Consider the following 57,671-nt stretch of genomic DNA (forward strand, 5'->3'; position numbering starts at 1 on the left):
GCGTTGACTTTTGGCACGCTGTTGAGTTCTCAAGGAACGGACGCTTCCTTTGTACTCACCCTCTCGGGCTTTCCTCCGGGCTTCCCTTCGGTGTCTCCGACTCTATCAGATCCTTTTCTTGACCTGACCCCCAGTCAGCGGGGTTCGCCTTCCCGGCCGTTGGGCCGTTCCGACGTCTCAAACCTTAGCGGATTCTCTCGGTGATTCCCAAATCGGGGGCCGAGTCCTCCTTCGAATTGAATTCGGGCATGCCGAAATCGACCCGCAGGGGAGATCATGCTTATGGATTGAGTTGCCGCTTTCGCGGCGGGAGGTGCTGTCGCAGAACCGTTACGGCTCGGCGGCAACCCGGAGAACATTACGGATCGGGCAGAGGGCTGTCAAGCTCCGCCTGTCAAGATCTTTGATGGGCGTGGATCAGAGCAGGCCGGACAGGGTCAGTCGAGGTCCGTGAGCCGGCCGCCGGCGTCCGGCTGGGCGTGTTCCACGCGGCGCAGGATGCGGGTGAGGACATCGCCGAGGGCCGCGCGCTCGTCCTGGCTGAGGTCCTGGACGAGGTCCTCCTCGAAGACGGAGGCGAGGCGCATGGCCTCCAGCCACTTCTCGCGCCCCTCAGCGGTCAGCTCCACGATCACCCGCACCCGGTTGGACTCGTCGCGATCCCGGGTCACCAGTCCCTCGGTGACCATCCGGTCGATCCGGTGGGTCATCGCGGCCGGAGTGAGGCCGAGGCGCTTGGCGAGATCGCCCGGGCCCAGCTGGTAGGGCGAGCCGGACAGGACGAGGGCCTTGAGGACCTCCCAGTCCGTGCCGCTGATGCCGAGCGCCGCGGTCTGACGGCCGTAGGCGACGTTCATTCGGCGGTTCAGCCGGGACAGGGCCGAGACGATCTTCTCGACCAGAGGGTCCAGGTCCTGGAACTCGCGCTGGTAGGCGGCGATCTGTTCGTCGAGTGTCGGCTCGCGGTCGCCGGGGCTGTCGGCCATGGGCCGCAGTATGGCACGGCACGGCTTGGCCTTGAAGTCCTTCACCATGTAGCCTTTAGCTTCGAAATTTATCTTCGAAGTCTTCAGTTCTCACTACTGGAACTCTTCAACTACCTGAGAGAGGTGAACGTGACCAGGGCGATGGGCGCCGCGATGCGCCGGATTCACGTGGGCAACGCACTCAGCGCGTTCGGGCTCGGCTTCACCGTCCCCTACCTGTACGTCTATGTGGCGCAGGTGCGGGGACTGGGGTCCACGACGGCGGGCCTGGTGCTCGCCGTCTTCGCCGTGGCCGCGCTCGTCGTACTGCCGTTCGCCGGGCGGACCATCGTCCGGCGGGGTCCGCTGCCGGTGCTCATGGTCGCCCTGGTCACCGCGGCCGTGGGCGCGCTGAGCCTGGGGCTCGCCGCCAGTGCCGTGACGGTGCTGCTGTCCGCCGCCGCGCTGGGGGCCGGACAGGCCGTGATGCAGCCGGCGCTGGCGACGATGATCGTGGACGTGTCGTCCGCGGAGACGCGGTCGCGGGACTTCGCGACACAGTTCTTCCTGCAGAACCTCGGCCTCGGGGTCGGTGGGCTCATCGGCGGTCACCTGGTCGACGCGACCCGGGTCTCGTCGTTCACCCTGCTGTTCTCGATCGAGGCGGCGATGTTCCTGGTGCTGGTCGCGGTGATGGCCAGCGTGCGGATGCCGCGGACGGCGCGGATCCAGGGCGCGGACGCGGTGTCGGCCAAGGGCGGCTGGAAGCAGATGCTGGGGAACCGGGCGATGGTCCAGCTGATGGTGCTGGGCTTCGTGCTGTTCTTCGCCTGCTACGGGCAGTTCGAGTCGGGGCTGGCCGCGTACGGGGTCGAGGCGGCCGGGATCTCCACGTCCGTGCTGGGGACCGCGCTGGCGGCCAACACGGCGGTGATCGTCGTGGCGCAGTTCGTGGTGCTGAGGTTCGTGGAGCGTCGGCGGCGGTCCCGGGTGATCGCGGCCGTGGGGCTGATCTGGGCCGTGGCGTGGATCGCGGCCGGGTACGCGGGGCTGGGGCAGGGCAGCCAGGCCATGGCGACCGCGGCCTTCATCTCGACGTACGCGCTGTTCGGGCTGGGTGAGGCGATGCTGTCGCCGACGGTGGCCCCGCTGGTCGCCGACCTCGCCCCCGAGGGGCTGGCCGGGCAGTACAACTCGGCGTTCGCGCTGGTCAAGCAGCTCGCGCTGGCCGTCGGCCCGGCGATCGGCGGGCCGATGGGGGCCTCGCTGCACGGCCCGTACGTCGTGACGTTCCTGTTGTTCTCGCTGGGGATCAGTGTGCTGGCGTTGCGGATGGGGCGGCGGCTCACGGTCGTGCAGGACCATCCGTGGCTGGCCCGGAGCCAGGTCATACGGCGCAGTGGGGCCGTGGAGCCCGTTCCGGCCAAGGTCTGATCCCGGGCCGGGGGCGGGGCCCGGGGCGGGGGTTCCGGGTGCCAGGTTCCAGGTCCCGAGGCTCGGGCCCCGGCCTCATGAGGCCGGGGCCGTGCTACGTCCTCCTCGGCGGGAGCGAGAACTCGCACCACACGGCCTTGCCGCCGCCCGGGGTGCGGCGGCTGCCCCAGTTGGAGGCGATGGTCGCGACGATGGCGATGCCTCGGCCCGATTCGTCCGCCGGTTCGGCCCGGCGGCGGCGCGGGAGGTGGTCGTCGCCGTCGGTGACCTCCACGATGAGGCGGCGGTCGGTGCGGCGCAGCCGCAGCCGCATGGGCGGGACACCGTGCTGGAGGGAGTTGGCGACCAGTTCGCTGGCCGCGAGGACGCCCAGGTCGTGCAGGTCGGTCGGGAAGCGCCAACTGGTGAGGACGCCGGAGGCGAAGGCGCGGGCGCGGGGGGCCGCTTCCACTCCGCCGAGGAGTTCGAGCGCGGCGTTGCGGAAGAGGTCGCCGTCGGGGCCGTTGCGGGCCGGGTGCTGGAGGACCAGGACGGCCACGTCGTCGTCGTGGTCGGCGGCGACTCCCGCCGAGCGCAGCAGCCGGTCGCAGATGACCTGCGGGGTGCCGGTGGCTCCGGCGAGGGCGCCGGCCAAGGCGGCGATGCCCTCGTCCAGGTCGGCGTCCCGGCGTTCGACCAGGCCGTCGGTGTAGAGGACGGCCGTGGAGCCGGGGCCGAGGGGGACCGTGCCGGAGGCGTGCATCCAGCCGCCGGTGCCGAGCGGTGGGCCGGTGGGTTCGTCGGCGCGCAGGACGGTGCCGCTCTCGTCCCGGACCAGGATGGGGAGGTGGCCCGCGGAGGCGTAGACCAGCCGGCCCTCGTTGGGGTCGTGGATGGCGTAGACGCAGGTGGCGATCTGGTTGGCGTCGATCTCCGCCGCCAGTCCGTCCAGCAGTTGCAGTACTTCGTGCGGCGGGAGGTCCAGTCGGGCGTACGCCCGGACGGCCGTGCGCAACTGGCCCATGACCGCCGCCGCGCGTACACCGCGGCCCATGACGTCGCCGATGACCAGGGCCGTGCGTCCGCCGCCGAGGGTGATGACGTCGTACCAGTCGCCGCCGACGGCTGCTTCGGTGCCGCCGGGCTGGTAGGTGGCGGCGATCCGCAGGTCGTCGGGTTGTTCCAGTTCCTGGGGGAGCAGGGAGCGCTGGAGGGTGACGGCGGTCTCGCGCTGGCGGCGTTCGCTGGCGCGGAGGCGTTCGGCGGCCTCGGCGTGGTCGGTGACGTCGGTGGCGAACACCAGCACACCCCCGTCGCCTCCGTCGCCGCCCTTGAGGACCGGGGTGCAGCAGAACGTGTAGGAGCGGCCGTCGGACGCCTTGCGGGACTTGACCGTACGGGGCTTTCGGCTGCGTAGGACCTGGTCGAGCAGGGGGAGCAGGCCGAGGTCATGGAGTTCGGGGAGGGCCTCGCCGGCGGGGTGGCCGGGGGTGCGGGGGCCGAAGGCGGTGACGTAGGCGTCGTTGACGTAGGCGAGGCGGTGGTCGGGGCCGTGGACCAGGGCAACGAGGGCGGGGACGCTGTCGAGCACGTCGCGCACCGGGAGGTCCTCGACGACCGGGGTGGTGGGTGGGGTCGGTGATGTGGGTGATGCGGGTGGTGGGAGTGGTGACGGGTGGGTCGGCTCTTCGGTGAGGTGTTCGGCCCGGGCGGCGGGTACGGCGCCTTCCCGGGCGTCATGGGCCTGCGGGCCCGGCCGGTCCTGTCGGCTCTCGCTTTCCTCCCGGCCGTCCCGGTTCTCCCCTCCCTCCGGTGTGTCGTGGCTGTTCCGGGGGTCCGGGGCTTCGCGGGTGTCGCGGCTCTCGCCCGTGCGGTCCGGGGAGGCGGCGAGTTCGGCGCGCGCTGCGGCGCGGCGCTGTGTTCCGGGGAGCCGGGCGCTCCAGCGCGTGAAGTTCACGAATCCTTGCCTTGTGTAGTGGTCGTCGGCCGGCTCCGGTTCCGGCCCGGACTCCCGGCGGCTGCGCGGCGGTGGCCGAGTCGTGGGTCGGCCCCCGGATGCTGCGGCGTGGGGGGAAACAGCCTCGTGGGTGTCGGGCGGGGTGGCGGCCCGCCCGGGCCCGTGCACGGGGTGCGCCGGACCGCCGTGCGGTGGTGTGCCGTGCGGTGGTGTGCCGTGCGGCGGTTGCCGTGCGGCACCGGTCTACCGTGCGCCGGTCCGGTGGAGCCAGTCTGGCAGTGTGGCGGACCGGTCGACACCTGTCAGCGTCCGCCTGTCGGTACCGGTCGGTAGGGGTGGGTACGGGTCGGCACGGGGCGGTACGAAGCGGTACGGGGTCAGCACGGGCAGCACGGGGCGGTACGGGCAGTACGGGGGCGGTACGGGGTCAAGCACGGGCCGTGCGGGTCAGCACGGGCGGTATGGGTCGGTACGGTCGGTACGGTCGGTACCTGTCGGTGGGGAGGAGGGCGCCGGTCCCGCTGGGGCGCCGGGGTGGGGCGCCTGGTTTCGCGGTCCGGTCAGTGCTTCGGGCCCTTCGGGTGGTTCCCGGGGTCGTCCGTAGCTTTTCCACCGGCCGCGAGTTCGAACTCGGCGCGGGGGTGTTCGAGTGAACCGAGTGAGACGATCTCGCGTTTGAAGAGGCCGGCGAGGGTCCATTCGGCCAGGACCCGCGCCTTGCGGTTGAAGGTGGGCACCCGGCTGAGATGGTACGTGCGGTGCATGAACCAGGCGGGGAAGCCCTTGAGCCGGCGCCCGTAGACCTGGGCGACGCCCTTGTGCAGCCCGAGGGAGGCGACCGAGCCCGCGTAGCTGTGGGCGTAGGTGTCGAGGGGTTCGCCGCGCAGGGAGTGGACGATGTTGTCGCCGAGGACGCGGGCCTGGCGCAGGGCGTGCTGGGCGTTGGGGGCGCAGTAGGTGCCGGGGGCGGCGGTGACGTCGGGGACGGCCGCCGCGTCGCCCGCGGCCCAGGCGTGCGGGGTGTTCTCGACGGCCAGTTCGGCGGTGCAGCGCAGCCGGCCGCGGTCCGTGCGGGGGAGGTCGGTGGCGGCGAGCAGGGGGTGCGGTTTGACGCCGGCGGTCCAGACGACCGTACGGGTGGGGAAGCGCTGTCCGTCGCTGAGCACGGCGACACGGTCGGCGCAGGACTCCAGGCGGGTCTCCAGAAGCACCTGGATGTTGCGGCGGCGCAGTTCGGCGACGGTGTAGCGGCCCAGCTCGGGGCCGACCTCGGGGAGGATCCGGTCGGCCGCCTCCACGAGGATCCACTTCATGTCCTCGGGCTGGATGTTGTGGTAGTAGCGCGCGGTGTAGCGGGCCATGTCCTCCAGTTCGCCGAGGGCCTCGACGCCCGCGTAGCCGCCGCCGACGAAGACGAAGGTCAGGGCGGCGTCACGGAGCGCGGGGTCGCGGGTGGAGGAGGCGATGTCCATCTGTTCGATGACATGGTTGCGCAGCCCGATGGCCTCCTCGACGGTCTTGAAGCCGATGCCGTGTTCCGCGAGGCCGGGGACGGGCAGGATGCGGGCCACGGAGCCGGGCGCGAGGACCAGTTCGTCGTAGGACAGCCGGCGCGGGCCGGTGCCCTCCTCCTCGGTGGCGAGGGTCGTGAGGGTGGCGGTGCGCTCGGTGTGGTCGATCGAGGCGACCTCGCCGACGACGATCCGGCAGTCCGGCAGCACCCGGCGCAACGGGACGACGACATGGCGTGGCGAGATCGAGCCCGCCGCGGCCTCGGGAAGGAAGGGCTGGTACGTCATGTACGGATCGGGTGCGACCACGGTGATCTCGACTCGGCCCCCCTTGAGTTCGGGTTTGAGCCGTTTCTGGAGGCGCAGAGCCGTGTACATCCCGACGTAGCCGCCGCCGACAACGAGAATGCGCGCACGTTCCTTCACCACCCCATGACGCACCGGGCACCGCCGTTTGTCCACAGCCCCGGCAATTTGTGTGACCGGAGGCCGGACCTGCCCCGGCTTGGCCGAATTGCCGGAGTGCGCGGGCGGAGGCGGGCAGGTGCGCAGGTCAGCCGGGGTGCGCCGGGGGCGGGAAGCGGGCGTAACCGGGACGTTTGCGGTCCGTACTCCGATCGGGGGGCGCTCCGTGCGGAACCTGCCCCTTCTGTATTGACTCCCGCTCAACTATGTTCGTGTTCCGACGGGGTGTAGGGGGATGCGCTCACGGATCCGGCGGGTCCGACAGGATCTCGCCACAAGGACCGATTCACGGGTTCGTTCGCCGCGCTCCGGTATCCAATGGCGGGGAGAAGTCTCCGGGGGGAGACCTCGTTACCGGGGGAATTCATATGCATGTTCAGGACTCTCATTGGGCTTCCGCGTCGGCGATCGCACCGGCGACGGCGGTCGGAACGGGACACGGCACCGTGACCGGGGCCGGGGCCGGGGCCGGAGCAGGGGCTATGACGGGTGTGTCCGGGACCGTGAGCGGGGGCTCGCTGGGCTCCGTGGCGGGCCAGGGCGCGGCCGTGGGCCGTGGCGAGGACTCACGCACCACACCGCTGCGGGTCGATGCCCAGCGCAATCTGGAGCATGTGCTCCGGGCCGCGCGGGAGGTCTTCGGCGAGCTGGGGTACGGGGCGCCGATGGAGGATGTCGCCCGCCGCGCGCGGGTCGGGGTCGGCACGGTCTACCGGCGCTTCCCGAGCAAGGACGTACTGGTCAGACGGATAGCCGAGGAGGAGACCTCCCGGCTCACCGATCAGGCCCGCACCGCGCTCGGGCAGGAGGACGAGCCGTGGTCGGCGCTGTCGCGCTTCCTGCGGACGTCGGTGGCGTCCGGCGCGGGCCGGCTGCTGCCGCCGCAGGTGCTGCGGGTGGGTGTCGCCGAGGACGGCGGCCCCGACGGGGCCCGGGTGCCGGCTCAGCGGATGCAGCCGGGCTCGGGTGAGCTGCGGCTGGTGCCGGAGGAGCCGTCCGGGGCGGGTGCGCTGGACGACGACGCCGGGGCGGCGGCGCTGCTCGACGTGGTCGGTCAGCTCGTGGACCGGGCCCGCGCGGCGGGCGAACTGCGGGCCGACGTGTCCGTCTCCGATGTCCTGCTGGTGATCGCCACGGCGGCTCCGTCGCTGCCGGACGCGGCGCAGCAGGCGGCGGCGTCGGCGCGGTTGCTGGACATCCTGCTGGAGGGGTTGCGGTCCCGGCCGGTGTGAGGCGGGGGCGGCCGTAGCCTTCGGGGCCTTCGGGGGCTTCCGGGAGTGATCCCGGGGGCTTGCGGGGGCCCTTGGGTGTGGAATGGGGCGTGCCCGCTTCGGGTTCGGGTGGGTTCGGCGGGGTGGCCGGCTTCCGGGGGCGGGGCGTCCGGCTTCCGGGGGCGGGGCGTCCGGCTTCCGGGGGCGGGGCGTCCGGCTTCCGGGGGCGGGGCGTCCGTTGAGTCTTCCCCGATCGGGTGAAGTTCCATACGGCCCCTCCGGCAAGTCCCCTCGGACGAGTGGATGGACACGAGCCGGGTTACTGACGAAAAGTCGATGTGGCACTCTGACCCGGTGCTTCGGGATGTTGGGTCAGGCGGCGGGGGCTTTCCGCGATGAGCGTTGACGGGCGCGACGGGTCACTCGGTGACAGCGACGCGGGAGCCGGCGGCGGAACGACTCCGCAGGTCCCGAACCAGGGCGGCCGGACCGCGGACCCCGTACCGGTGCGGGGCGGCGGGTCCGCCGGGCCCGGCGACGGGGTTCCGGCCCAGGGCGGCCCCGTTCCCCTCCCGGACGTCGACCCCGAGCCCGCCGCCGCCGACGAACCGGCGGTGCCCGCGCAACGGGAGTGGCGGGACGGGCCCGACGAGGGTGTGCTGCCGCCCGCCCGGGAGACGCCGCCCGCCGACGCCGAGTTGATCGAGCGGATGCGGTCCGGGGACGACACGGCGTACGAGGAGCTGTACCGGCGCCACGCGGACGCCGTGCGCCGCTACGCCCGTACCTGCTGCCGGGACGGGCACACCGCCGACGACCTCACCGCGGAGGTCTTCGCCCGGATGCTCCAGGCCGTACGCGGCGGCTCCGGACCGGAGTTCGCCGTACGCGCCTATCTGCTGACCAGCGTCCGGCGCACCGCCGCCCACTGGACCAACAGCGCCCGGCGCGAGCACCTCGTGGACGACTTCGCGGTGTTCGCCGCGCAGGCCGCGCGCGCCTCCGAGGTCTCCGACGACGACACCCTGGAACTCGGCGCCGACGTCCGCGCGATGCACGAGGCCGAGCAGTCCATGGCGATGCGGGCGTTCCGCTCGCTGCCCGAGCGCTGGCAGGCGGTGCTCTGGCACACCGAGGTCGAGGACGAGTCGCCCAGCGAGGTCGCCACCCTCTTCGGCCTGGACGCCAACGGCACCCGCGTCCTCGCCAGCCGGGCCCGCGAGGGGCTGAAGCAGGCGTATCTCCAGGCTCACGTCAGCGCCACCCTCGTGGACGACGAGGAGTGCGCCCGCTACGCCGACCAGCTCGGCACCTACGCCCGCCGCAGGCTGCGCAGCCGGGCCGAACGCGGGCTGCGCAAGCATCTGGAGGAGTGCGCGAAGTGCCGGCTGGCCCTGACCCAGGTCGAGGAGGTCGCGAGCGGTATTCCCGCGGTGGTGCCGGTGGCCGTCATCGGCTGGTTCGCCGCCGCCGGGTACGGCAAGCTCGGCGCGCTCATCGCCGGGGGGACCGGTGCGGGGGCCATGGGCGCGGCCGGTGCCGCCGCCGCGGCGAACGGCACGGCGGGGGGCGCGGCAGGGGGCGCGGCAGGGGGCGCGTCGGGGGGCGCGTCGGGGGGTGCCGCCGCCTCGGAGGGCCTGGGCGCTCCGGTCAAGGCCGGTATCGCGGCCAGTGTCGTCGCGGTGACCGCCGCCGCGCTGGCCCTCGCGCTGGTCGGTGACGACAGCACACCCCCGAAGCCCACGGCCAAGCCGCCCGTCTCGGCCCCGGCAGCGCAGCCGGAGCCGCCGTCCCCCACCCCGTCGAAGAAGCCGGCCCCGCCGCCGCCCGCCGCCCCGGAACCCCGGCCCACCCCCACACCGACCCCCACGCCGACTCCGCCGCCCACCCCCACACCGACGCCGACCCCTACGCCCACGCCCACCCCCCCACCGACGCCCACTCCCACGCCGACGCCCACCCCGACACCGACACCGAGGCCCACGCCTCCCCCGGCGCCGACCGTCTACCAGTGGAGCGAGCTGGCGTACGACGTCACCGGTGACTCCAGCGCGCCCGAGATGCGGATGGGGGAGAGCAGTTGGGTGTGGCAGCGGCAGCGGCTGTCCATCAGCGGTCGGAGCTACTCCCCCGGCGTCACCGTGCACGGCTCGTCCTCCGTCACCATCGACCTCAACCGCCCGTGCTCGGCGTACGACGCGTTCGTCGGCGTGGACGACATGACGCTGACCCTCGGCAAGGTCTACTTCTCCGTCTACGGCGACGGCGCCCGGCTGTGGAAGTCCGGTCCGGTCCGCGGCGGTGAACCGGCGGTGCCGGTGCGGGTGAACCTCAACGGGTACGACACCGTCCGGCTGGTGGTCGAACCGCACGGCCACTTCGACCGGCTGCTGCCGGTGAACTGGGCGCAGTCCCGGTTCACCTGCACCTAGGCCGGGAGCCTGGCCTCGGTCAGCTCGCGCAGGATGTCGTCCACGGTGAACCGTGCGCCGCGCCGCCGCTCGGCGGTGTGCCGGGCCGGGCCCAGGGCCTCGCGGGCGGCGCTGTCGAGGGCCGCGATCTCGGTGGGCTCGGGGTGCGGACGGGACCGGCCGCCGAGCAGGACGTCGGCGACGGCCAGCAGCCGCGTCGCGCGCGGGAAGTCACCGAGCCGGACCAGCAGTTCGGCCGCGCTGTCCACCAGGCCGGCCAGCACCGGCTCCGCGCAGCCCTTCGCCCTGGCCGTGCGCAGGCCCTCCGCCAGCATCGGCAGCCCGTGCGCGGGACCGGACTCGGCGGCCGTGACGAGCGCCTCCAGCCGGTCCGTCGCGGCCGTGAAGTGGGGCGGCGGGGTGCCCTGTGCGGCGTACCGGCGGCTCCGGGTGAACCACGTACGGGCCTCGGCCGTGTCGCCGGTGTCCAGGGCGATGTACGCCCGCATCAGCGCGACGAAGGCCCGGGAGTCCGGGATGCCGTGGATCTCGGCGATCCGGGTGGCCTCGACCAGGATCTCCGTGGCGGCGTCGGTGTCGCCCGTGCGGAACTCGATCTCCGCGAGCCGGACCATCAGGAACGGCGGTTCGTTGAACGCCCCCACCTCGTAGGCGAGCCGCAGCGCCTCCTCGTACTCCCCGCGGGCCTCCTGGAAGCGGCCCGCCGCCATGGCCGCCTCGCCCGCCACACTGCACACCTGGGCGCGGAGCCAGCGGTCGCCGACCTGTCTGCTGAGCCCGCGCAGTTCCGCCAGGTCGTCGTCCACGTTCTCGGTGCCGCCCAGCGCGTCGATGACCAGGTGCACACGGAACATCAGGATGGCGCCCAGCTCCCATACGCCGCCGTGCCGTCGGCAGTTGGCGATCGCGGCCTCCAGGGCGGGCCGCGGGTCGACCCCGCCGCCGCGGTGGAAGGCGGTCACCGGCCAGAACAGTCCGGGCAGGTCGGCCGCCTCCGGGCCGCCCTTCTCGAAGTGGGCGCGGAGCCGGTCGACGTACGCGACGCTGCCCGCGTACTCCGCGTTCGTCGGGTCCGTGAGCCCCTCGACGGGTTCGGTGTCGGACGCCAGGAAGAGGTGGAGCATGCGCAGCCGCATACGGAGGGCGTGCCGGGGGTGGGTGACCTCGTCGTCGGCCACGGCGAGATAGGCGGAGACCGGGTTGAAGGGCGTGGAGCCGAGAGAGCCCAGAGAGGCGGGAGGGGGAGGAGTGGGAGGAGAGGGAGGAGCGGCTGGGGAGGTTGGGGAGGTTGGGGAGGTTGGGGGTGTGGAGGTGGGTCCGGGGGCGGGTGCGGGTGCGGGTGCGGGCCCGGGGGCGGGGGCGGGGACGGGGGTGTGTGGTGGGGTGGGGGTCGCCAGGCTCAGGACGGCCGCGACCCAGCGCACGCCCTCCTGGCGGTAGTTGCGCAGCCACCAGAACCAGCCCATGGCGAGGGCGAGGTCCCCGGCCCCCTGCTCCTCGCCGGCCGCGAGGGCCCGGCGCAGGGCGGCGCGGATGTTGTCCAGCTCGGTCTCCAGACGGGCGATCCAGGGGAGCTGACCGGCCGAGCGCAGCAGGGAGTCCGCCGCGCGGGCCAGGTCGCACGCCCAGGCCAGGTGCCGGCGCTCTACCTCGGCGCGGCGCGCGGGGGACTCGGCGGCGCGCTCCGCGGCGTACTCCTGGATGGTCTCCAGCATCCGGTACCGCATGACGTCGGTGCCGCCCTGCTCGTACGGGGCGGCGACGACCAGGGACTTGTCCACGAGGGCGCCCAGCAGTTCGGCCGCCCGGCCGCCGCAGACGGCTTCCGCCGCGGTGAGGTCCCAGCCGCCCGCGAAGACCGACACCTCCCGCAGCGTCTCCCGCTCCGGCTCCTCCAGCAGGTCCCACGACCAGTCCACGACCGCGCGCAGGGTCTGCTGGCGGGGCAGGGCCGTACGGCTGCCGGCGGTCAGCAGCCGGAAGCGGTCGTCGAGGCGGTCGGCGATCTGCCGGGGGGTGAGCATCCGCAGCCGGGCCGCCGCCAGTTCGATGGCCAGCGGCAGTCCGTCCAGGCGGCGGCAGATCTCCGCGACGGCCTCCGTGTCGCGCGGGGTGGGGTCGGGGTCGGGACGGACCGCCGACGCGCGCTCCGCGAACAGGCGGTGTGCCTGGTCGGGGCGGAGGGGCTCGACCGGGCGCACGGACTCGCCGGGCACGCCCAGGGGTTCACGGCTGGTGGCGAGGACGGTGAGCCCGGGGCAGTGGGTAAGGAGGGTTTCGGCGAGGCCGGCCGCCGCGCCGATGACATGTTCGCAGTTGTCAAGGATCAGGAGCAGGCTGCGCTGGGCGCAGTGCTCGATCAGCAGGGCGACGGGGTCGTCCTGCGGGGCCGTCAGCTCGTTGGTCATGAGCACGGTCTCGCGCAGACCGAGCGCGTTGACCACCGCGCCTGCCACCGCCTCCGGCCGGTCGAGCGGGGCCAGCTCGACCAGCCACGCCTGGGGGAGGCCGACGGCTGCCTCCTCGGCGAGACGGGTTTTCCCGGAGCCGCCCGGTCCGGTGAGGGTGACCAGTCGTGCCCTGTGCAATTCGGAACGAAGCGCGTCGAGTTCGAGTTCCCGGCCGACGAAGGAGTTCAGCCGGGGCCGGATGTTCCCGGTGCGGGTGGGGCGTACGGGGGGTGCGGGGGGCGTGAGGGGCGTGGGGGGCGTGGGCCCGGCGGGGTGGGCGCCGCCCGTGCCGCGCTGCCCGGCCGCCCCGCCGAGCAGTCCGGCGTGCAGGGCCCGCAGTTCGGGTCCGGGGTCGGTGCCGAGGCCGTCGGCGAGGGCGCGGCGGGCGCGTTCGTAGGCGGCGAGCGCGTCGGCGCCCCGGCCGCTGTCGCGCAGGGCGCGGACGAGGAGGGCGTGCAGGGTCTCGTCGTACGGGTACGCCGTGGTCAGCTCGGACAGTTCCGGTACGACGTCCGGGGCGCGGCCCCGGCGCAGGTCGGCGGTGATACGGGCGCGGGTCGCGGCGCGGCGCAGGGCTTCGGGGCGGGCGGCGGCGGTGCGGTCGGGGAGGTCGGCGAGGGCGGGGCCGCGCCACAGGGCGAGGGCGGTGGCGAGGTCGCGGGCGGCGCGGTCGGGGTCGCCTTCCTCCAGCGCGGCGGTGCCCTGTCGGGTCAGGCGCTCGAAGACGCCGAGGTCCACGTCGTCCTCGGCGGCGGCGAGCCGGTAGCCGCCGGGTCCGGAGACGACGGCGTCCTTGCCGACGGCCCTGCGGAGCCGGCCGACCAGGGCTTGCAGCGCGGCCGGGGGATCCTGTGGCGGGTCGCCGGCCCAGATCTCCGCGATCAGCGTCTCGGGCGCCGCGGTGTGTCCCGCGCGCAGGGCGAGCGCGGCGAGCAGCGCCCGCACCCGGGGCCCACCGAGCGGCAGAGCGACGCCTTGCCCGTCCCGCGCCTCGGTCACGCCGAGGATTCCGTACCGCATCGGGTCATTGTCGCCGCAGCGGCGCCAGCGCGCGCCGGGGATCCACACCGGCCCCCGCCACCACCGAAGCGAACCGGCCGTGGGTTGGCGCGGCACGGCTGTGGGGTGCCGCGAACCGACCGTGGGCGGCGGCGACCCGGCCGTCAGGCTGTCGCGGCGCGGCTGGGGGTGGGCGCGAGCCGGTCGTCAGGCTGCCACGAGCTGATCCCTGGGGGGTGGCGAACCGCCGCCAGGCTGCCATGGCACGACTGTGGGGTGGGCGCGGGAGCTGGCCGCCAGGCAGTGGCGAACCGGCCGCACGGCTCTTGCGGACCAACCGCAACGGGCCTGCGGCGACCCGGCCGCACGGCTATCGCGAACCGGCGGTGGGGCGATCGCAAGCCAGCCGTCACGCTGCCGCGGCGCGGCCGAGAGATCGTCGCGAACCGGCCATCAGGCAGCCACGACCCGGCCGTGGGTCGACAGCGACCCGGCCGTCCGGCTGCCACGAACCGGCTGTGGGGCTGTCGCGCGCCAGCCATCACGCTGCCGCGAACCGACCGTAGAGCTGCCGCAAGCCAGCCATCACGCTGCCACGAACCGACCGTAGGGCTGCGGGAGCCAGCCCACGTTGTCGCGGCGCGGCTGAGAGATCGTCGCGAACCGGCCATCAGGCAGCCACGACCCGGCCGTGGGTCGACAGCGACCCGGCCGTCCGACTGCCACGAACCGGCCGTAGGGCTGCCACGAGCCACCCATCACGCCGCCGCGGCGTGGCCGATGGGCTGTCGCGACCCGGCCGTCAGGCAGTGGCCGACCAGCCGCACGGCTCCTGCGGACCGGCCGCAAATGGGCCTGCGGCCCGGCCACGACGGGCTGCGGTCTGGCCACGACGGGCTGCGGTCTGGCCGACGGGGACTCGCAAGGCCACTGCCGGGAGCACGCGACCCACCGCCGGAAGCGCGCAAAGCCACCCGGAAGCTTGCGGAGCCCATCGCCGGAGATCCACAAGGCCACATCGCAGACCCGCGAACCCATCGCCGGAAGCCCACGCACCCTCACCGCGCCCGCCGACCCGACCCCGGAAACACGCGCTCCCCTCACGAGGATCGTGCGGACTGGCCGGTAGAGCCTGTGATCCGTACGCGGGAAGCCAGTGGTTCCCACCCAGGGCGTGCCCCTTACGGGGAGCCTGCGACACGACCGCCCACCAGCAGCCTGGGTTCCCTCACGAGACCACAGGCAGCCTGGGTCCGTCACGAAGCGCCTGCGGACCACTCACAAGCGAACCGCCCACCCCCACAAGGACCCCGTGGACCACCCGCAAGCCGTTCGTGGAACGCCCCTACCCCCGTCGTACCGTCGCGCCCGCTCCCAAGGCGCCTCTCTGGGGGGTGATTCCCGCCGGTACCGCGCGGGCTCGGGCGGGGGTTCCGGTCCAGCAGGTGCCTCGGCGGGAGAGGAGGCGGCGGAGCCAGAGTTCGAGGGAGACGAGGTGGGCGAGGCCGTCGACGGGGAGGGGTTCGCCCTCGGCGCAGGCGCGCAGGGCCTTGCGGACGACCCGGGCCTCGACCAGGCCCGCCTCGGCGAGGAGGGGAGTGTCGAAGAGGTCGATGAGGGGGCTCACGAAGACGCGGAGGCCGGTGCGGGCGGCGGCTGCCGCGGGGGCGTGGGAGGGGGCGCCCCAGCCGGGCGGGAGGTCGGCCACTCCGGCGCCTTTGAGGACCGTACGCAGGATCGCGGCCCGGGCGCCCGGCTGGACGCGGAGGGCTTCGGGGAGGTCGCGGCAGGCGCGGACGACCTGGTTGTCGAGGAACGGGGTGTGCAGGCGCTGGAAGCGGATCTCGGCGGCCTGCTCCAGGATGCGGAGGTCGGCGGCGTAGCGGGCGAGGGCGGCTCGCGCGCGGAAGGCGCCGGGGCGCTGCCCGGGGCCGGCGATGCCGGAGCGACCGGGCTCACTGTGCAGGCGAACCGATACTTCAGCCAGCGCCTCACCCGTCAGCCAGCGCGCGGCGGGGCCGGGTCTCGCCCAGGTGAGCGCGGCGAGGGAGGCCCCGACGGCGCCGCCGGGCTCGTCGAAGCCGCGGTCCATGAGGCGGTCGGCGAGGCGGTCCACGCCGGTCCGGTAGGGGGTGCGGGACAGCCGGCGGGCCGCGCTGTACACGCGCGGGGGCACCATGACCGAGCCCTCCGCCTTGGCCAGCGCCGCCATCGGGCGGACCAGGTGGCGGCGTTTGCGGTCCATGAGCAGGTCCGCCAGGCGGGCCGGGTGGGCGTCGAGGACCTGGCGGGCGCCGTAGCCGGTGAAGTGGTCGGCGCTGCCCGCGGCGAGCCGCGCGCGGTGCCGGGCGGCCGACACCAGGCCGACGCCGGGTTCGTCGGTCAGCGGGCCGTCGAGGTCGGCGTACGGCAGGGTCTCCTCGCCGCCCGCAACCACCACGTGGTGCAGCCGGGGGTTGGCGGCGAGTTCGCCGGCGCGCTGCACCTCGGCCTCCCGGCCCCCGACGGCCAGGTCGTTGAAGGTGACGGCCAGCAGTCGCTCGCCCGCGCCGGTGCCGTGGCCGAGGAGGGTGCCCGGGTTGCCGGGGAGACCGGCCGCGAGCAGGGCGAGGGTGGCGGAGGCGGGGCCGCCGGACAGGTCGGCGCCGATCCCCGGCACCGGCATCCCGCGCGCGGCACGCCGTTCGGCGGGTCCCATGCCCGGCACCGGGCCGGGGTCTATACCGGCGCCGGGCACGTGCCGGGGAGCGGAGAGGCGGGCGCGTACGGCGTCCACGAGGGCGTCGCGCACGGCGTCCACGGCGCTGTCGGGGTCGGCGGGGGGCGCCGCCACGGCGAGGGAGGCGACCGGCTCGTACCCGGCGATCTCGCGGGCCCCGGCGCGCAGGATCAGCGCGTGTCCGGGCGGGATGCGCCGTACGCCGTCGTACGGGGTGGAGTCGTGCAGGGCGGCCGGGACGTCGGGGGCGGCGAGCAGCGCGGCGAGATGGCCGAAGTCGAGGTTGGCCTCCACCAGGTCGGCCAGCGGCAGGGCGGCGGTGGCGTAGGCGGTGCCGCCCGCCCACGGGGTGTGGAAGACGGGGCGGGCGCCCGCGAGGTCGCCGCAGACGGTGACGCGGCGGCCGACCTGGACGACGGCGGTGTAACTGCCGGGCCAGGCCGTCAGATGGCGCAGGGCGCCGCCGCGCGCGGCGAACAGGGCGACGCGCAACTCCTCGTCGCTGGCGGCGCAGGTGCCGAGGACGGCGATCCGGGTCTGCGGGTCGGCGGCGACCACCCGGACCTCGTCGGGGCGCCAGTCGCCGACCGCCCACAGCGGATCGGGGTCGCCCCACAGCAGTTGGGAGCCGACCGGGTGGAGAGTCTCGCCGTCGGGGCCGGTGGCCCCGGCCGAACCGACATCCCCGCCGATCCCGCCCATCCCGCCCATCCCACTGGTCCCACCGGTCCCGCCGAACCCGCCGGTCCCGCCCATCCCACCGGTCCCGCCGGAGCCGCCGAACCCGGCGCCCAGGGCTGCCGCGGCGGCGCTGCTCCATCCCACCAACCACCGCATCGACGCCTCCACAGGCTGTGGACAACCAGTGCACCGCATGAACAGGTTCACCATGCTGCCACGAAGAACCCGCCACGGAGCGGCGGCGGAGCCGCTTGAACGACCGTGCCGGCCACGGAACAAGACGCCGCGCGCGGGAGACCGAGAGGACATCGAGGAGGCGCCGAAGGGGCGTCATCCGTCCGAACACGCGGGTGCGAGCTATGCCCCGCGACTCGAATGCGCCCCCGAATCACGCCCCTTGAGCACCCAACGCGCCGTCAATTCGTATGGTGGGAGCGGTATTCCTCAGCGCGGGGCAGCGTCGCTTTTCGGCCAAATCAAGATTGCGGTAAGAAGATCGGAACGGTTCTGCACACGCTCCGTCAATGCTCTGCGCACCGCCCGGCACCGCGGGGCCCGGGAGGCGCAGACACGCCCCCCGGACCATTCCGCCACCCGCGGGGATGAAGGCGGCGGTGTCCCCCAGCCCACTGGTCCAGTACAGCGGGCCGACCCACGCACAGCCATGGAACCGCTCCCCCGATGGCCGGAGAAGAGCGCACGGACAGGCGCACGGCCACACACCGGGAGCACGCCGCAACGCACCGTGCCCGCCCCGTACTTCCGTACGGACCACAATCCCGCCATCCGGAACAATGCCTCTTAACGCTTGGGATGCGGCGAACTACGCTGGGTTTACGAATGCCGCGTGCTTATGCCAGCGCGGCAGCCGTCTGTGTCGAGGGGTGGCTCATGTCCAGGGAGCAACGCGGGCCGAACGACAAACTCGGCGCCGTTCTCGCCCTCGCGGGAATCAGCAACGCAGGACTCGCGCGGCGCGTCAACGACCTTGGCGCCCAACGCGGGTTGACGCTTCGCTACGACAAGACCTCGGTGGCGCGCTGGGTGTCGAAGGGCATGGTGCCGCAGGGTGCCGCCCCGCATCTCATCGCCGCCGCCATCGGACAGAAACTCGGCCGTCCGGTGCCGCTCCACGAGATCGGTCTGGCCGACGCCGACCCCGCGCCCGAGGTGGGCCTCGCCTTCCCGCGCGATGTCGGGCAGGCCGTCCGCTCGGCCACCGAGCTGTACCGCCTCGACCTCGCCGGACGCCGGGCCGGCACCGGCGGCATCTGGCAGTCCCTCGCCGGTTCCTTCGCGGTGAGCGCGTACGCGACGCCCGCCTCCCGGTGGCTGATAACCCCGGCCGACAGTTCGGTCGCGCGCGACGCACACCCCTCCGAGGGCTCCGGCGCACCGCTCAAAGTCGGCCACAGCGATGTGCAGAAGCTGCGCGAGGCGGCGGAGGACGCCCGACGCTGGGACTCCAAGTACGGCGGCGGCGACTGGCGTTCGTCGATGGTCCCGGAGTGCCTGCGCGTGGAGGCCGCGCCGCTGCTGCTCGGCTCCTACTCCGACGAGGTCGGCCGCGCCCTGTTCGGCGCCTCCGCCGAACTCACCCGGCTCGCGGGCTGGATGGCCTTCGACACCGGCCAGCAGGAGGCCGCCCAGCGGTACTACATCCAGGCGCTGCGGCTCGCCCGCGCGGCGGCGGACGTCCCGCTCGGCGGGTACGTCCTGGCGTCGATGTCGCTCCAGGCCACCTACCGCGGCTTCGGTGACGAGGGCGTGGACCTCGCCCAGGCCGCCCTGGAACGCAACCGGGGGCTGGCCACCGCCCGCACCATGAGCTTCTTCCGCCTGGTCGAGGCGCGCGCACACGCCCGCGCGAGCGACGCGCAGGCGGCGGGCGCCGCGCTGAAGGCGGCCGAGGGCTGGCTGGAGCGGTCCCGGGAGGGGGACAACGACCCGTCCTGGCTCGGCTTCTACTCCTACGACCGGTTCGCCGCGGACGCCGCCGAGTGCTACCGCGATCTGAAGGCGCCGCGGCAGGTGCGGAGATTCACCGAGCAGGCGCTGTCGAAGCCGACGGAGGAGTTCGTACGGTCGCACGGGTTACGGCTGGTGGTGTCGGCGGTCGCCGAGCTGGAGTCGGGGAACCTGGACGCGGCGTGCGAGCAGGGGGTGCGGGCCGTGGAGGTGGCGGGCCGGATCTCCTCCGCGCGGACCACGGAGTATGTGAAGGACCTGCTGCACCGGCTGGAGCCGTACGGGGACGAACCGCGGGTGGTGGAACTGCGCGAGCGGGCGAGGCCGCTGCTGATGATGGCACCGGCCTGATCGCTCCACAGAACCTCGACCTGACTCAGGTGATCCGCCTGGCTCAGGTGATCCGCCTGACTCGGGTGGTCCACCTGGCTCAGGTGATCCGCCTGGCTCAGGTGCGGAGCCGTAGGCCCACAGGGCCCCGCACCGCCGGATGGGCCCCGCACCGCCGGATGGGCCCCGCACCGCCGGATGGGCTGCCGTTCCCCGCGTTTAAAGGGGATGTCAGTGGCGCAGTGCACTATCTAGGTGGGAGGTGGTGCAGGTGCGGGCCGGGGTGTACGACTGTGATGTGCTGGTGGTCGGCGGGGGCATCGTCGGGCTGTCCACCGCGTTCGCGATCACCCGTGCCGCCCCCGGGACCCGGGTGACGGTGCTGGAGAAGGAGCCGGGACCCGCCCGGCACCAGACCGGGCGCAACAGCGGGGTCGTCCACAGCGGGATCTACTACCGGCCGGGCTCCCTCAAGGCACGGTACGCGGTGCGCGGAGCCGCCGAGATGATCAAGTTCTGTTCGGAGTACGGCATCCCGCACGCCGTCCCCGGAAAGCTGATCGTGGCCACCGAGCGGGCCGAGCTGCCCCGGCTGCACGCCCTGGCCCAGCGCGGCCGGGAGAACGGCATCGCGGTCCGTGAGCTGGGCGCCGCCCAGATCGCCGAGTACGAACCCGAGGTCCGCGGCCTCGCCGCCATCCAGGTCGCCGCCACCGGCATCTGCGACTTCGTCGCCGTCGCCCGCCGCCTGGGCGAGGCGTCCGGCGCCGAGCTGCGCCACGGCCAGGACGTCGTACGGATCGACCGGCGCCCCGGGCGGGGCGTGGCCGTGCGCACGCGCGCGGGGGACATCGTGCGCGGCAAGGTCCTCGTGAACTGCGCCGGGCTGCACTGCGACCGGATCGCCCGGCTGGCCGGGGACGAGCCGGACATGCGGATCGTCCCGTTCCGCGGCGAGTACTACGAGCTGGCCCGGCCCGGACTGGTCAACGGCCTGGTGTATCCCGTGCCCGACCCCGCCTTCCCCTTCCTCGGCGTCCATCTGACCCGCGGTGTCGACGGCGGCGTCCACGTCGGGCCCAACGCCGTACCGGCCCTCGCCCGCGAGGGGTACCGCTGGGGGGTCGTACGGCCCCGCGAGATCGCCACCACCCTGAGCTGGCCCGGCACATGGCACATGGCCCGGCGGCACTGGCGGTACGGCGCCGGTGAGCTGCGCCGCTCGGTGTCCCGGCGGGCGTTCACGGCGGCGGTGCGGCGGCTGCTGCCCGTCGTACGGGAGGACGACCTGGTGCGCGCCCCGGCCGGGGTCCGCGCCCAGGCCGTACTGCGGGACGGGACCCTCGTCGACGACTTCCTGATCAAGGAAGGGCCCCGGGCCGTCCATGTCCTCAACGCTCCCTCCCCGGCCGCCACGGCGTCCCTGCCGATCGGGAGAGAGGTGGCCCGCCGGGCGCTCACCGCGCTGGGGGAAGCCGGCCGCTGACCGACGTAAAATCGAACCCACTGTGTCTGACTCTCCCCGTACCCCCGACGCTCCCCGCAGCCGTCAGCGGTCGGCCCTCGGTTTCCCGGGCGACCCTGACACCTCTGCGGCCCCCGCCACCCCGGATGACTCCGGAGTCTCCGGTGCTTCCCATGTCTCCGGTGTCTCCGGTGTCTCCGGTGTCTCCGGCGCTTCCGGTGTCTCCGGCGCTTCCGGTGTTCCCGGTGTGCCCGGTGTTCCCGTGGGGCGGCCCGGGCGGGCCAAGGGGGAGCCGAGGTTCCCGGACGGGCCGCGGGCCGACCCCGCCGGATCGCACTTCGAGCGGCGGATCCGCAGCTTCCAGCCCCGGCGGAGCCGGGTGACGACCGGGCAGGCGGAAGCGCTCCAGCGGCTGTGGCCGCGGTGGGGCCTGGACATCGACGGACAGCGGGTGATCGACCTCGGTGAGCTGTTCGGCAACGGCAACCCCGTGGTGCTGGAGATCGGCTTCGGGATGGGCGAGGCCACCGCGCGGATGGCCGCCGCCGAGCCGCGGACCAATCTGCTCGCCGTGGATGTGCACACCCCCGGCCAGGGCAATCTGCTCCATCTCGCCGAACGGGCCGGACTGTCCAACCTCCGGGTCGGCAACGGCGACGCCATCATCCTGCTCCGCGAGATGCTCGCCCCCGACTCCCTCGACGGACTGCGCGTCTACTTCCCCGACCCCTGGCCCAAGAAGCGCCACCACAAGCGGCGGCTGATCCAGCCGGAGTTCCTCACCCTCGCCGCGAGCCGGCTGCGGCCGGGCGCGCTGCTGCACTGCGCCACCGACTGGGAGCCCTACGCCGAGCAGATGCTGGAGGTGCTCACCGCGCACCCCGGCTTCGAGAACACCCAGGCCGACGGCGGTTTCTCGCCACGACCCGAGTTCCGCCCGCTGACCCGTTTCGAGGGCCAGGGACTTGAGAAGGGTCACCTCGTGAACGATGTGCTCTTCCGGCGCGTACCAGGAACGTTCCCAGTCCTCGGAGAGACCTCCTAGCTGTCGTGAGGGTCGATGTCGTGGCCACCAGTCCCCCCTGCTCGACCTACCCGGTCCATCCCGGCGCTCCCCGGCCCGACACGTCGGCGCGGACCGGACGGTGGTACCGGTGGCGGCGGTGGGGGCAGCGGTACGCACAGGCCCGTCCGACGGCCGGGCTCCGGCTCCGGCAGGGCGCGGTGGCCGTCCTGCTCGCCCTGTCCGGCCTGGTCATCCTCGCGCTGGTCCGCCAGGAGACCGGCACCGAGGGCTTCCTGGTCGGCCTCGGCCTCGCCGTGCTGCCGGTGCCGCTGCTGATCGCCGCGTTCCGCTGGCTGGACCGGGTCGAGCCGGGGCCCTGGCGGCATCTGCTGTTCGCCTTCGCCTGGGGCGCCTGCGCGGCGGCGCTGATCGCGATCGTGACCAACAGCTTCGCGACCCGCTGGATCGCCACCGCGACCGCCGACCCGTCGCGCGCGGACACCCTCGGCGCGACCGTGATAGCGCCGGTCGTGGAGGAGTCCGCGAAGGCCGCCGCGCTGCTGCTGCTCTTCCTGTTCCGCAGACGGCACTTCACCGGCCTCGTGGACGGCGTGGTGATCGCCGGGGTCACCGCGACCGGCTTCGCCTTCACCGAGAACATCCTCTACCTCGGCACCGCCTTCGGCTCCGACCAGTCCGGCGGCGACAGCGGGGGCGTCGCCTCCGTCACGGTCGCCACCTTCTTCGTCCGTGTGATCATGTCGCCGTTCGCGCACCCCCTGTTCACCGTGCTGACCGGCATCGGCTTCGGTGTCGCGGCGGCCACCGGACCGGGCCGACCCCTGCGCAAGGCCCTGCTGCCGCTGGCCGGGCTGCTGCTGGCGATGGGGGTGCACGCCTTCTGGAACGGCTCGGCCGGCTTCGGCGACCACGGCTTCCTCGCGGTCTACGCCGGGTTCATGGTGCCCGTGTTCGGGCTGCTGACCTGGCTGGTGATCTGGGCCCGGCAGCACGAGCTGCGGGTGGTGCGGGAGGAACTGCCCGCGTATGTCGCCACGGGCTGGTTCTCCCCCGCCGAACCGTTCGCGCTGGGCTCGATGCGGGCCCGCCGACTGGCCCGGCGGGACGCGGGCCGGCACCTGGGCCGACCGGCCGCCCGCGCGGTGGCCGCGTACGAGTCGTACGCCACCTCCCTCGCGGTGCTACGGCGCCGGGGCAGCCGCGGCCGGGCGGGCGCCGACTTCGTCCGGCGCGAACGGGAGTTGCTGGACGCGCTGTGGCAGCGCCGCGAGACCGCCCGCCCCGCCCTCGAACAGGCGGCCCGCACCATCGCCCCACCGCCCCCGGTCCCCGCCCCGCCCTGGCAGCCGTGGCCACCCTGGCAGCCCTGGCAGCCCTGGCAGCCGTACGGCGCGGGCGCCTGGCCCCCGCACCCGCACCCGCACCCGCACCCGCACCCGCACCCGCACCACCCTCACGGCGGCCCCGCACCGAACCCGTCGCATCCGTCGCATCCGCCACATCTGCTATATCCGTCGCATCCGTCGCATCCGCTACATCCCCGGCCCACGACAGACCGGCAGCCCTGACGCCGGGGGGTTGTCGTCAGGGCTGCCGGGGTTCGGGGGGCCAGAGGCTCAGCAGGTGTCCAGGGATCGGGGCATCAGCGGAGGCTCTGGGAGCGGAGGCTCACGGCATCAGGGGTTGAGGCCCTTGCCGCGCAGCCAGGACAGCGGGTCGAGGGCGCCGCCGGAACCGGTGTGGACCTCCATGTGGAGGTGGGCTCCGGTGACATTGCCGGTGGCGCCGACGCGGCCGATGACCTCGCCGGTGGTGACCTTCTGGCCGACGCTGACACTGATCGAGGACTGGTGGGCGTACCAGATCTCGGTGCCGTCCTCCAGGGTGAGCACGGTCTTGTAGCCGTACGAACCGTCCCAGCCGGCCTGGGTGATGGTGCCGGTGTGCACGGCCTTGAGCAGCGTGCCGGTGGGGGCGGCGAAGTCGAGACCGGTGTGGTAGCCGGAGGACCACAGCGAACCGGCCTGGCCGTAGGTCGAGGTGAGGGTGTACGAGGAGGTCGGCAGCGCGAACTGCTTGGCCAGCTTGGCCAGTCGCTCGGCCTCGGCCTTCTTGCGGGCCTCCGCCTCGGCCTTCTTCTCGGCCTTCTTCTTCTCGGCGGCGGCCTGGGCCTTGGCCTCCTTCTCCGCCTCGGCCGCCTTGTCGGCGGCGGCCTTCTCGGCGGCGGCCTGGGCGTCCTTGGCGGCCTGCTCCTCGATCTGCTGCTGCTGGTTCTCGGCCTGCGCCATGATCCGGGCGCGCAGCGCCTCCCCGGCGTCGGCGGAAGCCTGCCCGGAGTCGGGCGTGGCCGTGCCGAGGCCGCTGAGCGGGGCGGCGTCGGTCGGGTCGACGGGCTCCGGTTCGGTGTCGTCGGAGCCGAAGGAGACCGAGCCCAGGTCGGGCATGGACAGGGAGACCGGCGGCTTGCCGGTCTGGGCGGTCGCCATGCCACCGGCGCCGACGGCGGCTATGACACCCACGCCGAGCACGGTGGAACTGCGGGCGAGACCGCCGCGCTGCTTGGCGACCCGGTGCCGGCCGCGGACCGGGCGAACGGTCTCCGCGGTCGGGTTCCATTCCTCCCACGGGCCCTCGTCGGTGCGGGGGCCGCCGTAGACGACGGTGCCGGTGTCGTCGGTGCGCTGGGCGGGGACGAACGAGGCCACAGGAGCAGGCCGGTTGGACGCCACGTAGGCGTACTCCTTTCCTTCCCTCTCGCCTACCGGGTTAGCTGACGGGTTCGGAGCAGGAAGGTCTCCTACGCGCGTAAACCGACCATGCGTGCATGGCGGACGACGCCCGATTCACCCCAAGTTGGTGGTTCCCCGGTTCCCTCGCGGGATTCGGCGCTCGCGCGCGGAGCCGACTCTGGTGACGGCTGGTACGACCGCGCTGCGTTATCGGACGTTAATAGAACCCAGGGGTGATTTCCAAGCGGTTCCTCTTGATCCTTCCCGCTCTTACGCCGGACGTAAGGGTCATGAGCGGTTGAAATCGGGCTACTTGACCCCCAGATTTGACGGTCCCGCTACACATCAAAATGGCGATGGTAACGCAGATGTTATGCGGAGGGGGGTCATTCGCTTACCCGCTGTGACGAAGCCGGGAGCCCCTCGGACGCGTCGGCCGGCCGACGCACCGCGAGCAGCGCCATGTCGTCCGTCATCCCGCCCCCGGTGTGCTGCCGCACCTCCTCCGCCAGCGCGGTCAGCAGGGCGTCCGGCCCGGTGAAGGTCCGCCCCAGGAGCCGCATCTCCGGCTCGAAGAAGACGCCGTGTCCGTCGCGCGCCTCCGACAGCCCGTCGGTGAACAGCAGCAGCGTGGCCCCGCCCGGGAACTCCGCCTCCTGCGCCCGGTCCGGCCAGCTGCCCAGCTCCCCCATCCCGAGCGGCAGCGCGGGTTCGACGGACGACAGGGTCCGCACCGTGCCGTCCGCGTGCAGCAGCAGCGGCTCCGGATGCCCCCGGTTCACCACCCGTACGACGCCGCTCCCGTGCGGGATCTCGGCCAGCACGGCGGTGGTGAACCCCTCGAACGCGTCGAGCCCGTCCCGCCGGGTGCCCTCGCGCGCCAGCGCCCGCTCCAGCCGCTCCGCCACCGCCTCCAGCGTCGCCTCCTGCTCCGCGGCCTCCCGGAACCCGCCGATCACCACGGCGACGGCCCCGATCGCACCCATGCCCTTGCCCCGCACGTCCCCGACCACCAGCCGCACCCCGTGCGGAGTGTCCTGTACGGCGTACAGGTCGCCGCCGACGAACGCGCCCGCCTGCGCCGCCTCGTAGCGGGCCGCGATCTCGAAACCGCCGATCCGCTCGTCCGGCTCGGGCAGCACCGCGCGCTGGGCCGCCTCGGCGATCTCCCGGGCCGTGGCGAGCCGCTCGTCGCTGCGGCGGGCGACCATGTTGATCAGCAGGGCGAGTCCGGCGACCGTCACGACCGTGATGGTCTCGGTGAGGGCCTCCGCGCCGTAGTACGAGTCGAGCAGGAGATGCACCAGGAGGACGACCGCCACGGCCACGCATCCGGTGACCAAGGTGTAGCGCCGCCCGAAGAGCGGGGCCGCGACCAGCGGAGCGGCCGTGAAGAACGGCACGGCGGTGAACTGGTTGGGCATGAGCAGCTCGTAGACCAGCCCACCGGCGATCAGCAGCGCGGGCACCAGCCGGACGTAGCGGCGGGTGTAGGAGATACGACGGGTGGGGGCCCCGGTGTGCGGCCCCTCGCCCTGCCCGTCACCCGGCCGCACCACGTGTCTCCCGCGTATGTCCTCGCCGACCACAGCCCCGCCCCATTCGTCCAGAGTTGCCGGAGCGGGGCGGCCGGGCGAGCCGGGCGGGCCGACCGGATGAAACGACAACCGACCTGAGTGAGAGAAGACACCGGAGAACGAGAGGACGCGCCGGGGGTGCGGGAAACACTCAGGGCCGGAATCCTTGATCTGGATTCCGGCCCTGAGCCTTGAGTAGCGGGGACAGGATTTGAACCTGCGACCTCTGGGTTATGAGCCCAGCGAGCTACCGAGCTGCTCCACCCCGCGTCGGTAAACACAACTATACGTCATCCGCGGGACCCCCAGCACCAGGGTTTACGGGGCGTCGGCGTGGGTGAGCGTCTCCCAGGCCACGAAGTGGTCGTCGGTACCGGCCGGACGGGAGTGGGCGACCAGCCTGCGGGTGGCCGGGAGCGGGGTGCCGAGACGGTTCTCCAGCTGGTTGAGGGCGACCTCCAGGTCCGGCCCCATGTCCCGTTCGACCCGGCCGCCGCACAGCCACCCGGGCGCGGGCGCGCCCTCCTGGTACGGCGCGTGCAGCTCCAGCGCCGCCTTGAGCCGCGCGGCGGTGTCGTCGTCGTACAGATCCACGCCCTGGTGCCGGGCCGTCTCGGCGACATGGGCGGTGGCGGCGACGGCGTGCCCGACGTGGGCGAAGCCGCGGCAGGTCTCCTGGGTGAGGCCGTCCTTGCGCAGGTGGAAGAAGGTCGGGACGCGCTCGCGGAAACGTCTGAGGGCGGCGTCGAAGGTCGCGCGGTCCTCCAGGAACACGGCGATGGAGAGGGCGGCGTCGGTGGTGACGAGGTCCCGGCCGCCGTCGCGGTCGGGAGCGCGCCCGGTGACGTACGGGAGGTGGGCGGTGCGGAGCATGGCCTCGAAGCGGCGCACCCGGTCCTCGGGCCAGTCGGCGCCGGGGGTGTGCCGGACGATCTCGGCGGCCCGCGCCCAGGTGCTGCCCGCCCACCCGGCCTGGAGCCCGGCGTCGGCGTGGGTGTGCCGCTTCAGCCGTGCCGACCAGGCGTCCATGATCTCGGTGGCCTTCGCGGCATGCCGCCGTTCGCCGGTGACGGTGAACAGCAGGGCCTGGGTGTAGGCGGCGATGGCGTCCTCACGCTCCTCGACACAGCCGGGGCCCGCGTGGTCGCCGGACGGGCAGGACACGTCCGTACGGGGGCGGGCCCGGTACTCGTGGGAGCCGTACCTGCTGTCGCGCATGTCGCGATACGCCTTCAGCCAGGGTCGGCGGCCCGAGGTGACCCGCTCGCGCAGGGCGTCGAGCTGGGCTCCCCCGACCAGGACGCCGGGGTGGGTGAAGGGCCGGTCGGCGGGGAGGGAGCGGGTCATGGCCCGCGAGCCGGCGTCCAGGGTGCCGCAGGAGGTGAGGGAAAGGAGGGTGGCTGTGAGGGCCGCCGCGAGGGCGAACCTGCGGGCTCGTGCGCTGCGGGCCGGTGCGCTGCGTGCGCGTGCGCTGGGTGCGCGTGTGCTGGGTGCGCGTGTGCTGCGTGCGCGTGTGCTGCGTGCGCGTGCGCTGCGTGCGCGTGCGCTGCGGGCCCTGCGGGTCGTGGGGGTCACGCGCTCCCTCCCCGCCGACCGGCCCTTCACCCGCATCGCCGCCTCACCCGCATCGCCGCCTTCGAGTCGCCGCGTCCACGTCGCCACTTCCGCCGTCCCGGCGACGGCCCGGCCGGTGGCCGGGTTCCTGGCAGCGTGCCGGTGGGGGATCGGGGACGCATCCGGTGGTGGGCCGTTCGGCCCCCGGCCTTCAGGCCCCGGCCCTTCAGCTCCCAGCCTTCAGCCTTCCGCCTTCGGCCTTCAGCTCCCATCCCTCGGCCTTCAGGCCCCGGTTTCAGGCCCCGGCTCGTTCGCCCGACGCGGGGTCAGGCGAGGAGGTGGGCGTTCGGCGCCTTGGCCCGCCGTTCGTACTCCGGGAGTACGACGACCGTGGCGCCCTCCGCCGTCAGCAGCCCGTTGCCGTCCGCGCCCGGGACGAAGGTGTCCGGCTCACGCCACGCGGTGACGACCCTCCGCACCCCGGCGTCGAGGATCAGCCGCGCGCAGGGCCGGGGCCGCGAGGCGCGGCGGGCGCACGGCTCCAGGCTGCTGTAGACGGTGGCGCCGGGCAGGCGGGGGTCGGCGGTGTCCAGCTTGGCCAGGGCCGCCTCCTCGGCGTGCACGGCGGGGTCGCCGCCCTCGCGGGAGTACCCCCGGGCCAGCTCGGTGCCCTCCTCTGCGACCACCACCGCGCCGACGCTGAAGGCGGTCCGGGAGGGCGGGCAGAGCGCGGCGAGGTCGCAGGCGAGGCGGAGCCAGTGGTGATCGGCGGGGGTGGCCCCGTACCGCGCCCGGTCCCGCGGCGGCTCCTCGGGCGACCCGTGCCGTACGTCGTAGCGCATCAGTACGACGTCGTCGATGCGGCGGGTCTCCAGGAGCCGGAGACGGCCGGGCGGGTAGCCGGCGCCGGGGCCGAAGAGGCGGGGGGCGGTGGGGTCGCCGACGAAGAGGGGGGCGAGGACGAGGTGGAGTTCGTCGGCGAGGCCCTGGTTGAGGAGCTGGGTGTGGACCGTGCCGCCGCCCTCGACCATCAGCCGCCGTACGCCGCGCTCGTCGTGGAGATGGGTGAGTACGGTCCGCCAGTCGACGGCGTCCGTGCCGAGCGGGACGACGTCGGCGGCGAGACCGGCGCGACGGGCCCGCTCGGCGCCCCGGTCGGTGGTGTAGAGCACCTTGTCGCCGCCGGTGTGCCAGAAGTGCGCGGCGGGGTCGAGGTCGCCCGAGCCGCTGACGGTGACCTTGAGGGGGTACGCGGGGCGCCCGGCGGCGACCCGGGCCGCGCGCCGCTCGGCGGAGTTCACCAGCAGCCGGGGGTTGTCGGCGCGGATCGTGCCGGCGCCGATCAGGATGGCGTCGGAGGCGGCCCGTACCTCGTCCACCCGCTCGAAGTCGGCGGGGCCGGACAGCAGCAGCCGGTCGGGGCCGGTGTCGTCCAGGTAGCCGTCGAGGGAGACGGCCGCGGAGAGGAGGACGTGCGGGAGGGACCTGGGGGACATGGGCGCCTTCCATGCGACATCTACTTGGTTCAAGATTGAAGCAAAACTACACTGACGGCATGACGACTCGCTGGCTCACCCCGGACGAACAGCGTGCCTGGCGCGCGTACCTGGGGGCCACCCTCCTCCTGGAGGACACGCTCGACCGGCAACTCCAGCAGCAGGCCGGCATGCCGCACCTGTACTACTCCGTCCTCGCCACCCTCTCCGAGGCCGAGGAGCGGCGGCTGCGGATGACCGATCTCGCCGAGCGGCTGAAGATCACCCGCAGCAGGCTGACGTACGCCGTCACCCGGCTGGAGCGGGACGGGCTGGTCCGGCGCGAGGACTGCCGGTGGGACAAGCGGGGCAGTGTGGCCGCGCTGACGGACGAGGGGCTGGCCACGGTGGAGCGGGCGGCGCCGGGGCATGTGGAGACGGTCCGGGCGGCCCTCTTCGCCCACCTCACACCCGAGCAGGTGGGTCAGCTGGAGGAGATCTTCACGGGGGTCACCCGGGCGATCCAGGGCGAGGATCCGAGGAAGGCGCCGGGGAGTGTGCCGTGGCTGCGGCGGTCGACGCCGGGGGCGCCGCCGAAGTCCTGCGGGGAGACCGGCCCTCGGGCCGAGACCGACGCCCCGGTCGAGACCGGCACCCGGGCCGAGACCGGCACCCCGGTCGAGATCGACGCCCAGGCCGAGACCGGCACCGCGGCCGAGATCGAGGCCCCGACCGAGACCGACGCCCCATAGGCAACGGCACCCCCATCTGCCACCCTGGCCGTTCCCATCTCCCTCCGCCCCTTCCGCCCCCTCTGCCCTCCCCAGCCCCTCCAGCCCCTCCAGCCCTCCGCCCCCTCCAGCCCCCGCGCCCCCTCCGCCCCCTCCGCCCCCTCCGCCAAACAGGTTGCTTCAACTTTCAAGCGTGCCGTAGGGTCATATTCGTCCGAGCTGCTTCAAATCTGAAGCAGCAGCCTGGAGCGACACCCGCCCGGAGACACCCATGCCCGACGCGCCCGCCACACCCGAGCCCCTCGACGCCCTCACGGCCGCCATCGCCGCCGCCCCCGGCACCGCCCTCGCCCCCGCCGCCACCGTCCGTACCCGCGTCCGTGTCCCGCTGCGGTTCGGGGACGGGTACGAGGTCGCCGCCGAGCTGGTCACCTTCCACGGGCTGGTGGACGGGCGCGAGCACCTCGCGATGGTGCTCGGCACTCCGGCGCCGGACGCGCCCCCGCTGGTGCGGCTGCACTCCGAGTGCCTGACCGGCGATGTGTTCGGCTCGGCCCGCTGCGACTGCGGTCCGCAACTCCGCGAGGCGGTCGAGCGGATCGCGGAGCGCGGCGGCGTCCTGCTCTACCTCCGGCAGGAGGGCCGCGGCATCGGCCTCTACAACAAGCTCGACGCGTACGCCCTCCAGGACCAGGGGCTCGACACCTACGAGGCCAACGCGGCGCTCGACCTCCCCGAGGACGCCCGTGACTACACGGCGGCGGCCCAGATGCTCGACACCCTCGGCGTCACCGGCCTCGACCTGCTCTCCAACAACCCGGACAAGGCGGAGCAGTTGCGCGCTCTCGGTGTCACGGTCCACGAGCGTGTCCCGACGGGGGTCTTCCCCACCGCCCACAACGTCCGCTACCTGCGCGCGAAGGTGCTCCGCACCGGCCACGCCCTGCCGCTGGACCGGCTCACACCGGCGGACCGCACGGCGGGCTGAGCGGGGCACTCACAGCTCAGTCTCCGATCCTCACAGCTCCGCCTCCGATCCTCACAGCTCAGTCTCCGATCCTCACAGCTCCGCCTCCGGCCACCCCAGCAGCCGCGCCCCGATCACCGCCGTCTGGAGGGTGTACCGGTGGACCGGGTCGGCCGGATTGGTACCGGTCAGCTTGTGGATCCGGTCCAGGCGGTACGTCAGCGCCCGCACGCTCAGCCGGAGCCGGCGGGCCGCCTCGGCGGCGACACAGCCGGAGTCGAAGTACGCGGTGAGGGTGGCCACCAGCGGCTCCGCCCCGCCGCGCGCCTCCCGCAGCGGGCCGAGGGTGTTGCGCACCAGGTCCGCCATGGCCTGCCGGTCACGGGTCAGCACCGGGTACACCAGCAGGTCGGCCGCGCGCAGCACCGGCTCCTCCAGGTGCAGCCGGGCCGCCAGATCGAGGGCGTTGAGGGCCTCCTCGTAGGAGTGCACGACCCCGCCGGCGCCGGGGTGCGCCCGGCCGATGGCGACCTGGCCGCCCCCGGTCGCCGCGTGCGCCTGCTTGGCGAAGTGGGCCAGGATCTCGTCCTGGTCGCCGGGCACGATGCAGATCAGCCGGCCGTCCTTGGTGGTGAGCAGGATGCGGCGCTCGCCGAAGCGGGTGAGCAGGACGTTCTCGACCTGCCGGGTGGCGGGGTGGGTGTCGTCCACCGGGGTCGCGGCCTGGGCGACGGCGACCGCGTGGGCGTGCGAGAGCAGCAGCCCGAACCGCTCGGCCCGCTCCACGATCCGGCCCAGGTCGCTACGGCCGTACAGCAGGTCGTCGATGAACTCGCGGCGGGCCGCCTCCTCGCGGCGCATGGCCAGCCGCTGGGCCCGCTCGTGGCCCTCGGCGAAGGCGTCGAGGGCGTGCTCGACGGCGGCCAGCGCGTGCTCGCTGCCGGAAGGCGGCAGGGTCGGCCATATCTCCCGGGTCGCCGCGAGATGCCGGCGGACCAGGATCCGCAGCCCGTGCCCGGCCTCTGCGGCCCGCTCGCCCTGGGCGCGCAGCGACTCCAGTTCGTCGCGGGTGAGCCGGCGGCCCGTGGCGCAGACGTCGGCCAGGATCTCGGCGTATCCGGCCAGATGTGCCTCGTCGCCGCCCTCGGTCTGCGTCACCGTCGCGTCCCTCTCCCCGAACGCCCGCTCACCCCACGGGCCACCTGGCTGATGCGCCACCGGCGCCTCCCCCGGTCGGGGGTACGGGAACCGGTGACGCATCAATTCTGCCGGATTCGGGAAGTCAGCCCGCGATCTCTATCTTCTCGGTGCTGGTGCTGGTGCCGCTGCCGATGCGCTCCTCGGCAGGCTGTGCGCCCGGGGCCCGCTGGGCGAACCCCTTCAGCAGCGCGGCGAGGTCGACACCGGTCGTGGCGCCGAGGAGTTCGAACCCCTGGGCCACGTTGTCGGCGACCGTACGGGACAACTGGCTCGCCCCGTCCGTGGAGATGACGGTCATCTTGTCCACCGCGCTCAGCGGCTCGGACGCCTTGGCGACCACCTGCGGCAGCACCTCGACCAGCATCTGGAGCACGGCCGCCTCGCCGTACTGCCCGAACGCGTCGGCCTTCTTCTGCATGGCCTCGGCCTCGGCCGCGCCCTTGGCGCCGATCGCGGCGGCCTCCGCGTCCCCCTCCAGACGTACGGCTTCGGCGATCGCCGCACGCCGCGCCCGCTCGGCCTCACCCTGCTTGAGGCCCTCGATGGCCTCCGCCTCGGCCAGCGCGCCACGGCGCTGCTTCTCGCCCTCACCGGTCAGCCGGGCCCGCTCGGCCTCGGCCTGCGCGGCGGCGATCGCGGCCAGCCGCTCCGCCTCGGCCTGCTTGACCCGGGCGACCCGCTTGGCCTCGGCCTCCTGCTCGGCGGCGTACCGCTGGGCGTCGGCGGGCTTGCGGACCTGGGTGTCGAGTTGCCGGTCGGTCAGCGCGGCCTGCCGCTCGGCGACCTTCTCCTGCTGCATGAGGATGTCCTGCTGCCGTGCCGCCTCGGCCAGCGGTCCGGCCGCCGCGGCGCGGGCCGACGCCTCGTCGGTCTCGGCCTTGATCTCGGCCTGCTTGAGGTAGAAGGTGCGCTGCGCGACCGCGATCTCCTCCTCGGCCTTCAGCCGTGCCTGTTCGGCCGCCCGCCGGGCGACGGCCTCGGCGATGTCGGCCTCCTGCTTGGCACGGGCCGCCTCGGGCCGGCCGAGGTCCTCCAGATAGGAGCCCTCGGTGGTGATGTCCTGGATCTGGAAGGCGTCCAGCACCAGCCCCTGCCCGGACAGACTGGCCTCGGCCTCCTCGGCGACCTGCCCGGCGAACGCGGCCCGGTCCCGTATGACGTCCTCGACGGACATCCGCCCGACGATGGCCCGCAGCGCGCCCGACAGCACCTCCTGGGTGAAGCCGACGATCCCGTCCTGCTGCATCAGGAACCGCTGGGCCGCGGCCCGTATCGAGTCCTCCGTACCCCCGACCTTGACGATGGCGACCCCGTCCAGATTGGCCTTCACCCCGCGCAGGGTGACCGCGCCGCGGACGGCGACCGGGATGTGCCGGGACGACAGGTCGAGCGTGAACTTCTGCTGCACGAACGGCACGACGAACACTCCGCCGCCGACCACGACCTTCTGGCCGCTGTTGTCCGTGAACACCCGCCCGGTCTCGGGATCGGTCGACTTCTTCCCGCGCCGCCCGGTGACGATGAACGCCTCACTGGGCCCCGCGACCTTGTAACGACTGACGACGACGAGAACGAGCAGTACGAGGAGTACGACGACTCCGACGACCGCGACAAGAACAGGACTCATGGCAGCACCCCCAGCCGGGTAGGACGACGGTCGAGAAGTTGCGGGAGACGGACGAGGTGAAGAGCGCGGCGGCAGAGGCCGCCCGGCCCCTCGCTCAGCGGGCGTCCGGCCGTGCCGGCCGCACCGGCCGCACCAGCACCGAGGTCGCGGAGGTCGTCGCCTCCACCCACACCTCGGCGCCCCGTGGCACCGGCGCCGCGCTGCGGGCGGCGAACTTCACCGGCTGGCCGGCGAGGTGCAGCAGCACCTCACCGAACCCGTCCGACGGGATGGCCGTCACCACGCTCCCCGATGTGCCGATCAGATCGTCCCCCGTCGGCGTCGCCGCCGTCTGATCGCGCATCAGGGCGCGGCTGAAGCGGTACGTCAGCCAGGCCGTCCCGACCCCCAGGAGCGCGCCGACACCGGCCGCGCCCCAGGTGCCGGCCCCCGTGACGGCCTGGGTGATCACCCCTCCGAACCCGGTCATCGCCAGAAACCCGGCGACGACCGGCAGTGACAGCCACCCGTCGAGGCTGCCGCCGAGCGCACCGTCGAACGCGCCCTCCAGCAGCCCGTCGAAGATCAGCGACACGGCGAGCAGCACGACCCCCGCGATGCCGATTCCGAGAAACCAGCTCATCCGTGCCGCCCCCTCTCCCGCCCGCCGCCATCTCCGTCTTAACGGAATCTTGACACGTACGACAGGGGTCGCACATTGCCCGATCCCGGCAATCTTTATGCTCTCTTAATGCCATGATCCTGCGCGCTGGAGGTGCGGGTGCGGGGGGTGCCGGGGGGTGCGCGGGCCCCCCGGGGGGGTGCGGGGTGGTGCGGGGGGCGCCTCAGCCCCCGGCGGCCGTCGCTGTCGCCGCCACCGCCACTGCTGCCGTCCCCGCCGCGGTCGCCTCCCGGTGGTACGCCTTGTTGGCGATCCGCCACCCGCCCGTGGTCCGGACCAGCAGGAACGCGTCGATGAAGGTGTCCGCCCCGTGCCGGAGCGTCATGGTCGCGGTGGCGACGGTCCCCCGGACGTCCACGGCGTCGATACGGCGGAACCGTGTCGCCTCGTCGGCGGCGGGCTGCCCGGGGAACCGCCCGCAGTACTCCGCCAGCCCCCAGGAGACGAACTCCCCGTCCCGGATCCCCTCGACATGCGCCCCCGGCAGGAACGCCGCGCGGAAGTGGACGGGGTCCCCGGTGGCATGCCCCCGGAGGTAGGCCCGGAGCGGCTCCAGTACGTCGTCCCCGACGGCGGGGACGGTGGCCGCCACGGCGATGTCCGCGTCCGCGTCGACGGGGGTGCCGGCGAGGTCGGCGGCGAGCGGGGACGGGCTGCCGGAGGCGGCGGCGAGCAGCGCCATGTCCTTGGCGAGGGCGCCGACCGTGAACTCGGCGGGCGCCGCGGCCGACGCCCCGTCCAGGAACCCCCTCTTGCGCCCCACCAGCCCCCCGAGCACCCCCGGTTCGAGCACCTCCAGCACCCGCTCCCGGGGCAGCCCCAGCGCCTCCCCCTGCCGCAACGCCTCCCGCAGCGCGAGGACGCCGCCCGCGAGCCCGCAGTTGGCGACCAGCTTCAGCGCGGCGGCCGTAGCGGCGTCCCCGGCACCCGTGCCGACCCACCGCATCCGCCCGAGCCTCTCCAGCACCCCCCGCCCCCGCCGGACGGCCTCCTCGCCGCCCGCCACCAGAATCTCCAGCTCACCGGCGGACGCGGCACCGACCGAGCCCAGCACGGGGGCATGCACGTAGGACGGCCCGACCGCCCGCGCCAGCGCCGCCGCCTCGTCGGGACCGACGGTGCCGGTGTTCAGTACGACCGTCTCCGCCCGCAGCGCGCCCCGCACCCGGTCGAGCACCTGGTGGCAGGCCGGCCCGTCGAACAGCGCGAGGACGACGACATCGGCGTCGGCGACGGCCGTGCCCGGATCGTCGGCCACCGCGAACGCGCCCCCGGTCCGCGCCAGTCCGGTCCGCGCCAGTCCGGTCCGCGTCCGCCTGGTCCGTGCCCGCCCGGTCCCGGTCCGCCCGGAACGCGTCCAGCCGATCACCTCCGGGCCCGCGCCCCCGGCGAGTCGTGCGGCGAGGGCGGAGCCCATCCGGCCCAGCCCCAGTACGGCGACGGTCTGCGGTTCCTTGTCCATGACCCCAGCCTGGAACCCGCCCGTCCCTGCGACAAGCGCAGATCAGGCAGAGCAACCATGCCGCACACGCATACCCGGCTGCCCATCCCCGGCATACTCCTGCCATGGACCTGACGGTGTGGCGGACGTTCGTGACGGTGTACCGGCTCGGCTCGCTGTCGGCGGCGGCCGATGAACTCGGCTACACCCAGTCCGCCGTCTCCCGTCAGATCGCCGGGCTGGAACGGCGGCTGGGCACCGAGCTGATCCACCGCCAGGTGCGCGGCGTCCGCCCGACCCCGGCCGGGGAGGTGTTCCACCATCACGCCCTGATCGCCCTGGACGAGGCCGACCGCGCCGTACGGGCCGTACGGGACCTGCGCGACGGGGCGTTCGTCCGCCCGCTCACCGTCGGCGCGACCCCGTCGCTGGCGGCCGGGATCGTACCCACCGCCGTACGCCGACTATTGGACGACGGCCTTCCGAACCATAACCTTCCGGACCATGGCCTCCCGAACCATGACCTTCCGGGCTATGACCTTCCGGACCATGGCCTTCCGAACCATGGCCTCCCGGGCAACGGCCATCCGGGCAACGGCCATCCGGGAACCGGCCGTCCGGGAACCGGCCGTCCGGGCAAAGGCGATTCGAGCGGCGGGGTCGGTCCCCTCCCCTGGACCCTGACCTCCGGACTCAGCGGTGACCTGCACGAACGGGTCTCCACGGGTCGGCTCGATGTCGCCGTGGTCACCGACGCGCCCCCGGGGCTGCCCCATGACCCCCGGGTCGGGCAACGGTTCCTCGGCACGGACGAGATGGTCGTCGTCCTGCCCGTCGGACATCCGCTGGCCGGGAGCGGCCCGCTTCCCGTCGCGCGCCTCGCCGACGAGAGCTGGGTCGAGGACAACGACGGCTCGGCGGCCCTGCTGCGCCGGCACGCGGCCCGCGCCGGTGTCACGGCCCGGATCGACCTCGTCGCCGCCGACCTGCCCGGCAAGACGGCGCTGGTCGCGACCGGCCACGCGATCGCCCTGATCCCCGGATCACTGACCCCGGCGCTGCGGACCGACGTCACCACGGTGCGGTTGGTGGATCCCCCGACGCGCGGGATCTACGCCATCACCCCGCACCGCTCCCCCCACCCGGCCACCGCGTCCCTCCTGGCCCATCTGGCGACGGCGTTCAGCTCCGCCCGATCCCCGGAAGCCCGGGAAGCCGTACCGGACGGGACCCCTTAGCGAGCGACTCCGCCCCCACGACCCCCACCAGCGAGGCAGCCACGGCGGCTCGTACGGGGACCAGCGGCGGCCGGCCCTCCTCCACGGTGGCGCGGAACGCCTGAAGCATCCGTACGGTCCCCTCAACCCGCCGCTCCACGGCCTCTCCGTCCAGCAGCAGCCGGTCCGGAAGCCGTTCCTCGTCCCGGGTGCCGCCGTCCGGCGCGGCCCACGCCTCGGTGCGGAACCGCACTGCCCAGGCCCGCTCACCGCCCGCCCGCACCGACTCGGCCAGCCCGCGCGTCCCGCGCACGGAGACCCAGCTCCAGTGGCTGTCGGGCTCGCCCTGCAAGAACCCGTGCCGGGTGACGGCCAGCGCGCCCGAGGACAGGCGGGTGGTCATGACGACGGCCCCACGGGCGTGCTCCTCGTCCACCACGAACGCCGACACCTCCACCGGCCAGGCGTCCGTGAGCGCCAGCACCGGGGACAGGGTGTGGGTGCAGTACGCCGTCGGCGCGATCCGTCCGCGCCAGTGCGCGGGGTCGCCCGTCAGCGCGTGCACCTGCTGCGGCGACATGCCGTGCAGGTAGTCGGCCTCGATCAGGCTGACCCGCCCCAGTTCCCCGGCGGCGACGGCCTGCCGCAGAAGCCGGACGTGGGGATGGACGACGTAGTTCTCGGCGAAGGAGTACGTCGCCGTCGAACGGTCCGCCGCCTCGATGAGCGCGAGCCCTTCCGCGTGGCTCACACAGGCCGCGGACTCGGACAGCACATGCACCCCGCGCTCCAGGAAGGCGATGGCGGGCGCCGCGTGCTGATCGAAGTCATGGGCGAGCACGACCGCGTCCAGCCGCCGCTCCAGCAGTTCGGGCCACTCCTCCAGCACCGCGGCATCGGGAAGTTCCTCCCGTGCCGCCGCCCGCCGCCCGGGATCGCGGTCGCACACCGCGACCACGTCCATGCCCACCCGACGGCACCATCCCGCCAGGTGGAGCCCCATCCTCAGCCCCACGACTCCCACGCGCACGCCCCCATCCTCCGCGCCCGCCCCCACCGATCCGCAACCCATTTCCCGCCCGGGCGGCTGCGGCAGGGGGAGTCACCCGAGGCCGGGACGATTCTCCGGCGCGAGCAGATGGGCGCGAGAGGCGTGGACCTCGGCGCGCAGGGCGGCGAGGTCGACATCGAGAACCCGGCCGTCCCATTTACGGGGCTCGCCGTCGATGAGGACGGCGCTGATGTTGCGGGCGTCGGAGCCCAGGACGACGGTGCCGATGGGGTCGTTGAGCGGCATGTTGTTGAGGTCCTCGGCCTGGACGACGAGGAGGTCGGCCTTCTTGCCCGGGGTGAGGGAGCCGGTGAGGCCGGCGAGCCCGTTGGTGCGGGCGCCCTGGAGGGTGGCGAAGTCCAGGACGTCGCGGGTGGTGATACGGGCGGGCTGCCGGTCGGTGCCGTAGGCGGCGTTGACCGCGCGCATGCGCTGGATGGCGTGCAGGGCCCGCATCTGGGTGAACATGTCGCCGGCGAGGGCGACTTCGACGTCGATGCTGAGTCCGGGGCGGACCCCGGCGGCGAGGGCCTCGTCGACGGCGGGGATCGCGGTCTCCAGACCGATCTGCGCGTCGGAGGTCGGCGCGAGGGCCACGGTGGTGCCGGTCTCCCCCACCGCCCGCCAGGCGTCGGAGGTCAGCCCGGTGGCGTGGATGAGCGTGACGTCGGGGCCGAGGACGTTGTTCGCGGCCCAGCGCAGCACCGCTTCGGAGGAGGCCGTGCCGAAGACGGCGTCGACGCTCACCCCGATGCCCAACTCCTGTGCGGTACGGGCGAGTCCGGGGCCGTAGGCGAGCAGCGGTCCGGCGATCTCGTCCGTGGCCAGGGCGGCCAGCCGGAGGGTGAGCAACTGGTCGTCGCTGCTGAAGTACCGGTCCTTGACCCGGGCCAGGTCGCCGGGCCACTGCCGGTCCCAGTCGCCGAAGTGCGGGCCCATGGAGGCGTGCACCCCGCGGATGCCGGTGGCGAGGAGTGCCTCGATCGCGGCGTCCGTGTGCTCGCGGGTCCGGGAGTTGTGGGAGAAGTCGAGCATGGTCGTGATGCCGCTGTCGATCGCGCTGAGCGCGGCCAGTCTGGTGCCGGTGTACATGTCCTCGGGCCGGTAGACCCGGGCATGCCCGGCCAGGGTGGCCGTGACGTAGCCGCCGAGGTCGTCGACATCTGGCATGATCCGACGCAACTGGGTCTGCCAGGCGTGCCGGTGGGTGTCGACGAAGCCGGGCACGAGGATCGCACCACCGACGTCCACGACGACGGCGCCGTCACCGGCGTCGAGCCCGCGACCGACCGCGGTGATGGTGTCCCCCTCGACCAGGAGGTCACCGCCGTCGATGACGCCGAGCGCGGGGTCCATCGTGACGACGGTCCCGCCGCTGAACAGAACCCGCCGCCGGTGAGCGGGCCGCCGCCGCACCTGCTCAAGCACGGCGGCACCGGTGATGCCGTGGACATCCATGGGAATCTCCCTTGGCGATGAAGGAACGGACGGAAAGAACCCGGGAAGGGGGATGGGGGTCTGGGGGGCCTGGGGCCTGGGGGGCCTGGGGGGGCCTAGCGGGCGTGCGGGCCTGGGGGCCTGGGGGCCAGCGGGATTAGGGGGCTGGGGGCCTAGCGGGATTAGGGCGCCTGGGAGCCTGGGGCCTGGGGGGGCCTAGCGGGCGTGCGGGCCTGGGGGCCTAGCGGGATTAGGGGGCCTGGGGGTCTGGGGGGTTTGGGGGCCTGCTCAGCCGAGCTTCATGACGTAGCCCGCGTGGTGCAGTTCGTCGCCCCGGAACTCGCCGTAGGCCCAGAAGCCGAGGTCGTCCAGGTAGTCGATGCGGTCGCCGTCGATCCAGTACCGGCCTTGGTAGGCGTGCGGGCGTCCGCCGCGGGTCTCGTCGTAGCGTCCGTCGGCAGTGAGTTCCTGATGCAGGAACCCGCTCCGGTCGACCCAGACACCGAGACGCGGACTCCCGACCGGCCCACCGACCTCGGGGACACCTACCTCGGGCACACCGGCCCCGGGAACACCGGCCCGCCCGGGCACATCGGCCCCGGGGACACTGCCCCGCCCGGGCACATCGACGCCGTCCCAAAGGACCGGCCGACCGCCCGCGACGAGCGCGCGGACCCGCTCCGGCCGGGTCAGCAGTACGGCCGTCGCGCTCGGCACGTCGGCGGCGAGTTCGTCGGGTACCACCAGGAAGTCGGCGGCATTGCCCGGGGCCAGGGTGGCGACGTGCTCCGAGCGGTGCGCGCGGCCTCCCGCCAGCGCCACGGTGTCCACGACGGCGGGGGCGATGATCAGCCCGGCGCAGTCGACCACGATGGCGTTGTCGTCCCCGGCGGCGGTGACGATGCCGGGACCGACCCCCACCACCACCGCGCCGAGGACCAGAAGATCGGCACCGCTCATGGTCCCGATCAACGGGTCCATCGTCAGAATGCGCGCCCGGGTGAACAGGACGGGCCGCCCGTCGTCGGCGAGGATCGCGTCAAGGGCACTGTCATGGCTGCTGCTCATGACCCCAGCCTCGCGACCCACCCCCACCACAACCAGGCCGCGCCGTCCCTAGGAGCCCGACACCCACGCTCAGCCCAGAACCGGGCGAAGCGAAGCGCACCTACCCGCGCGCGACCGCGGCCTCGGATCGCGACCGCCTGACGGTCGGGGTCGCCGAAGCAACAGACGTACGCGGACCCCCTCCGCCGCGCGCTGGGAGAGCATCTTGGCCACATGCGGAGCATGAGCGGGGGTCACGCCGATGATCGGCCCAAATTGAACCGTCACGCCCCCTTGTACAGCCCCGCCGCGAGCGGGCTGTGCAGGCGGCGATTCGTCATGTCCTGGGGCGTGTGAATCACTGTCATAAAACAACCCGGATTCGCACACTGCCACGCTGACTTTGCTGTCTGCTCCAGTTGCGGGCCTATCGCCCACAACTTCCTATGCCCGAGGAGGTCGACCTGACGGAGGGGCAGCCTGCCCGTCCGCCAGCTGGACGCTGCGGCTCCAGAGTTCTTCCGCGTGCTCGGCAAAGCGATCGAACAGGCCCCCCTGGGCACGACGCCGTACATGCATGAGCGGCGAATCGTGACCCACTAGGCGCGCCAAGTGAGGCGTGACGAGGGCCTCGTCATCGAAGCGGAAGACGGACAGCGACACATGGTTCATCGCGTCCTCCGGAGCCGAGTAGCGGACCTCGATGCCCTGCACCTCACGCAGGTTGGCCAGCCCTTCCAAGGACATGCGGATGCGTGTGGACACGGTGAGCGCAACGTCCTCGATCCGCTCACGCTGCCTGGTGACGTCCCCGTCGGGATCGCCAAGCAGAAAACGCACTCGACATCCGGCGTCCGCTTTCTGACGCAGAATCCCTGAGAACGCTGGGACCTGAGTCCACAGGAAGTAGTTGGTGTATCCGCCGAAGAGCAGGTCCTCAGATGCTCCTGCAATTAGCTCAGACCAGACCGTCGATGGGCAAGCAGACCGGTACGGGTAGGTTTGGACCACTTCTCGGTCCCCGCCCGTCTTGATCCGCTCCCTGACGGCCTTGGGCCACAGCATGTCTGCCTCAACTCCCAGTGCCTGAGAGGCGTCTTCCCTGTTCCTGGCATGCGGGATCAACTCGTCGTCGGCGATCCAGCGTTCCACTGTCTTCCCTGAGACTCCCACCCGCAGTGCGAGTTGTCGTGGAGAGAGTCCGGCGGAATCCATAGCTGATCGTAAGGTCGTGTTCAAGGCTCCCCCTGAGGACATTTGGACGCTTTTGAAGCTAGCGCCCTGACGTCTCAGCTGTCTGCACTTCAGTCGGTCATTCGCGCCTGAGGGGGCCTCACGATGGAGCCCACGCCGTAGACCCCCGCGACCGTCCGACCGGTCCGGGGGCGTGGCCAACCTGAGAGTGCAGGTCGACATCGTGAAGTTTATCCACACGTGTGTACGGAAGCTGCTACAGGTCTTAGCGCCTGGTCCGGGGAGGCGGCGGGCGGGTTCCCGTCCGGCCCCCGCCCCGTCCCCGCAATGCGCGGGCGCTGCCCACCCGGCCGCCCCGCGAGTTCGTGTGCCCCGTTCGCCCTACGGTCTGCACGAGCCGCTCGACGGCGCGGGTACGGCCCTCATCCGCCCCTACCTGATCGCCGCCGAACGAGAGCGCGAGAGGGCACGTCAGGCCCGACGGCGCACCATCCTGGTACTCGCCACTGACTTCGGCATCGACCTGGACCGGCATGTGGTCGGCGCGAGGGGGGCCGTGCGATGAGCGGGCCCACCGTAGAGGGGCACCGGTCGGCGGAGTGCGCGCTGGCTGCCGCGCGGCCGGAGTACGAGCGCCTGCATGACGACTGCCGACAGACGAAGGACGTGCCGCTGCCCCACGGCGGGGGTGCGGTGCTCGTCCCGCGCTGCCCTTGCCCCTGCCACAGGCAGGGTGCGGAGGGGGAGCGGTGAACGCGGGTACCAAGCCCGCTCCGGGCAGGTCGCGGATGACGATCGAGACGTACCGGGTCGGTGCGGACTGCAAGCCGAAGGGCCCGGTCGAGCGACGCACCTACCGGGCAATCCCGGGTCCGCTCTCGGATGTCTCTCAGGCGTGGCCGCCATGCCGGTGTGCGCGCTGCCGCGACACGGGCGGCCTCTCGTGGCGCGGCCTGTCGTGGCGTGGGCGGGAGGTGTGACATGCCGACGGCACCTGAAGCGCACGAGCGGCGGATATGCGGGGCGGGCACGGTCATGCCGGTGGACCTGGAGGCGCTGACGCCCGCCCACACCGAGGACGACAGCGACCCGGGCGACTCGCTCCCGTACGCGCTGCGCTGCCCGCTGGAAGCGCACGGCGGGCACGACCCGCGCCGCCGATGAACCCCGCCGAATTCCTCCCCGTCCCCCGCACCACAGAACTGACCGCCGAGCAACTCACCGGGCAGCACTGCGTGTGGTGCGACCAGCCGGCCGTCGTGGACCTGGGGCCCCGGACGAGCGCCATCGACGGCCACATGCAGGGATGGCGGCCCCGCGGCTGCCACACCTGCACGACACGCGAGGCGACCCGGGTGCACCACATCCACAGGAGCGTCTGCCCGCGCTGCTCCGCCCGCCGCTACTGCCCCGACGGCCGCGCCCTGTACGTCCTCGCTGCCCTCTCTCCGATGCGCCGCCCGGGCCCTGACCACCAGCCTCAAAGGAGCTGAAGGCCATGCACATCGCCCAAAAGCTCGTACGGTCGGTGCTGAACGTCTTAGCGCCCGGTACAGGGAAGCGCCGGGCGTCCAACCCTCCGGCCCCCGGAGCCCCGCACAGTGCCCGAACACTCCGCGCCCGCCAGCCGTGCGGGTGCGTGCGCAACGTTCGGTCTTCATGAGCGCCCCTCCGCCCGGCGGACGAGAGAGCCCCGGGCGGAGGGAGCAGCAGCCGTCCGTCCCTCATTCGCCAGCACCCCGGAGTGATGGCACAGACGGCTCTTGGTCTCCCGCGGAAGGTGGTAGGGCAGGCGGTTGCCCGGAGAGGCCACTGACCGCGGGGAGGGCAGTTGTTCCGTGAGGAGCAGCCGCCCACTCCCCCTCCCTGGGAAGGGGAGTCGAACGGCTCCAGCCAGAACTCCAGGTCTGGCTGGAGCCGTTTCGCGTTCAGCCCGGACCCTCGGGCCAGCAGCGGGCCAGCAGACACTCATCCGGCCCCGGAAAACGGCGTCGACCCCAGGTCAGATGTCCTCTGACCTGGGGTCGTGTGGTAGGCCCTGTGGGACTCGAACCCACAACCAATGGATTAAAAGTCCACTGCTCTGCCAATTGAGCTAAGGGCCCACGCGGTGGTGCGTGATGTTGCCTCCCCGAGCATAGCCGGAGCGGGCCGGGTCTCCGATCGGGTATCGGGACACGGCCCGTCGTCCCCCGCGGTCCGGGCGTGCCCTAGGGATCGAGCAGGTCCGCCGGCTCCGGCTCCGGCTGTGTGCGGGCGGGGTCGCCGTCGGGCCCCGGTGCCGTCGGCTTGAGGAACCAGTGCCGGGCCGAGACGGTCCACCAGGTCGCCGCGAAGCCCAGGACGACCAGGACGGCGACGGGGGCGTAGTTGAAGGTCTCCCAGGTGACCGGGGAGACCTGGGGGAGCATGAAGAGGACGGTGATGACGCCGACCCAGGCGACGGCGACGATGCCGATCGGGCGGGACCAGCGGCCCAGGTGCCACGGGCCGCGTGCGAAGGCGTCGCCCTTGCGGAGCCGGAGCAGGGTCGGGATGACGTAGGAGAGGTAGAGGCCGATCACCGCGATGGACGTCACCGCCGCGTACGCGGTGACATTGATCAGGTAGGGCAGGCCCAGGAGCAGCGCGCCGCCCGCCGCCAGCCACACCGCGGCGACGGGGGTGCGGGTGCGGGGGCTCACGGTGTGCCACACCCGGGAGAACGGCAGCGCGCCGTCGCGGGAGAAGGCGTAGATCATGCGGCTGTTCGCCGTCACCGACGCCATGCCGCAGAACAACTGCGCCCCGATGATCACCAGAAGCAGTGTCTTGCCCGCCGCAGCGCCGAGCGCGTCCAGCAGGATCTGGGCCGGCGGCACCCCCGTCGGCGACGCGAGCGCCCCCTCGTAGGACTGGATCGCGAAGGTGAAGCCGAGCAGGAGGACGAGCCCCGCGATCCAGGAGGTCCAGATCGCGCGGACGATGCCCTTCGGGCCCGCCGTCGACGCGTCGTGCGTCTCCTCCGTCATGTGCGCCGAGGCGTCGTACCCCGTGAAGGTGTACTGCGCCATCAGCAGCCCCAGCAGGACGACGTACACCGCGCTGCCCCAGCCCGTGTTGTTCACGAACTCGCCGAAGACGAAGGACGCGGACTGATGGTGGTCGGGCACAAAGGCCAGCGCGCCGACGATCACCGCCACGCCGAGAACGTGCCACCACACGCTGATGCTGTTCAGCACGGCGCCGATCCGCACGCCGAAGCTGTTCAGCAGCCCGTGCAGCAGCAGGATCGCGGCGAAGAGGAGCATCGTCCGGCCGGGGGTCACCTCGAAGCCGAACTGGAGGTTCAGATAGGCGCCGAGGAAGGACGCCGCCCCGAAGTCGATGCCCGCGGTCGCCGCGACCTGCCCGAGCACGTTGAACCAGCCCGTGAACCACGCCCAGGCCGCCGCCGTACGCGCCGGGGCCAGCCGGTGCGCCCAGAAGTACAGGCCCGCGGAGGTCGGATAGGCCGAGCAGATCTCGGCCATCGCCAGCCCGACGAACAGCGTCATCAGGCCGACCACGACCCAGCCCCAGGTGATCACCGCGGGGCCGCCGGTGTTCATCCCGAACAGATACAGCGTCATGCAGCCGGAGAGCACCGAGATGATGGTGAACGAGACCGCGTAGTTGGAGAAACCCGACATCCGCCGGGCGAGCACCTGCGTGTAACCGAGTTGGGCCAGCCGTTCCTCGTCACTGGGCCCGCTCGCCTTGCCCTCAACTGTCATGCCCCCAGCAATTCCCTCGCTGGGGGCGTGACATGCATCACATCGTGACGGAGTTTTTCAGCCAACCCGTCCGGTCAGCCGTTGCGCTTCCAGCGCGGCTTGTCGTCGCGGCGCTGGAAGGAACCGCCGGTGCCCCGGTGGTCGTCACGGCGCCCGTACGGCCGCTCGTGCCCGCCCGACCGGAAGCCGGGGCGGTCGCCCTGCCGGTCACGGTTGAACGGGCGGTCGCTGCCGCGGTGCCCGCCCCGCTCGTCCCGGCGCTCGAAGGGACGCGCCGGCCGGTCGTCGCGGCGGAACCCGCCCCGGTCGTCACGCCGCTCGAAGCTGCGGCCACCACGGTCGTCACGGCGGTCGTCGCGGCGGTCGTCCCGCCGGTCGTCGCGACGCTCGTACGAACGCGGCGCGCGGTCGCCCCGGTCGCCCCGCTCACCACGGTCGTTGCGCTCGTCGCGCCGGAACCCGCCCCGGTCGTCACGGCGGAACCCGCCGCGGTCGTCACGCCGCTCGAAGCTGCGGCCACCACGGTCGTCACGCCGGTCGTCACGGCGGTCGTCACGACGCTCGAAGGAACGCGGCGCACGGTCGCCCCGGTCGTTGCGCTCCTCGCGCCGGAAACCACCACGGTCCCGGTCGCGATCACGGTCACGGTCACGGTTGTCGCCGCGGCGGTCGTCGCGCCGCTCGTAGGGGCGGCCCCCACGGTCGTCGCGCCGCTCGAACCCACGGCTGCCACGGTCGTCCCGACGGTCGTACGACGACGTCTGCGCCGGCCGCTCCGACTCGCGCTCGCGCTCCCGGGCCACCGGCTGCTCCGGCACCGACACCGGCACCTCGGCGACCGCCGCCACGGCGGACTCGCCCGACGCCGGGTTCTGGTCCTGGCCCTGCGTCTGGGCCTGCGTCTGGGCCTGCGCCTCGGCGACCGCCGTCTCCGGGTCCTCGCCGCGCTCCCGCGCCACCCGGGCGACCAGCCGGTCCGCCTCGTCGCGCAGCTCGTTGGCCCGGCGCTGCGCCCGCTCCAGCTGCTTGGTCAGCTGGGCGACATCGCGCTCGGCCTGCTGGGCGGCGTTCCCGGCGGACTCGGCCTGCACCTCGGTCATCGAACGCGCACCGGTGATGTCGGCGACCTCGGGGTCGAAGGCACCGGCGCCCTGGATGAGGTGGCGCGAGGCGTCGACGCCCGCGTCCTCCATCAGCCGGAAGATCTGGCGGCGCTGGTGCGGAAGCGCCAGCGACACGACCGTCCCGGTGCGGCCGGCCCGGGCCGTACGGCCCGCGCGGTGCAGGTAGTCCTTGTGGTCACCGGCCGGGTCCACGTTCAGGACCAGGTCGATGCCGTCGACGTGGATACCGCGCGCGGCGACATCGGTGGCGACGAGGACGTTGACGTAGCCGTCCTTGAAGTCGGCCAGGGTGCGGGTGCGGGCGCCCTGGGTCATTCCGCCGTGCAGCGCGTCGGCGCGGGCACCGGCGTCACGGAGCTGCTCGGCCACCCGGTCGGCGCCGAGCTGGGTGCGGACGAAGATGATGGTGCGGCCCTTGCGGGAGGCGATCGCGGCGGTGACCGGCGCCTTGTCCTTGGGCTTCACGATCAGGATGTGGTGCGACATGGTCGTCACCGCGCCCTGCGCCGCGTCCACCTCGTGCGAGACGGGGGCGTTGAGGTAGCGGCTGACCAGGGTCTGGATCTCGTTCTCCATGGTGGCGGAGAACAGCATGCGCTGGCCGCCGGCCGGGACCTGGTCGAGCAGTTCGGTGACCTCGGGCATGAAGCCCAGGTCGGACATCTGGTCGGCCTCGTCCAGGACGGCGATCTGCACGTGCTCAAGAGAGCAGGCACCGCGGTTGATGATGTCGCGGAGGCGGCCCGGGGTGGCGACGAGGATGTCGACGCCCTTCTCCAGGGCGTAGATCTGGTTGCCCATGGACGTACCGCCGCAGACGACCTTCATCTTCAGGCCGAGGACGTCGCCGTAGGGCTGGAGCGCGTCGGCGACCTGCATCGCCAGCTCACGGGTCGGGGTGAGGATGACCGCGCGGGGCTTCTTCCGCTCGGTGCGGCCACCGGCGAGGGTGGCGAGGGTCGGCAGACCGAAGGAGAGGGTCTTGCCGGAGCCGGTACGGCCCCGTCCCAGGATGTCCTTGCCGGCCAGGGCGTCCGGGATGGTCGCGGCCTGGATCGGGAAGGGCACGGTCACGCCGTTCTGCGCGAGCTTGCGCACGACACCGTCGGGCAGCCCGAGAGAGGCGAAGGTGACTTCGGGGGTCTCGGGGGCCGCTGAAGCCTCAGGGGTCTCGGATGCCTCGGCGGCGTCGGACGCCTCGCGCTTCTCAGAAGGCTCGGAGGGCTCAGCAGGCTCGGACGCCTTGGGAGCCTCAGTGACCTCGGACACCTCGGGTGCCTCGGTGGTCTCCGTCGCCGCATCGGCGACGTCGGTGGCCTCTACGGCCTGGGTGACCTGCGCGGCCTGGGGGGTGTCGGTCGCCTCGGGCGCCTCGCCCTCGGACAGCACGACGTTGTCGGCAGGGAAAATGGACATGCGAATGCGAAACCTTCCGGAGTCTCGTCGGCACGCGCCCGTCAACTCCGTGATTCGCACCACGACCGCCTCAATGCGGTCAGCCACGGCAAGGGAGAGAACGCGCCACACGGCGCGCTCTGCAAGTGGCGCCGGGCAAATGGGATCAAACGATCTACCACCATACGCACCCCATGGGGCGCTAGGCAAATCGGGAGGGCAGGGCGGCCCGCGGGACCCCCGCCCTCACCCCCGCCTCCGGCGCCGGCTCCCGTTGGGCCAGCTGGGCGCGGGGCTGTTCGTGGGCCGAGGACGACGGCTCGGCCTGGGTCGGCTCGGAGGTGGGCGGCTCCGGGCTGGGCTCCGGCGGCTCGGGCAGCTCGGGCGTACGGGTCGGCGACGGCAGCGGCCGGGGCGGGACGGGGTCGCCGGGCGGCACCGTACGTCCCGGTCCGCCCGGCGCGGGCGCGGAGGCACCGGGCCGGGCCGAGCCGGACGCCGACGGCGCCCCGGACCCCCCGGGCTCCCCCGCACCGGGCGCGTCGGCGTCCTTACCGCCCCGGTGCTCCCCGCCCCGGCGCACGTCGGAGACACCGCCCGCCTCACCGCCGTACCCGGCGCCCGCGCCCGGCACCACCACACCGCCGTCGGGAGCGGCACCGCCCGACTGCCCCGCCGACTGCGAGGGCCTGGCCCGCCGGCCCTCGTCGTCACCGACGCTCATACAGCCGGAGGCCGCCGCCGCGACGGCCACGACCGTCGCGGCCAGGCGGACGGGAAGGTAGATGGGGCGCACGGAAGCCACCTCCGAGGGGTGAAGAAGTCAACGTGCCCAACTCCCGCCGCCCGCAGGAGGACACGCGCCCGCCCCGCACATCCGCACTCGCCCACGCCCCCGTTTCCGCCTCCGGTCACGGACAATGGCGGTGTGCTGGAGATGACACGCGAGGCGTTCGAAGAACTGGTGAGTGAGGCCCTGGACCGGATCCCGCCGGAGCTGACGCGGGTCATGGACAATGTGGCCGTGTTCGTGGAGGACGAGCCACCGGCCGACGATCCCGAGCTGCTGGGCCTGTACGAGGGCACCCCGCTCACCGAGCGCGGCGAGTGGTACGCGGGCGTGCTCCCGGACCGCATCAGCATCTACATGGGCCCCACCCTGCGGTACTGCGCGACCCCCGAGGAGGTGGTCCACGAGGTCGCCGTGACCGTCATCCACGAGGTCGCCCACCACTTCGGCATCGAGGACGAACGCCTCCACGAACTGGGCTGGGGCTGAGCCACGCACCCGCCCCACGCCCCGCACACCGCACCCGCCCCGGGCCCCGCACCCGCCCCGCGCCCCCGCACCCCGCCCCACACCCGCCCCACACCCGCCCCGGGCCCCGCAGAGGCCCCATACGGCGTCGCATACCCACCCACGAACACGGGCATAGGGGATCAATGGCCCGCGTCCTAGCCGCCGCACGGAGCGCACTGAACCGTGTCGTCACCCGCCCCTCGCGCCCCCGTCGCGCGCGGGAACGGCGCGGCGCCCGCCCCCAGCCGGTCCTCGAACTGGTCCCGCAGCCGCACCCCTGGGCCCGGGCGCTGGGTCTGACGGCGGTGGTGCTGCTCGGCGCCTGGCTCGGGCTGCTGGTCGTCGGCGACGTACGGGTCCCGGTCGGCCCGATGGACACGACCATGACCCTGCGGCCCTCCGCCGCCGGCGGCACGAAGATCAATGTCTCCCCGCTGGGCGCGCTGGAGCTGGACAGCCATGTCGCGCCGGTCCGGCTGGACGTCAACGTCGATCAGCTCGACCCGGTCCGCTCCCAGGCTCTGGTCGATCACCCCGAGCGGCTGTCCGGTCTCCAGGACGAGGTGGCGCAGGACGTCGGCCGCGGCGCCCTCGACCTGGCCGTGCGCTCCTGTGTGGCCGTGGTCGCCGGTGCCACCGCGCTCGGCCTGGTCGTCTACCGCCGTCCGCGCCGCGCCCTGGCCTCCGGCGGTCTCGCGCTGGCGCTGCTGGGGGCCGCGGGCGGGACGGCGTACGCCACCTGGAACCCGAAGTCGGTCCTGGAGCCACGCTTCTCCGGGCTGCTGTCCTCCGCGCCCTCGCTGGTCGGCAACGCGCGCAGCATCGTCACCGAGTTCGACGTGTACCAGAAGGAACTGGCCCGGCTGGTGACCAATGTGACCAAGCTCTACGACGCCACCTCCACGCTCCCCGCGTACGCGCCCGACCCGTCCACGATCCGGGTGCTGCATGTCTCCGACATCCATCTCAACCCGGCGAGCTGGAAGATCATCTCCTCGCTGGTGGAGCAGTACAAGGTGAATGTGATCGTGGACTCGGGCGACACGATGGACCACGGCTCGGCCGCCGAGAACGGCTTCCTGGACCCGATCGAGGATCTGGGGGCGCCCTACGTCTGGGTGCGCGGCAACCATGACTCGACCCTCACCCAGGAGTACCTGGAGGGGCTGAAGAACGTGCACGTCCTGGACGAGGGGCGGGCGGTGGAGGTGGCCGGGCTGCGCTTCGCGGGCATCGGCGACCCGGCGTTCACCCCGGACCGCTCGACGTCCCAGGGCGGCAAACAGGCGCAGACCCTGTCGGGCGCCCGGTTCGCCTCGGCGCTGCGGGACCACCGGCAGGCGGGCAAGCCGGTGGACGTGGCGGTGGTCCATGAGCCGCGGGCGGCCAGGGAGACGGACGGCGAGGTGCCGCTGGTGCTGGCGGGCCATCTCCACCACCAGGAGATGGAGGTCATGCCGTACGGGACCCGGCTGCGGATCGAGGGCACGACCGGCGGCAGCGGGCTGCGGGCGATCGAGCGCAAGAACCCGGACCCCATCGAGACGTCGATCCTCTACTTCGACCGCGACAGCCGCCGGCTCCAGGCGTGGGACGAGATCCGGCTGGGCGGTCTGGGCCTGACCACGGCCGAGGTCAGCCGCCACCTCCCGAAGGAGAACCGGCCCGGAGCGACCCCGTCCCCCACGGACACCCCGTCGGACGGCGACCCGGCGACCACCGCGACCCCCGACCCGGCGTACGACCCGGCGTCCGACCCGGCCGAGCCGGAGTCCACCGCGTTGGGCCCCCCGGCGAACCGCCCCACCGGCAGCCCCACCGGCCGTCCCACCGACCGACCCTCCAGCCGCCCCACCGACCGACCCACCGGCCGTCCCAGGCGCGGGCGAGGCCCCGTGCGCCGCCCCCGAAGGTCTCCGTAAACCGTTTTGGCGATACCTCCCGCCATCCCATATGCTTCTCACGTCCCCGACGCGCTGCGAAGCGCCCAGGCGGGCCGATAGCCCTCATCGTCTAGCGGCCTAGGACGCCGCCCTTTCAAGGCGGTAGCACGGGTTCGAATCCCGTTGGGGGCACGCAATACCGTGTGCGACACTGTCGTACGCAAAGCTTGGTCCTGTGGAGCAGTTTGGAGTGCTCGCCACCCTGTCAAGGTGGAGGCCGCGGGTTCAAATCCCGTCAGGACCGCTGGTGTTTCACGTGAAACACCTCGGCTGGGTAGCTCAGTTGGTACGAGCGTCCGCCTGAAAAGCGGAAGGTCGCCGGTTCGACCCCGGCCCCAGCCACCGCAGCCCCTCCCTCGCCGGGAGGGGCTTTTTCGTGTGCGCCAGGAACATGGGCTTCGGGGATGATCGGCGGCGTGATGCTGGAAATCGTCTCCGTCGTGGCGCTGGTCGTCGTGCTGGTGTGTGCCGTCGTACGGCCGTTCCGTTGGCCGGAGGCCGTGGTGGCGGTGCCCGTCGCCGGGCTGGTGATCCTGACGGGAGCCATTCCGCTGGACCATGTGCGGGAGGAGGCCGCCCGCCTCGGACCCGTCGTCGGGTTCCTCGCGGCCGTGCTGGTCCTGGCCAAGCTCTGTGACGACGAGGGGCTCTTCCACGCCTGCGGGACCTGGATGGCGCGCTGGGCGCGGCGACGGCCCCAGCGGCTGCTCGGGGCCGTGTTCGCGCTGGCCTCGCTGATCACCGCCGCGCTCAGTCTCGACGCGACCGTGGTGCTGCTGACGCCGGTCGTGTTCGCCACCGCGGCCCGGATGGGCGCCCGGCCGAAGCCGCACGTCTACGCGAGCGCCCATCTGTCCAACTCGGCCTCGCTGCTGCTGCCCGTCTCCAACCTCACCAATCTGCTGGCCTTCGCCGCCAGCGGGCTCTCCTTCACCCGGTTCGCCGCGCTGATGGTGCTGCCGTGGCTGGCCGCCATCGCCGTCGAGTACGTCGTCTTCCGGCGCTTCTTCGCCGCCGATCTGAACGCCCCCGCCACCCCGACCGCCCCGGAGGAACCCGTCGAGGTTCCGCTCTTCGCGCTGATCACGGTGGCCGCCACCCTCGCCGGGTTCGCCGTCGCCTCCGGGCTCGGGATCGACCCCGCCTGGGCCGCGGCGGCGGGCGCCGCGGTGCTGGCCATACGGGCGCTGGCGCGGCGGCACACCACCCCGCTCGCCGTGCTGCGCGCCGCCGACCCGCTCTTCCTCGCCTTCGTGCTCGCCCTCGGCATCGTCGTACGGGCCGTCCTCGACAACGGGCTCGCCGACGCGCTCGGCGCCCTGGTGCCCGACAGCACCGCGCTGCCCGCCCTGCTCGGCCTCGTCGCCCTCGCCGCGCTGCTCGCCAACCTCATCAACAATCTGCCGGCCGTGCTCGCCCTGGTGCCGCTGGCCGCGCCCGCCGGGCCGGGAGCGGTCCTGGCGGTGCTCATCGGGGTCAACATCGGCCCCAACCTCACCTACGCCGGCTCCCTCGCCACCCTGCTGTGGCGGCGGGTCGCCCACCGGCACGACCACGAGGTGCGCCTCAAGGAGTTCACCCTGCTCGGGCTGGTCACCGTGCCCGCCGCGCTGCTCGCCGCCACCCTCGCCCTGTGGCTGTCCCTCATCGTGATCGGCCCCTGACCGGCCCCGGCACACCCTCAAGGCACGGCCCCGGTACCTCCCAAGGCACGGCCCCGGCACGGCTCGGCACGACCCCGATACGGCCCGGGCACGACCCCCGATACGACCCCGGCACCGCCCGCCCGCGCCCCGCCCGCGCCCCGCCCGCGCCCCGCCCGCGCCCCGCCCGTGCCCCGTCCGCGCCGGGTGCGCGAAACGCCCAGGTCAATAAGCGATAGCCAGTGATTTCCGTGAGGTGAGATCCTGGGACGCGTATGTCTACGCACCCTGCCCCCGCCCTCGGCGCCCTCGCCCCCCGTCTGTCCGAGCTGTCCCTGCGCGACGCGCACCGGCTCGGCCGGCGGCTCGAAGGCGCCCGCAAGATCCGTAAGCCGGAGGCGCGGGCCAGTGTGCTCGCCGAGATCGAGGCGGAGGTCGACAAGGCGGAAGCCCGGATGGCCGAGCGGCGTGCCCGCGTCCCCGTCGTCACCTACCCCGAGCAGCTTCCGGTCAGCCAGAAGAAGGACGAGATCGCCGCCGCCGTCCGCGACCACCAGGTCGTGATCGTCGCCGGTGAGACCGGGTCCGGCAAGACCACCCAGATCCCCAAGATCTGTATGGAGCTGGGGCGCGGGGTGCGTGGCATGATCGGGCACACCCAGCCCCGCCGGATCGCCGCCCGGACCGTCGCCGAGCGGGTCGCGGAGGAGCTGCGCACCCCGCTGGGCGAGGCCGTCGGCTGGAAGGTCCGCTTCACCGACCAGGTCAGCCCGGACGCCACCTTCGTCAAGCTGATGACGGACGGCATCCTGCTCGCCGAGATCCAGACCGACCGCGAGCTGCGCGCCTACGACACGATCATCATCGACGAGGCCCACGAGCGGTCCCTGAACATCGACTTCCTGCTCGGCTATCTGGCCCAGCTGCTGCCCCGCCGCCCCGACCTCAAGGTCGTCATCACCTCGGCGACCATCGACCCCGAGCGGTTCTCACGGCACTTCGGCGACGCCCCGATCATCGAGGTCAGCGGCCGTACGTACCCGGTCGAGGTGCGCTACCGGCCGCTCCTGGAGGAGGACTCCGAGGACGCCGACCGCGACCAGATCACCGCGATCACCGACGCCGTGGAGGAGCTCCAGGGCGAGGGCAAGGGCGACATCCTGGTCTTCCTCTCCGGTGAGCGGGAGATCCGGGACACGGCCGACGCGCTGACGAAGAAGCAGTACCGGTTCACCGAGATCCTGCCGCTGTACGCGCGGCTGTCGCACGCCGAGCAGCATCGCGTCTTCCAGCCGCACACCGGCCGCCGTATCGTGCTGGCCACCAATGTCGCCGAGACCTCGCTGACCGTCCCGGGCATCAAGTACGTCATCGACCCCGGCTTCGCGCGGATCTCCCGCTACAGCCATCGCACCAAGGTCCAGCGGCTGCCCATCGAGGCGATCTCGCAGGCCAGCGCCAACCAGCGCAAGGGCCGCTGCGGCCGTACCTCGGACGGCATCTGCATCCGGCTCTACGCCGAGGACGACTTCGAGGCCCGCCCGGAGTTCACCGACGCCGAGATCCTCCGCACCAACCTGGCCTCCGTCATCCTCCAGATGACCGCGGCCGGCCTCGGTGACATCGAGAAGTTCCCGTTCATCGACCCGCCGGACCACCGCAACATCCGCGACGGCGTACAGCTCCTCCAGGAGCTGGGCGCCTTCGACCCGGCCGGGAAGGACGTACGCGAACGGCTGACCGACACCGGCCGCAAGCTCGCCCAGCTCCCCGTCGACCCGCGGCTCGCCCGCATGGTGCTGGAGGCGGACCGCAACGGCTGTGTCCGCGAGGTCATGGTCATAGCCGCCGCGCTGTCCATCCAGGATCCGCGCGAACGCCCCGCCGACAAACAGACCCAGGCCGATCAGCAGCACGCCCGCTTCCGCGACGAGACCAGCGACTTCCTCGCCTACCTCAACCTCTGGCGGTACGTCCGCGAGCAGCAGAAGGAGCGCGGCTCGTCCTCGTTCCGCCGGATGTGCAAGCAGGAGTATCTGAACTTCCTGCGCATCCGCGAATGGCAGGACATCTACACCCAGCTGCGGACCGTCGCCAAGCAGATGGGCATCCACCTCAACGAGGACGACGCCCCCGGCGACCGCATCCATGTCTCCCTCCTCGCCGGCCTCCTCTCCCACATCGGGATGAAGGACGTGAAGGAGTCGGGCCAGTCCAAGGACCCCAAGGACCCCGGCCAGCGCAGAGGGGCCAACGAATACCTCGGCGCCCGCAACGCCAAGTTCGCGATCTTCCCGGGCTCCGCGCTCTTCAAGAAGCCCCCGCGGTTCGTGATGTCCGCCGAACTGGTGGAGACGAGCCGGCTCTGGGCGCGGGTCAACGCCAAGATCGAGCCCGAGTGGGTCGAACCGCTCGCCGAGCACCTCCTCAAGCGCACCTACAGCGAGCCGCACTGGGAGAAGGACCAGGCCGCGGTGATGGCGTACGAGAAGGTCACGCTCTACGGCGTCCCGATCGTCGCCCAGCGCAAGGTGAACTACGGCCGGATCGACCCCGAGGTCTCCCGCGAACTGTTCCTGCGCAACGCGCTGGTGGAGGGCGACTGGCGCACCCACCACAAGTTCTACGCCGACAACCGCAGGCTGCTGACCGAGGTCGAGGAGCTGGAGCACCGGGCCAGACGCCGGGACATCCTGGTCGACGACGACACCCTGTACGACTTCTACGACCAGCGGGTCCCCGACCATGTGGTCTCCGGCGCCCACTTCGACTCCTGGTGGAAGCACAAGCGGCACGAGCAGCCCGACTTCCTGGACTTTGAACGCGCGATGCTCATCCGGGAGTCGGCGGAGGCGGTCACCAAGGCCGACTATCCGGACTCCTGGCGGCAGGGGCCGCTGAAGTTCCGGGTGACGTACCAGTTCGAGCCGGGCGCGGACGCCGACGGTGTCACCGTCCACATCCCGCTCCAGGTGCTCAACCAGGTCACCGACGAAGGCTTCGACTGGCAGATCCCGGGGCTGCGGGCCGAACTGGTCACCGAGCTGATCCGTTCCCTGCCCAAGCCGATCCGCCGCAACTACGTGCCCGCGCCCGACTTCGCCCGCCGCTTCCTGGACGTGGCGGTGCCGCTCCAGGAGCCGCTGACGGTGACGATGGCCCGCGAGCTGAAGCGGATGGTCGGGGTGCCGTTGACGGCCGACGACTTCGACCAGGCGCGGGTGCCGGAGCATCTGCGGATCACCTTCCGGATCGTGGACGAGCGACGCCGCAAGATCGCCGAGGACAAGGACCTGGAGGCGCTGCGGCTGCAACTGAAGCCGAAGGCCCGCAAGGCGCTGTCGCAGGCCGCCGCGGCCACCGCGTCCCGGCAGGGCGGGGAGTCCCTGGAGCGGACGGGGCTGACCGACTGGACGATCGGCAGCCTCACCCGGGTCTTCGAGACCCGCCGCGCCGGCCAGCCGGTGAAGGCGTACCCGGCACTGGTGGACGACGGCGACACCGTCTCCGTGCGGCTCTTCGACACCGAGGCCGAGCAGGCCCAGGCGATGTGGAAGGGCACCCGCAGGCTGATCCTGCGCACCATCCCGGTCAACCCGGCGAAGTTCGCCTCCGAGAAGCTGACGAACCCCCAGAAGCTGGCCCTGTCGGCGAATCCGCACGGCTCGATCCAAGGGCTGTTCGACGACTGCGCCACCGCGGCGGCCGACCGGCTGATCGCCGACTTCGGGGGCCCCGCGTGGGACGAGGAGTCGTACCGGAAGCTGTACGACAAGGTGCGTGCCGAGATCGTGGACACGACGGTGCGGGCGGTCGCCCAGACCCAGCAGGTGCTGGCCGCCTGGCAGGCCGCCGAGCGCCGTCTGAAGACCGTACGCAGCGCCGCGCTGCTGCCGAACCTCGCGGACGTCAGGGCGCAGTTGGACGGGCTGGTGAAGCCGGGCTTCGTGACCGGGACGGGGCTGCGGCGGCTCCCGGACCTCGTGCGCTACCTCATCGCCGTGGACCGGCGGCTCCAGCAGATGCCGGCCAACGTCCAGCGGGACACGACGCGGATGCAGAAGGTCCATGAGATGCAGGACGAGTACGCCTGGCTGCTGGAGCAGATGCCCCAGGGGCGGCCCGTCCCCGCCGCCGCCCTGGACATCCGCTGGATGATCGAGGAACTCCGGGTCAGCTATTTCGCCCACGCGCTGGGCACGGCGTACCCGGTCTCGGACAAGCGGATCGTGAAGGCGATCGACGCGGCGGTGCCGTAACCGGCCCGGCACGTAGGGTGAGTTCGACCAGTGGGCCGGCCCTCCTGTACAGTCCTTCTCGCAGCGCAACGCACGAATCGCACTGCGAAACCTGGTCCTGTGGAGCAGCTTGGAGTGCTCGCCACCCTGTCAAGGTGGAGGCCGCGGGTTCAAATCCCGTCAGGACCGCAAGAATCGAGAAGGCCCGTACCCGTCAAGGGTGTGGGCCTTCCGCGTTTCCCACCCGGACCGGTGAAAGCGAAACACCGATGAAAGCGAAACGCCGGCGAAAGCGAAACGCCGGCGGGGCGGGGCGCCGACCAAGCGGAGCGCCGGAGCCGGGGCCACCGCTTGCGTGAACGTCAGCGTCCCTCCTTGACGGCCTCACGCGCGCTGGGTACCCACGAAGCAAGGGCCGTTCGTCCGGCGGCCTTCACGGGGCGTGGAGGTGGCTTATGGCGGCATCGGCCAGGCACGAGACGCGAGCACTGCTCCGCGCACATCTGTCGGCCGCGTCGTCCTACCGCCATCTGACCCGCCACTGCCCGATCTGCCACCGCCTGGCGCGGCTGGCGCTAGACGGCGCTGCCGGCGGCGCCGGCGGTGCCGAAGAGGGCCCGCGGGGCGAGCCGGTGGCGGGGCCGGAGGATGAGAACCCCTCCAGGAGGGAAAGTCCCTCCCCGGCATGACCGATGGCTTGCCCCACCCGGGGGCGGTCGTGGCACGCTGGGGGACGCGGGCCCTTTAGCGCAGTTGCCGCAGAGGCAACAAG

Annotated in this window: 37 protein-coding genes, 6 tRNA genes, 1 pseudogene and 1 riboswitch; of the genes and pseudogenes, 22 read left to right on the forward strand and 22 right to left on the reverse strand. The window is 72.9% G+C overall.

What is annotated here, in order from left to right:
* Nucleotides 1-437: 437 nt before the first annotated feature.
* Nucleotides 438-986 carry a MarR family winged helix-turn-helix transcriptional regulator gene (locus ACIQNG_RS18955; RefSeq protein ID WP_401441598.1) on the reverse strand — a complete coding sequence of 183 codons (549 nt, stop codon included), beginning with the start codon at nucleotides 984-986 and terminating at the stop codon, nucleotides 438-440.
* Nucleotides 987-1,127: 141 nt separating this feature from the next.
* Here ACIQNG_RS18955 and ACIQNG_RS18960 point away from each other — a divergent pair, with 141 nt between their 5' ends.
* On the forward strand, nucleotides 1,128-2,399 hold the full coding sequence (locus ACIQNG_RS18960; RefSeq protein ID WP_401486738.1) for an MFS transporter: 1,272 nt from the start codon (nucleotides 1,128-1,130) through the stop codon (nucleotides 2,397-2,399).
* Between the two features lie 94 nt (nucleotides 2,400-2,493).
* Here the strand turns inward: ACIQNG_RS18960 and ACIQNG_RS18965 are convergent, their stop codons facing one another.
* Nucleotides 2,494-4,335, reverse strand: coding sequence for a SpoIIE family protein phosphatase (locus ACIQNG_RS18965; protein WP_401486333.1), 1,842 nt, complete (start codon nucleotides 4,333-4,335; stop codon nucleotides 2,494-2,496).
* Between the two features lie 560 nt (nucleotides 4,336-4,895).
* Nucleotides 4,896-6,275, reverse strand: a complete 1,380-nt coding sequence (locus tag ACIQNG_RS18970) for an NAD(P)/FAD-dependent oxidoreductase (RefSeq protein ID WP_401441600.1) — start codon at nucleotides 6,273-6,275, stop codon at nucleotides 4,896-4,898.
* A 404-nt stretch (nucleotides 6,276-6,679) separates the two neighbouring features.
* Between ACIQNG_RS18970 and ACIQNG_RS18975 the strand changes: the two genes are divergently transcribed.
* Together ACIQNG_RS18975 and ACIQNG_RS18980 are read left to right on the forward strand one after the other, a co-directional pair.
* A complete protein-coding gene (locus ACIQNG_RS18975) occupies nucleotides 6,680-7,543 on the forward strand; it encodes a TetR/AcrR family transcriptional regulator (RefSeq protein ID WP_401486335.1) in 864 nt (287 codons plus the stop codon).
* 374 nt (nucleotides 7,544-7,917) lie between these two features.
* Nucleotides 7,918-9,954, forward strand: coding sequence for a sigma-70 family RNA polymerase sigma factor (locus ACIQNG_RS18980; RefSeq protein WP_401486337.1), 2,037 nt, complete (start codon nucleotides 7,918-7,920; stop codon nucleotides 9,952-9,954).
* Here ACIQNG_RS18980 and ACIQNG_RS18985 read toward each other — a convergent pair.
* Both ACIQNG_RS18985 and ACIQNG_RS18990 read right to left on the reverse strand, forming a co-directional pair.
* Nucleotides 9,951-13,424, reverse strand: coding sequence for an ATP-binding protein (locus tag ACIQNG_RS18985; RefSeq protein ID WP_401486338.1), 3,474 nt, complete (start codon nucleotides 13,422-13,424; stop codon nucleotides 9,951-9,953). The genes ACIQNG_RS18980 and ACIQNG_RS18985 overlap by 4 nt on opposite strands.
* A gap of 1,324 nt (nucleotides 13,425-14,748) precedes the next feature.
* Nucleotides 14,749-16,833 (reverse strand): asparagine synthase-related protein, encoded by a 2,085-nt coding sequence (locus ACIQNG_RS18990; protein ID WP_401486739.1) that lies wholly within the window; start codon nucleotides 16,831-16,833, stop codon nucleotides 14,749-14,751.
* Nucleotides 16,834-17,694: 861 nt separating this feature from the next.
* On the opposite strand from ACIQNG_RS18990, the gene ACIQNG_RS18995 reads away from it, so the two are divergent.
* The 4 genes from ACIQNG_RS18995 to ACIQNG_RS19010 all read left to right on the forward strand — a co-directional run bounded on the left by ACIQNG_RS18995 (nucleotide 17,695) and on the right by ACIQNG_RS19010 (nucleotide 23,161).
* A complete protein-coding gene (locus ACIQNG_RS18995) occupies nucleotides 17,695-19,122 on the forward strand; it encodes an MFS transporter (RefSeq protein WP_401436896.1) in 1,428 nt (475 codons plus the stop codon).
* A 250-nt stretch (nucleotides 19,123-19,372) separates the two neighbouring features.
* Nucleotides 19,373-20,587: an L-2-hydroxyglutarate oxidase gene (lhgO, locus tag ACIQNG_RS19000; RefSeq protein WP_401486341.1), complete on the forward strand. Its 1,215-nt coding sequence runs from the start codon at nucleotides 19,373-19,375 to the stop codon at nucleotides 20,585-20,587.
* Between the two features lie 226 nt (nucleotides 20,588-20,813).
* Nucleotides 20,814-21,611: a tRNA (guanosine(46)-N7)-methyltransferase TrmB gene (gene trmB, locus ACIQNG_RS19005; protein ID WP_401486343.1), complete on the forward strand. Its 798-nt coding sequence runs from the start codon at nucleotides 20,814-20,816 to the stop codon at nucleotides 21,609-21,611.
* A gap of 20 nt (nucleotides 21,612-21,631) precedes the next feature.
* Nucleotides 21,632-23,161, forward strand: coding sequence for a PrsW family intramembrane metalloprotease (locus tag ACIQNG_RS19010; protein ID WP_401486345.1), 1,530 nt, complete (start codon nucleotides 21,632-21,634; stop codon nucleotides 23,159-23,161).
* A 108-nt stretch (nucleotides 23,162-23,269) separates the two neighbouring features.
* On the opposite strand, the gene ACIQNG_RS19015 is transcribed toward ACIQNG_RS19010, so the two are convergent.
* The 5 genes from ACIQNG_RS19015 to ACIQNG_RS19035 form a co-directional block, all read right to left on the reverse strand.
* Nucleotides 23,270-24,322, reverse strand: a complete 1,053-nt coding sequence (locus tag ACIQNG_RS19015; RefSeq protein ID WP_401486347.1) for a M23 family metallopeptidase — start codon at nucleotides 24,320-24,322, stop codon at nucleotides 23,270-23,272.
* Nucleotides 24,323-24,333: 11 nt separating this feature from the next.
* Nucleotides 24,334-24,491, reverse strand: a riboswitch (cyclic di-AMP (ydaO/yuaA leader).
* Nucleotides 24,492-24,708: 217 nt separating this feature from the next.
* Nucleotides 24,709-25,878, reverse strand: a complete 1,170-nt coding sequence (locus tag ACIQNG_RS19020; protein ID WP_401486348.1) for a PP2C family protein-serine/threonine phosphatase — start codon at nucleotides 25,876-25,878, stop codon at nucleotides 24,709-24,711.
* Nucleotides 25,879-26,095: 217 nt separating this feature from the next.
* Nucleotides 26,096-26,169 (reverse strand) — tRNA-Met (locus tag ACIQNG_RS19025).
* 48 nt (nucleotides 26,170-26,217) lie between these two features.
* Complete coding sequence (locus ACIQNG_RS19030; protein ID WP_401486350.1) at nucleotides 26,218-27,246, reverse strand: alginate lyase family protein; 1,029 nt, start codon at nucleotides 27,244-27,246, stop codon at nucleotides 26,218-26,220.
* A 533-nt stretch (nucleotides 27,247-27,779) separates the two neighbouring features.
* Complete coding sequence (locus tag ACIQNG_RS19035) at nucleotides 27,780-28,949, reverse strand: dihydrofolate reductase family protein (protein WP_401486352.1); 1,170 nt, start codon at nucleotides 28,947-28,949, stop codon at nucleotides 27,780-27,782.
* 59 nt (nucleotides 28,950-29,008) lie between these two features.
* Between ACIQNG_RS19035 and ACIQNG_RS19040 the strand changes: the two are divergent.
* Nucleotides 29,009-29,530, forward strand: a pseudogene (locus ACIQNG_RS19040) (MarR family winged helix-turn-helix transcriptional regulator); the annotation flags it as partial.
* 400 nt (nucleotides 29,531-29,930) lie between these two features.
* A complete protein-coding gene (gene ribA, locus ACIQNG_RS19045) occupies nucleotides 29,931-30,647 on the forward strand; it encodes a GTP cyclohydrolase II (protein ID WP_401486354.1) in 717 nt (238 codons plus the stop codon).
* 72 nt (nucleotides 30,648-30,719) lie between these two features.
* On the opposite strand, the gene ACIQNG_RS19050 is transcribed toward ribA, so the two are convergent.
* From ACIQNG_RS19050 to ACIQNG_RS19065, 4 genes are all read right to left on the reverse strand, one after another.
* Nucleotides 30,720-31,784 (reverse strand): PucR family transcriptional regulator, encoded by a 1,065-nt coding sequence (locus tag ACIQNG_RS19050; protein WP_401436915.1) that lies wholly within the window; start codon nucleotides 31,782-31,784, stop codon nucleotides 30,720-30,722.
* A gap of 124 nt (nucleotides 31,785-31,908) precedes the next feature.
* Entirely contained in the window at nucleotides 31,909-33,453 is a 1,545-nt protein-coding gene (locus ACIQNG_RS19055) for a flotillin family protein (RefSeq protein WP_401486357.1), read from the reverse strand.
* A gap of 94 nt (nucleotides 33,454-33,547) precedes the next feature.
* Nucleotides 33,548-34,075 (reverse strand): hypothetical protein, encoded by a 528-nt coding sequence (locus tag ACIQNG_RS19060; RefSeq protein WP_401436921.1) that lies wholly within the window; start codon nucleotides 34,073-34,075, stop codon nucleotides 33,548-33,550.
* 202 nt (nucleotides 34,076-34,277) lie between these two features.
* Nucleotides 34,278-35,576 (reverse strand): nuclear transport factor 2 family protein, encoded by a 1,299-nt coding sequence (locus tag ACIQNG_RS19065; protein WP_401486359.1) that lies wholly within the window; start codon nucleotides 35,574-35,576, stop codon nucleotides 34,278-34,280.
* Between the two features lie 104 nt (nucleotides 35,577-35,680).
* Between ACIQNG_RS19065 and ACIQNG_RS19070 the strand changes: the two genes are divergently transcribed.
* Nucleotides 35,681-36,793: a LysR family transcriptional regulator gene (locus ACIQNG_RS19070; protein WP_401486361.1), complete on the forward strand. Its 1,113-nt coding sequence runs from the start codon at nucleotides 35,681-35,683 to the stop codon at nucleotides 36,791-36,793.
* Here ACIQNG_RS19070 and ACIQNG_RS19075 read toward each other — a convergent pair.
* From ACIQNG_RS19075 to ACIQNG_RS19090, 4 genes are all read right to left on the reverse strand, one after another.
* The gene (locus tag ACIQNG_RS19075) at nucleotides 36,738-37,802 is read right to left on the reverse strand and encodes a Gfo/Idh/MocA family protein (RefSeq protein WP_401486363.1); all 1,065 of its coding nucleotides are present in this window, start codon (nucleotides 37,800-37,802) and stop codon (nucleotides 36,738-36,740) included. The two genes, ACIQNG_RS19070 and ACIQNG_RS19075, sit on opposite strands and share 56 nt — an antisense overlap.
* A gap of 72 nt (nucleotides 37,803-37,874) precedes the next feature.
* Nucleotides 37,875-39,281, reverse strand: coding sequence for an amidohydrolase family protein (locus tag ACIQNG_RS19080; RefSeq protein ID WP_401486365.1), 1,407 nt, complete (start codon nucleotides 39,279-39,281; stop codon nucleotides 37,875-37,877).
* Nucleotides 39,282-39,548: 267 nt separating this feature from the next.
* On the reverse strand, nucleotides 39,549-40,328 hold the full coding sequence (locus ACIQNG_RS19085) for an Atu4866 domain-containing protein (protein WP_401486367.1): 780 nt from the start codon (nucleotides 40,326-40,328) through the stop codon (nucleotides 39,549-39,551).
* A gap of 423 nt (nucleotides 40,329-40,751) precedes the next feature.
* Nucleotides 40,752-41,372: a DUF5919 domain-containing protein gene (locus ACIQNG_RS19090; RefSeq protein WP_401486741.1), complete on the reverse strand. Its 621-nt coding sequence runs from the start codon at nucleotides 41,370-41,372 to the stop codon at nucleotides 40,752-40,754.
* Between the two features lie 496 nt (nucleotides 41,373-41,868).
* On the opposite strand from ACIQNG_RS19090, the gene ACIQNG_RS19095 reads away from it, so the two are divergent.
* The 3 genes from ACIQNG_RS19095 (at nucleotide 41,869) to ACIQNG_RS19105 (ending at nucleotide 42,994) form a co-directional block, all read left to right on the forward strand.
* On the forward strand, nucleotides 41,869-42,066 hold the full coding sequence (locus ACIQNG_RS19095; RefSeq protein WP_401436938.1) for a hypothetical protein: 198 nt from the start codon (nucleotides 41,869-41,871) through the stop codon (nucleotides 42,064-42,066).
* Between the two features lie 416 nt (nucleotides 42,067-42,482).
* The gene (locus tag ACIQNG_RS19100; protein WP_401486369.1) at nucleotides 42,483-42,665 is read left to right on the forward strand and encodes a hypothetical protein; all 183 of its coding nucleotides are present in this window, start codon (nucleotides 42,483-42,485) and stop codon (nucleotides 42,663-42,665) included.
* Entirely contained in the window at nucleotides 42,662-42,994 is a 333-nt protein-coding gene (locus ACIQNG_RS19105; RefSeq protein ID WP_401436943.1) for a hypothetical protein, read from the forward strand. The genes ACIQNG_RS19100 and ACIQNG_RS19105 overlap by 4 nt, the downstream gene beginning before the upstream one ends.
* A 536-nt stretch (nucleotides 42,995-43,530) precedes the next feature.
* Here ACIQNG_RS19105 and ACIQNG_RS19110 read toward each other — a convergent pair.
* The 4 genes from ACIQNG_RS19110 to ACIQNG_RS19125 all read right to left on the reverse strand — a co-directional run bounded on the left by ACIQNG_RS19110 (nucleotide 43,531) and on the right by ACIQNG_RS19125 (nucleotide 48,571).
* Nucleotides 43,531-43,606 (reverse strand) — tRNA-Lys (locus ACIQNG_RS19110).
* A 105-nt stretch (nucleotides 43,607-43,711) separates the two neighbouring features.
* Nucleotides 43,712-45,256 (reverse strand): amino acid permease, encoded by a 1,545-nt coding sequence (locus tag ACIQNG_RS19115; protein ID WP_401436946.1) that lies wholly within the window; start codon nucleotides 45,254-45,256, stop codon nucleotides 43,712-43,714.
* 74 nt (nucleotides 45,257-45,330) lie between these two features.
* Entirely contained in the window at nucleotides 45,331-47,796 is a 2,466-nt protein-coding gene (locus tag ACIQNG_RS19120) for a DEAD/DEAH box helicase (protein WP_401486372.1), read from the reverse strand.
* Nucleotides 47,797-47,977: 181 nt separating this feature from the next.
* Nucleotides 47,978-48,571, reverse strand: a complete 594-nt coding sequence (locus ACIQNG_RS19125; protein ID WP_401436950.1) for a hypothetical protein — start codon at nucleotides 48,569-48,571, stop codon at nucleotides 47,978-47,980.
* 132 nt (nucleotides 48,572-48,703) lie between these two features.
* Between ACIQNG_RS19125 and ACIQNG_RS19130 the strand changes: the two genes are divergently transcribed.
* The 9 genes from ACIQNG_RS19130 to ACIQNG_RS19170 all read left to right on the forward strand — a co-directional run bounded on the left by ACIQNG_RS19130 (nucleotide 48,704) and on the right by ACIQNG_RS19170 (nucleotide 57,588).
* The gene (locus tag ACIQNG_RS19130) at nucleotides 48,704-49,054 is read left to right on the forward strand and encodes a metallopeptidase family protein (RefSeq protein ID WP_401436952.1); all 351 of its coding nucleotides are present in this window, start codon (nucleotides 48,704-48,706) and stop codon (nucleotides 49,052-49,054) included.
* A 164-nt stretch (nucleotides 49,055-49,218) separates the two neighbouring features.
* Complete coding sequence (locus ACIQNG_RS19135) at nucleotides 49,219-50,997, forward strand: metallophosphoesterase (RefSeq protein WP_401486374.1); 1,779 nt, start codon at nucleotides 49,219-49,221, stop codon at nucleotides 50,995-50,997.
* An 80-nt stretch (nucleotides 50,998-51,077) separates the two neighbouring features.
* A tRNA-Glu gene (locus ACIQNG_RS19140) sits at nucleotides 51,078-51,150 on the forward strand.
* Between the two features lie 37 nt (nucleotides 51,151-51,187).
* Nucleotides 51,188-51,262: transfer RNA gene (locus tag ACIQNG_RS19145), tRNA-Asp, on the forward strand.
* A 24-nt stretch (nucleotides 51,263-51,286) separates the two neighbouring features.
* Nucleotides 51,287-51,360: transfer RNA gene (locus ACIQNG_RS19150), tRNA-Phe, on the forward strand.
* Nucleotides 51,361-51,422: 62 nt separating this feature from the next.
* Nucleotides 51,423-52,682: an SLC13 family permease gene (locus ACIQNG_RS19155; RefSeq protein WP_401486376.1), complete on the forward strand. Its 1,260-nt coding sequence runs from the start codon at nucleotides 51,423-51,425 to the stop codon at nucleotides 52,680-52,682.
* A gap of 254 nt (nucleotides 52,683-52,936) precedes the next feature.
* Complete coding sequence (gene hrpA, locus ACIQNG_RS19160; protein WP_401486378.1) at nucleotides 52,937-56,920, forward strand: ATP-dependent RNA helicase HrpA; 3,984 nt, start codon at nucleotides 52,937-52,939, stop codon at nucleotides 56,918-56,920.
* A gap of 93 nt (nucleotides 56,921-57,013) precedes the next feature.
* Nucleotides 57,014-57,088 (forward strand) — tRNA-Asp (locus tag ACIQNG_RS19165).
* 266 nt (nucleotides 57,089-57,354) lie between these two features.
* Nucleotides 57,355-57,588, forward strand: a complete 234-nt coding sequence (locus tag ACIQNG_RS19170) for a DUF6274 family protein (RefSeq protein ID WP_401436962.1) — start codon at nucleotides 57,355-57,357, stop codon at nucleotides 57,586-57,588.
* Nucleotides 57,589-57,671 lie beyond the last annotated feature (83 nt).

The sequence above is a fragment of the Streptomyces sp. NPDC091377 genome, from assembly GCF_044757045.1.
Classification (GTDB): Bacteria; Actinomycetota; Actinomycetes; order Streptomycetales; family Streptomycetaceae; genus Streptomyces.

What these genes read in the sequence shown, in the direction of transcription:
- ACIQNG_RS18980 (WP_401486337.1), top strand. Translation starts at nt 7,918, where the DNA reads ATGAGCGTTGACGGGCGCGACGGGTCACTCGGTGACAGCGACGCGGGA.
- ACIQNG_RS19090 (WP_401486741.1), bottom strand. Translation starts at nt 41,372, where the DNA reads ATGCTGTGGCCCAAGGCCGTCAGGGAGCGGATCAAGACGGGCGGGGAC.
- ACIQNG_RS18995 (WP_401436896.1), top strand. Translation starts at nt 17,695, where the DNA reads ATGTCCAGGGAGCAACGCGGGCCGAACGACAAACTCGGCGCCGTTCTC.
- ACIQNG_RS19105 (WP_401436943.1), top strand. Translation starts at nt 42,662, where the DNA reads ATGAACCCCGCCGAATTCCTCCCCGTCCCCCGCACCACAGAACTGACC.
- ACIQNG_RS19085 (WP_401486367.1), bottom strand. Translation starts at nt 40,328, where the DNA reads ATGAGCAGCAGCCATGACAGTGCCCTTGACGCGATCCTCGCCGACGAC.
- ACIQNG_RS19170 (WP_401436962.1), top strand. Translation starts at nt 57,355, where the DNA reads ATGGCGGCATCGGCCAGGCACGAGACGCGAGCACTGCTCCGCGCACAT.
- ACIQNG_RS18955 (WP_401441598.1), bottom strand. Translation starts at nt 986, where the DNA reads ATGGCCGACAGCCCCGGCGACCGCGAGCCGACACTCGACGAACAGATC.
- ribA (WP_401486354.1), top strand. Translation starts at nt 29,931, where the DNA reads ATGCCCGACGCGCCCGCCACACCCGAGCCCCTCGACGCCCTCACGGCC.
- ACIQNG_RS19155 (WP_401486376.1), top strand. Translation starts at nt 51,423, where the DNA reads ATGATCGGCGGCGTGATGCTGGAAATCGTCTCCGTCGTGGCGCTGGTC.
- ACIQNG_RS19120 (WP_401486372.1), bottom strand. Translation starts at nt 47,796, where the DNA reads ATGTCCATTTTCCCTGCCGACAACGTCGTGCTGTCCGAGGGCGAGGCG.
- ACIQNG_RS19030 (WP_401486350.1), bottom strand. Translation starts at nt 27,246, where the DNA reads ATGACCCGCTCCCTCCCCGCCGACCGGCCCTTCACCCACCCCGGCGTC.
- ACIQNG_RS19070 (WP_401486361.1), top strand. Translation starts at nt 35,681, where the DNA reads ATGGACCTGACGGTGTGGCGGACGTTCGTGACGGTGTACCGGCTCGGC.
- ACIQNG_RS19080 (WP_401486365.1), bottom strand. Translation starts at nt 39,281, where the DNA reads ATGGATGTCCACGGCATCACCGGTGCCGCCGTGCTTGAGCAGGTGCGG.
- hrpA (WP_401486378.1), top strand. Translation starts at nt 52,937, where the DNA reads ATGTCTACGCACCCTGCCCCCGCCCTCGGCGCCCTCGCCCCCCGTCTG.
- ACIQNG_RS18960 (WP_401486738.1), top strand. Translation starts at nt 1,128, where the DNA reads ATGGGCGCCGCGATGCGCCGGATTCACGTGGGCAACGCACTCAGCGCG.
- ACIQNG_RS18985 (WP_401486338.1), bottom strand. Translation starts at nt 13,424, where the DNA reads ATGCGGTACGGAATCCTCGGCGTGACCGAGGCGCGGGACGGGCAAGGC.
- ACIQNG_RS19055 (WP_401486357.1), bottom strand. Translation starts at nt 33,453, where the DNA reads ATGAGTCCTGTTCTTGTCGCGGTCGTCGGAGTCGTCGTACTCCTCGTA.
- ACIQNG_RS19060 (WP_401436921.1), bottom strand. Translation starts at nt 34,075, where the DNA reads ATGAGCTGGTTTCTCGGAATCGGCATCGCGGGGGTCGTGCTGCTCGCC.
- ACIQNG_RS18990 (WP_401486739.1), bottom strand. Translation starts at nt 16,833, where the DNA reads ATGGGCGGGATGGGCGGGATCGGCGGGGATGTCGGTTCGGCCGGGGCC.
- ACIQNG_RS19035 (WP_401486352.1), bottom strand. Translation starts at nt 28,949, where the DNA reads ATGTCCCCCAGGTCCCTCCCGCACGTCCTCCTCTCCGCGGCCGTCTCC.
- ACIQNG_RS19100 (WP_401486369.1), top strand. Translation starts at nt 42,483, where the DNA reads ATGCCGACGGCACCTGAAGCGCACGAGCGGCGGATATGCGGGGCGGGC.
- ACIQNG_RS18975 (WP_401486335.1), top strand. Translation starts at nt 6,680, where the DNA reads ATGCATGTTCAGGACTCTCATTGGGCTTCCGCGTCGGCGATCGCACCG.
- ACIQNG_RS19135 (WP_401486374.1), top strand. Translation starts at nt 49,219, where the DNA reads ATGGCCCGCGTCCTAGCCGCCGCACGGAGCGCACTGAACCGTGTCGTC.
- ACIQNG_RS19115 (WP_401436946.1), bottom strand. Translation starts at nt 45,256, where the DNA reads ATGACAGTTGAGGGCAAGGCGAGCGGGCCCAGTGACGAGGAACGGCTG.
- ACIQNG_RS19065 (WP_401486359.1), bottom strand. Translation starts at nt 35,576, where the DNA reads ATGGACAAGGAACCGCAGACCGTCGCCGTACTGGGGCTGGGCCGGATG.